Raw genomic sequence first — 57,671 nt, 5'->3', positions numbered from 1 at the left:
CATCGCATTGCGCAGAGCCTCGGTCTTCATGACCTGGGTGTGCAGGTTGGAACCCGACCCGATCGGATTGATCCCGCGCGCCACGCCCTCTTCGTTGATCTCCACGCGCAATTCCAGGCCAAGCGCTTCGGCGAGCGTGTCGCGATAGGTGATCATGTCCTTGAACTTCCACGTCGTATCGACGTGCTGAAGTGGAAAGGGCGGGCGCGAGGGATAGAAGGCCTTCAGCGCCAGATGCAACATCACGGCAGAGTCCTTACCGATCGAATACAGCATGACCGGCCGCTCGAACTCGGCCGCCACTTCGCGCATGATGAAGATCGATTCCGCCTCCAGCTCGCGCAAATGCGCCGAGAGCGGCGCGCGCGCTCGCGGCCGCGTCGTGAAGCGCTCGGCATAGGCGCGCAGAGTCTGTTGAATGTCGCTCATGACTATCCTGGAAAACCGCCAGATGGCGCAGTGCTACTCGTAGCCACGCCTGAAATCAAAAAAGGAATGCTTTTGCCGGCGGCAACGCGGGCTTGCCGTATGCGGACACAGGATGGGCACGGCCCGGCCGCGCATCGGCGTACCGGGCCGCAGCCAACAAGGGACCCGGTCAGCCCAGCGTGTTGCGGATCGCGTCGATCACGCGCTGCTGGCGCTCGCCGTCCAGATAGCCGTCTATCGGCAAGGAGACGACACGATCGGCAGCCGCTTCGGTGACCGGAAGACCGCCAGGCGCCTTGGGATAGCGCGCATAGGGCGGCTGCGTGTGCAACGGGCGCGGATAATAGACTGCCGTGGGCACACCCTGATCGGCCATCGCCTTGCGGAACGCGTCACGATCATCGACTTCGATCGTGTACTGCGCCCAGACCGACCGGCCGCCCGCGATGACGTGGTGAGGCTTGACCGCATTGCCGAAGCCCATCGCATAGCGCTGGGCCGCCTCGTTGCGTTTGGCGATCTCGTCTTCGAACACGTCCATCTTCGACAGAAGGATCGCGGCCTGGATCGTGTCGAGTCGCGAATTCATGCCGATCCGGGCATATTCGTAGCGGTCGGAACCTTCCCCGTGCACGTGCAGCGACTTGATGGTCGCGTAGTCGGCAGCGTCGCGCATCAGGATCGCCCCGCCATCGCCGTAGCAGCCGAGCGGCTTGGCCGGATAGAAGCTGATCGTGGCCACGTCGGCCCAGTGAATCGGATGTTCGTCGTTGAGCGTGCAGCCGAAGCCCTGCGCGGAATCGGCAATCAACTTGAGTCCGTGGCGCCGGGTCAGCGCGCTGATGGCCGGATAGTCGGCCGGCTGACCGAACAGGTCCACCGCGATCACGGCCACTGGATTGAGCTCACCCGCCTCCACGACACTCTCGATCGCTGCCTCCAGCGAAGCCGGGTCCATGCAATACGTGTCCGGATCGATATCGACGAATACCGGCGTCGCGCCCAGCCAGGGCACGACTTCTGCGGTGGACGCGAAGGTGAAGCTTGGCACGAACACCGCATCGCCCGGCTTCAGGCCCCACGCCATTAGCGGGAGGACCAGGGCATCAGTGCCGTTGGCGCACGCCAGCGCATGGGGCGCCCGGCCGAACTCCTTGAGCCGCGTCTCGAGCTCCTGAACCTCCGGGCCGAGGACATAGCGTCCTTCCTCGATCACCTTGGCGATGCGCCGGTCGAGATCATCCTTGATACGCGCACGTTGGGCGGCCAGGTCGATAAACGGGATCATGTCTGTCACGGAGCTAGGTCCTGTCTGCGGGCAAATAATGCGGTGCGGCGCGGGAGTAGCCGGACCCGCGCCAGCGATAAAATCACGAATGGTTTCGCTATTCTACGGTGACCGATTTGGCGAGATTGCGCGGTTGATCGACGTCCGTCCCCTTGTGAACGGCGACGTGGTAGGCGATCAGCTGCACGGCCACGGCTGCAGACATCAAATTGGCCGCGCCGCGTGCCGCGGGGAGCAGGATGCTGGCCTGCACCAGTCCCTCCAGCGCCTCGGCGCCAGCCTCGTCGGTCAGGGCCAGGACGTGCGCACCGCGTGCGCGCACCTGTTCGATAGAGGAGCGCGTCTTGGCAAACAGGCTATCGCTCGGCGCCAGCACGATGACCGACACCCCCTCTTCGACCAGCGCGATCGGACCGTGCTTGAGCTCGCCCGCCGCATAGCCCTCGGCGTGAATGTAGCTGATTTCCTTCAGCTTCAGTGCGCCTTCCAGGGCCATCGGGAAATACTGATCGCGGCCAAGATACAGCACGATCTCGCTGCGGCTGAGATCGCGGGCAAGCTGGTCGATCTGCCCGTCTGCGCGCAACGCCTCCGACATCGTGCCAGGGATGGCCATGAGCTGGGCCACATGATCGGTCACAGAAGCTGTATCCAGATGACCGCGTTCGATTCCGGCACGCACCGCCAGGCAGGCGAGCGCTGCCAGCTGGCAGCTGAACGCCTTGGTCGATGCGACGCCGATTTCCGGCCCGGCCAGCGTCGGGGCCACGATGTCGGCCTCGCGCGCCATGGTCGAATGGGCTGTGTTGACCAGCGCAACCGTGATCAGGCCCGCCGCCTTGCACAGACGCATGGCTTCTAGCGTGTCAGCGGTCTCCCCGGACTGGGAGATGAAAAGGGCAACGTCACCCTCCAGAAATGCCGGGTCTCGATAGCGGAACTCCGACGCGATATCGACCTCGGTGGGCAAGCGCGCAATGCGTTCAAACCAGTACTCGGCGACTTCACCGGCATAGGCTGCCGTCCCGCAGCCCACGATCAGGAGGCGGCTGGCCTTGGAGAAGTCGAGCCCGTCGCGGGCGCGTATGGTATTTTCCACCTGATCCACATAGGCGCCCAGCGTGCGCGCCACGACTTCGGGCTGCTCGTGGATCTCCTTCTCCATGAAATGGCGGTAGCTGCCCTTCTCCGCCAGGACCGGGGAGAGCTGCGCGGGCTGAACCGGCCGGGTGACGGCGCGCCCGGTCAGATCGGTGATGTCGACCCGGCCCGGACGAACCGCGGCAATCTCGCCGTCTTCCAGAAAGATCAGCGACTGGGCCTCGCCGGCGAGCGCGAGTGGATCGGATGCCAAATAGCCCGCCGTGTCGTCGAAACCGGCAAGCAGCGGCGCCCCCCGCCGTGCCCCCAGTAGCAGATCGTCTTCGCCATCGACCATGACCGCGAGAGAATAGGCGCCCTCCAGCTTGCGTACGGTGCGTTGAAAGGCATCGACCACGTCATTGCTCTCTTCGAGCGCAGCCGCGTAGAGCCAGGCAATGACTTCGGTATCGGTCTGACTATGGAAGGTCGCCCCGGCCTTGGTCGTCGCCTCCCGCAAACTGCGATAGTTTTCGATGATGCCGTTATGCACAACGTGGACGCGTCCGGCCGTGTGCGGATGCGCGTTGGCCTCGGTCGCGGGACCGTGGGTAGCCCAGCGTGTATGCGCGATGCCGCATGAGCCGGCCTCGCGCGAATTCCAGGCTGCTTTCAGCTCGTTGACCTTGCCGGCCACGCGGACCCGGACGATCCCGCCCTCGCCGTCTGTCACGCTGAGCCCGGCGGAATCGTAGCCGCGATACTCAAGACGCTCCAGTCCCTGAATGAGGACTCGGGCTGCGTCAGGCCGCCCGGTTACCGCGATAATGCCACACATCGAATACGTCCTAGAGGTTAGCGCCGAGGGCTTCTCCTAGAGCAGGCCGAAGACCGCGTCAGCCTGCCAGCGTGACACAATTCGTTTCAGAGTTTCACACGCTGCGCAGGTTTACCGGCCTTCTTTGGCGACCGAGGCGAGATACTTGCAGTAGGGATTCTTCGGAAATTCTTTGGCGAGGGCGCGCAGCTGGCCCGCGTCGATCCAGCCATTGCGGAAGGCGATTTCCTCCACACAGCCGACACGAAGCCCCTGGCGCTCCTCGATGGTGCGCACATATTCGGCCGCCTGCAGCAGCGCGTCGTGGGTGCCGGTATCGAGCCAGGCAAAGCCGCGTCCCAGTGTCTGGACGTTCAGGGCGCCCTGTTCGAGATACATCTCGTTCAGTGTGGTGATTTCCAGCTCGCCGCGGGCAGACGGCTTGACCTCACGCGCCATTTGCGGGGCGCGTCCATCGTAGAAATACAGGCCGGTGACTGCAAAATTCGATTTCGGCTTGGCCGGCTTTTCCTCGAGGCTCTTGGCTTTCCCCGTCTCGTCGAACTCGACCACGCCATAGCGCTCGGGATCGTTGACGCGGTAGGCGAAGACGCTTGCGCCGTCGTCTTGCGCGCTGGCGTTCTTGAGGATCTTCGAGAAGCCTTCGCCATGGAAGATGTTGTCGCCCAGCACCAGTGCGCTCGGCGCTCCGTCCAGGAATTCCTCGCCAAGGATAAAGGCTTGCGCCAGCCCGTCAGGTTTCGGCTGCACGATGTAGGAGAAGCTCAGACCCAGGCTCGATCCATCGCCGAGCAGATGCCTGAAGAGCGGTTGGTCATGCTCGGTCGTGATGATCAGGATGTCCCGGATACCGGCCAGCATGAGGACCGATAGCGGGTAGTAGATCATCGGCTTGTCATAAACCGGCAGAAGCTGTTTGGACACGGCGCGAGTAATCGGGTGAAGCCGAGTTCCAGCCCCCCCGGCCAGAATGATCCCTTTACGCATGGTGGCTCGCATCCTCGTTACTGACCAGTTCCCGCAGCGTCTCGGCGAGGGCGTCCCGCCAGTCCCGCGGCTCGATGGCAAATTGCTGCTCAATCTTCGATGTCGACAGGACCGAATTCTTCGGACGACGGGCCGGAGTGGGGTAGTCCTTTGTCTCGATCGCTTCAACATGGGGCGCAGCGAAGGCCCACCCGGCGGTCTGCTCGAAGATTTCCCGCGCGAAACCGCACCAGCTGGTCTCGCCCGCACCGCAATAATGATAGATGCCGCCGGCGCCCGGCTTGTCCATCTGGCCGGCTACCGCCACGAGCATGCGCGCAATGTCACCGGCCTGTGTGGGGCTGCCATGCTGGTCGTCCACCACTCGCAGAGCGTCGCGCTCGCGCCCCACGCGCAGCATGGTCTTCACGAAGTTGTTTCCGTGATGGGAATAGACCCAGGCCGTGCGCACGATGGCGAAGCGGTCCAGCACGTCGGCGAGGCGCTGCTCGCCTTCGAGCTTGGTCCGCCCGTAAGCGCCGATCGGTGCGACCGGGTCATCCTCGGTATATGCGCCATCTTTCTCGCCATCGAAGACATAATCGGTCGAGATGTGGATCATCGCCGCGCCGCGACGCTTGCAGGCCCTGGCGGCCGCCTCCACCGACAATGCATTGACTGCCCGGGCGAGCTCTTCTTCCTCTTCTGCGCGATCGACCGCGGTGTAGGCCGCGCAGTTGATCAGAATGTCGAAAGGCTCAGCCGCGTCTATGGCGCGCTCGACACTGGCAGGTTCGGCCATATCCAGCTCGGGCCGCGCCAGCACCTGATGGGCGACGCCCGAAGCAGCGAGCTGCCGACGCAGCTCGCTCGCGACCTGCCCGTTCGCGCCGATCTGGAGAATGGATGTCACTTGGCCCGCTCCGGGACCGAAAGGCCCAGCCGCTTGCGGGCGGTTCCATTGCGCGCCTCGACCGCCTGCCACCACCACGCATTGTCGAGATACCATTGAACGGTCTGACGCAGGCCCTGCTCCACCGTCACACGCGGTTCCCAGCCGAGCTCGCGCTTGATCTTGGTCGCGTCGATCGCATACCGGAAATCATGTCCCGGCCGGTCGGTCACATGGGTGATCTGGTCTTCATACCGGCCGCTCGCGGGCGGTGAAATCTCGTCAAGGATCGCACAGATCGTCCGCACCAGTTCGATATTCTTCACCTCGTTATTGCCGCCGACATTATAGGTCTCGCCCAGCTCGCCGCGCGTGAGAATCGTCAGCAGTGCGTCGGCATGATCCTCGACATACAACCAGTCACGAATATTCATGCCCTTGCCGTAGACGGGAATGGGTTCGCCGGCGAGCGCATTGAGGATGACGACGGGCACCAGCTTTTCAGGAAACTGGTAAGGTCCGTAATTGTTGGAGCAATTGGAAATGACGACCGGCAGATTGAAAGTCTCGCCCCAGGCGCGCACCAGCATGTCCGACGACGCCTTGCTGGCCGAGTATGGCGAATTGGGCCGGTAGGCGGTTTCCTCGGTGAACTGTCCGGTATCGCCCAGCGTACCGTAGACCTCGTCGGTCGATACATGGTGGACGCGGAAGGCCGCGGCCCGCGCGCTGTCCAGGCCGGCCAGATAGGCCCGGCTGGCTTCGAGCAGCGTGTAGGTGCCGACGATATTGGTCTCGATGAAGTCGGACGGCCCGTCGATCGACCGGTCCACATGGGATTCTGCCGCCAGGTGCATCACCGTGTCCGGCTGGTGGCGCCTGAACACCTCGTCGAGCGCGGCCCGGTCGCAGATATCGACCTGCTCGAACGCGTGGCGAGCTGGCGCCAGGTCTTTCACATTGTCCAGGTTGGCAGCGTAGGTGAGCTTGTCGAGATTGACGACGTCGAACCCGCGCTCAACCGCGGTTCGGACCACTGCCGAGCCGATAAAGCCGGCCCCGCCTGTGACAAGAATTTTCATTGTCCCCTCATCTTCCTGTCAGACCACACTGGCGCGCGTGAGTTCGGGCTAAACGCTGAACGGGGAGTCGAACTCGGCCCACGTCACCGCGTCCTTGTCCTTGCCCGAGAGCACCGGCTCGCCATCCAGCTTTCCCCAGTCGATGGCCAGGTCCGCATCGTTCCAGCGGACCGAGCCGTCGCACTCGGCCGAGTAGAAATTTGTGACCTTGTAAACAACTTCAGTATCCGGTTCCAAGGTGAGGAAGCCGTGCAGGAATCCGGCCGGGACGAGAATCTGCTTGCCGTTTTCGGCCGACAAGGTCGCGCTGACCCATCGGCCATAGGTCGCCGACCCTTTCCTGGCATCGACCGCGACATCGAGCACCGAGCCGCGGACAACTCGCACCAGCTTGTCCTGGGCAAAGGGCGGCGCCTGATAGTGCAGGCCTCGTAACGTGCCCGCATCGCGCGAATAGGAATGGTTGTCCTGAACAAATTCCAGATCGACACCCGCAGCTGCGAGCGCTTTTTGATTATACGTCTCGCTGAACCAGCCACGATCGTCACCGAACCGTCTCGGCTCGATGATCTTCACGCCGGGAAGCTCAAGGTCGGTCACATTCATTATAAAATTCGCGCTGCATCGGGCTGAAAAAGACCTGCGGGAGTCGGCATCCCGCGCGAGTGGGTAAAGCACTTCAGGCCGGGAAAGACAATCCACGCATCGCCAGGGCACGCCCTGCGATTGCAGGTCGAGCACCGCAGCTCGGCCTGTCGGCCCGGCAGGTCACGAAGCGCGATGTTGTGAGCCCGCTTCAGAGCGCGTATTGCAGAATACGGAGCGTTATTCGGCGCACATCCGTTCAGATGAGACCGTTCAATTGAAATCCGCATCGTCAGACACCCAGTTCAGGAGACATTGCTACCAGCTCCTGTCCTCCCTCGCCGAGGGCCGCCGGGTCGTAGAGGTCGGCTGCGGCGCGGGCGAGGGGCTTCGCCAGCTAGGCAGAACGGCGCGGTCCCTGATCGGGCTAGAAAGCGACGAGCAAGCGGCACGCACCGCCGGCGAACGCTATGACGGGGTCAAGCATATCCATGTCGGCCCGATGAGCGGACCGGTACTGCCGCTCGACGATAACAGTGTCGACCTGCTGGTCTGTCTCGACGAGGCTACCGCACGCCTTGTGCTGACAGACGCAGCGCGTGTTCTCTCCGGCGAGGGTCTCGCCGTCTTCCTGGAACATCTTGATGCGCAACAGCAAGGCCCTGCGGTCGACGCAGGCCTGCGATCTGCATCGCGGTATGCGCTTTCGCACATGAGCGGCTCCGTCTTCTTCCCGCTCGAGACGCCACCCGCCGCGCAGTCGGAAGCGGAGGCGGTCTTGCCGGCAGGTTGCGGCGAACCGGCCTGGGTTCTCGGACTGTACAACAAGACGGGCGCACCCGTGCCCGAGCTTTCGCCGTCCCTCTTTGCGCTGCCGGCCACGGCGGGTGAGCAGGCGGGCAATGCCGGCGAGCCGCAGACATGGATTCCGCAAAGTCTTGACCTTGAGGATACGCAGGCCGGGCTTCCAGGGGCCGCCGATCTCTTCCTCGCCCACGACATTCCCTTCCAGGTTCGCTCGCGTCAGGCGGTCATGCAGGGCGCGGAGGGCAAGAGCGCACCCTGGCTCTCCGCGTCCGCGGCCTTCATGACGGACGGCGCCATCATGGAAATCCTGGTCGCCGACGTGCAGGCCAAACGCCAGCCCGAGGCCCCGGAGCCAGGCTCGGCCTATATTCTCGCGCCGGGAAAGACGGGATCCGACTGGGCGTTCATGATCGATCATGCACTCGTTGTATGGACAGGAGGAGGCTGGCTTGAAATCCACCCGAAAGCGGGCTGGCTGGCGCGCGATACCGGCGCGGGCCGTTCTGTTATATTCGAAGGCGGCCGCTGGATATCACTCGGCACGGTGCATCTGACGGCCACCGGTGAAAAGGGGCGCCTGAACATGACAACATCGGACGAAACCGGGTCCGTGCGCGAGATATTCCATATCCCCGGCACTGCCACTGTCGACAGCGAGCCAGGCTATGGCTTGCGCCACAACGAGCATGCATGGAATGTGAGCCTGAGCCACGCCCATGGCGGTTTCTACATACACGATGCGAAGGCCGGACAGTTCCCGATGGTCATCTGGCCCGGCGCGCCGAGCGGCGCGCTCGAGGTGGGCAGTGACGGCGCTCTCATACATCGAGGGCACGCCTTCGTGTCAGCGGACGGTCATCTGCGCGTAAGAAGTATCGAGCTCGATGATCTGATTGCCGGCACACCGGCCCCGGCGGGCACAACCGTCATGGTCACGACCGCCGGCAGCGAGCCCAGGCTGGCGTTCAGCGATGGCGAGGCGTGGCGGTGGCCGGACGGTGCGGCCGTATCGGCTGCAGCGCAACGCGACTAGCCCGCCTTCAATACCGGCGCCGCCGGGTGGAGTTGGAACATGCGATCCAAGCAAGCAGTACCGGCGACCCGCGAGGCCGGCTTCACGCTGATCGAAATGCTGATCATGCTGATTATCAGCGGCTTTGTTGCCACCTTGACCATCGAGGCGATCCGCGCGGCAAGCACCAACGCGATCCGGGTCGAGCAGGCCGCACGCTCGGTTGCCGGCGAGCTGATCGATGAGCGGATTTTCCGAACTGCCGTCGAGGCCAGCAGGACCGCCTATCAGGAACGCCCGGGCCGCTTTAGCGGCGACACGACCGGCTTCCAGTCGGTTACTGCCCAGCCGGTCACCGGCTATGCGGGAGAAATGCGTCCCTATGCGGTGCGCTTTGAGCAGGAGGCCGGAGGCGTTTCCCTGATCTACGAAGAAGGCGAAGCAACCTATCAGCTTGGCTGGTGGGAGGGCGTTGATGTCGGATTCGAATATTTCGGCACCCTGCCCCAGTCGGTAGACCTTACCGGCCCAGTGCTCGAGCTGGAACGAGAATGGGTCGATACCTGGCCGCGCCCCGATCACAGCACCCTGTATTATTCACCGCTCCCGGAAGCGGTTCGCATCCAGGTGCGCTCGGAGGGGCACACCAGCCTCGATATGATCATCGCCTTCCCTGCAGACGGTGCGCCGCCGGTCCGGGTCGAGGACATAATGGGGAGGTCCATACCGTGAAGCCGGGTCATGATGACGGATACGTTCTTCCGATCGCGCTAGCCGCAATCATGGCCATATCGCTGATAGCGGCCATCGCGGCGGCTCAGGTTCAGAAGGCCAACGAGGCCGTGTTCCAGCTTTCACACCACACAGCGACCGAGGCCGAGCTCATTTCGGCAGAGCAGACTGTCCTGTTCTACCTGATGACCGAGCCGATCACCCGCGGGGGCATTGAGATTGGCGGAGAGGGCGACCCACTCGGCCTTCTCAACCGGGGCGGCGCGGGTCCACGGCGTGCTGGCAATGTTCAGCTCATTCGGGTGGATGCAAGGCCCTACCTCGTGGAGGACAGCGGCGGCTTCGTTCGCCTCATTGCAGACCAGACGCTTTTGAATCTGTCGGCAGACGCACCGGGAACTCTGGAGACCGCACTGGAAATTCTGGGCGAAGACCCGGCGCTGACCCAGCGTCTGTTCGCCCAAATCGGAGACTATGAAGACAGCGACGACCTGCGCCGGATCGGCGGCGCCGAAGCTGATGACTATCCGGAGGGCTCGGCGGGGCCGGCCAACCGCCCTCTGCGGGACTCGCTTGAAGTCTGCTCCATCCCGGCATGGCGCGAGCTGTCGCTCTGCGGCGATCGGGGGCGCCTCCTGCTTCTGACCAGCGTGAGACCAAACAGCCGGCTCAACCCTCGGCTCATGACCCCCTTCCTGCGCGAGGCCCTGATTGGTGAACGAGGCTCGCCGTTTTCCGCTTCGATGTCGGGTCTGCCCGGCCGGCCTCGGCCGGGTGAGGAAGAGACCTCCATGCCCAGGCCGGACGAAATCGTGAATTTCGCGATGTACGGCCGCCCGGAGCTCGACCACGCAAGCGATCCATTCGATGTCGTCACTTTGCCCGGGCCGCGCTTTACCGTCGTAGCCCAGTCCGAAGACGGATCGCATGCGCGCGCGACGGTCTACGAATTGACGCCCAGCAGCGTGTTTGCCCCCTTCACGGTTCATAGCAAATACGCTATCGGAGGGTCTTATGCGGGCGAGGTTCTTTTCATAGACGATGCGGAACAGGTTGACACCCTTCCCCGCCCGGCCGGCAACTCAAGTTCTGGCATCGGGCGCGGTCAAACGCGGCGGTAGCGCCGGGTCGAGATTTCTCCTTGGCGAGCGCGCGGTGATCAGCCGTGCGCTCTGTCATTTCGAACGCATGCCTGCCCCTCCCGGGGAGCGGGGTCCCCAGCAGGCTCGCGCGGCAATGCTGGCGGCCAAGGCGCGCTCACCGCTCCTAGATCCGCAATTTTTTCTCGACTGGGGCGAAGACGACATCGGCGTCTGGAGTTGGCCCCGGGGGGCGATTACCGGGCTGTCCGATTTCGAGGGCGAGTGCGTACCGGAAAGTATCTTCCACGCACCCGGCGTGGGTCCCCGTCTGGTCGAGGTTTCCGAGGGCTACGAAGGCGAAGTCTGGGAAGGCGGCCGTTTGCTCGCGACCCGGTGGTGGTCAGACCCGCCTACCGACGCGCAATGGCGCGACTTTCTGCGTGCTTCGCGCCAGGACCCCGATGCCGGATCCCCGGTCCCGCGCGCTGCCCCGATGCGCGCCGACCCGCCCGCTTCGCCGTGGATGGCGCGGCTGGTTTCTCTTCAGGCGCCGCGTCAGCGCGACATCACAGCAGCCGTAATTGCGCTCCTGGCTGCGCCGATCGCCTATTTCGCGCTGCAATGGGCCGCGGTCACCTTCGAACAGGCCCGCCTGGCCGCAAAACTCGAAACGCTCAGCGAAGCAGCCGGGGAGATCACGGCAGCCCAGGGCGAAGCGCGTACAGCGCTGGATGAATTGCGCGACTACGAAGGCGCGCTTGACCGCCAGCACCCGATCGAGCTGCTGGCAGTTCTGACCGGCCTGTTGTCGGATGCCGGCGTGGACCTGCGCGAGTTCGCCATGCGCGGCGACGACCTCTCAGTTGCCCTGTTTGCCGAAGGGGAGTTCGCTCCCGCCGATCTGGTGCGCAGCCTGGAAGCCGATGATCTAATGTACGACGTGTTGGCTGAGCCCGGGCGTTTGCCCGGTGAGTGGCGCATACAAGCACAGGTCGTCCAGCCATGACTTCACTCGCCACCCGCTTCTCCGGCCTTAGCGAAACCCTGCGGCGTCAGGCCACGCCGCGCGCGCTGATAGGTCTCGGCGTGCTGGTGGCCATTGTCATGTTCTTTGCGCTCGATGGGCTTGGCTCCCACACGGCCCGGATCGCCAGCCAGGTCGACCAGATGCAGCGCGAAGTGCGGCTCTACGAGGCTGTTCTCGCGGATCCGGACTGGGTTGACCGGTCGGTAGAGGCCCGTGAGGCGCTGGAAGAGGCGCGTAGCGGCTTTTGGCAGGGTGACACATCCGGGATCATCGCCGCACAGTTGCAAGGCAGCGTGGAAACCGCAGCCCGGACTTCAGGAGTGCTTCAGCCGCGTGTCAGCGTGCTCAGCCCGCCCGCACCGCTCGGCGATGAGGCGGTCCTGTTCGAAATATCCGTATCCGCGCGCGATAATCGTGGGCAGTTCCTTGCCTTCTTCCAGGAGATCGCTCGCGGTCAGGGAACACTTATTCCCGTCGGCTTCAGCTGGAACCGGATAACCGGACAGCTCGAAATCCAGCTTGTCGCGCCTGGCGTCGTCCAGTCCTCTGCCCCCGGGGAGCCCCAGCCATGACGTCAGGAGCTCGCCTGCTCGCGGCGCTCGCCGTCCTGATACTCGCCGGACTGGCCGGGCTGGCATCGGGATTTCAAGGGGCAAATCCAACACCAGTGGCTGGTCTGGGCAGTTGGCAACGAGTCGAGCCGCCCAGCGCCACCAATATCGATCGCTTCGCACGCCAGATTACCTCGAGCGGCCTGTTTCCGCTGGCTGGCCTGCGAGAACCCGATGCCCAAACCGATGGTCAGATCAGCACGGCAGAGGATCTGGCGCGTGCCATAGCATCGCCCGACTTGTCGGCCATGGTTTTGCGAGATGAAGCGTGGACGCTTTTTCTGTACGCTTCTTCCGGGACCGAGGCCGAACGCAAGCGCGTAGGGGATGTGCTGGCGGACGGGTGGCAGATTTCCGAGATAGGACCAACGCACGTTACCCTGCAGCGCGATGGGACAACGCGGCGGCTTGATGCCTTTTCGCGAGTGGAGGACGACGGGGATGATTAAGGCAAGCCGATACGCGGCAGCGGCCATTGCGATACTGGCAACCGGCTGCACGACCCAGTCCGGGCAGGGCACAGGCGCAGAATGGCTTCAGCTTGGCGAGGCGTTGACGCGCCCGGGCACTGCCACGCCCCCGACGGATGACCGGCTGATGGAGGACGAGGCGAGTCCGGAACGCGAAGGCCGGGTTGAGCGCCGGGTCGTGCCTTACATCAACCCAGGTTCCCAAACCCCGCTGCCGGGTGGAGAATCGCCGGAGCTGCCGACGGGCACGGTCAACGTGACGCTGCCGCCCCAGCCCCTGCCGAGCTTCATCAATACGGTCTTCGGGGAAATTCTGGAGCAGCCTTTCTCGATGGGGCCATCGGTCGCCGAGAACCAGGCGCTGATCTCGCTGCGCAGCGTGCGCGAGATGGAGGCGGCCACCTTTCTCAGCCTCGTTGAAGAGGCGCTTAAGGATTACGGCGTTGGCGTCATCTACGAGGATGGCCTCTACCGCCTTGTAGAAGTCAGCGAACTGCGAGCGCGCATGCCTCGCTTCGTCAATGCGCGCGCACGCGCTGAGGTGCCGAGCGGCCTGCGCCCGGTCATTCAATTCGTTCAGCTTACCGCGATCAATGCGGGTGATATGCAGACCATTCTGGAGCAGGCATTCCCCGACCGCTCACAGCTGACGATCCGGTCTACGCCTCTCACCAACTCTCTGGTGATCAGCGGGCTTGCCGACGACGTGAATGCCGCCATGGCGATCGTCGACGAGATGGACGAGCTGCGCCAGGCAGGCCGCCAGGTGATCACCTATTCTCCCACCAGTTGGGAAGCCTCTGAGCTCGCGCAGAGCATCCAGGAAATTCTGACGCTGGAGGGCTTCAGCATCGGCGTTGGTGTTACCGCCCCGCGCGCGCTTACGCTTCTCCCGCTGGACTTCACCAACCAGCTGATGATCTTCGCGCCGGAGCGCAGCCAAGCGACCTATGTCCTGTCCCTGGCCCAGCAGCTCGACAGAGAGGCCTACCGGGGCGAGGCGCAGGCGGCGCATGTCTACGATGTGCAGAACGCCGAGGCCGAGACGCTGGCCCAGATTGTCTCGGCGGTGATCTCTGGTCGCGGCAGCGCGAACGCTGCAGGCGCGGCGGCCGAAGGCGGAGGCGAAGACGGTCAAGCGGCGTCAGGCCCTGCCAATACCGGCGATCTGACGGTCGACCAGGAAGGCAATCGCATCATCTTCTACGGGACATACGAAGAGTACGACGCGATCGAGAGTCTCCTGCGGCGACTTGACACGCCCATTCCCGAGGTGCTGATCGAAGTTACAATCGCCGAGGTCACACTGACTGACGGATCTAGCTACGGCTTGGATCTCGTTTTCGACTCCGAGATCGCACCGGGCTTCGCCGCCACTCTCAATTCGAGCGGCGGATTTTCCGCAGTGGTTAATACCGGCCAAGTCACTATTGACGGTCAGGCCTCCGCGGACAACAACCAGATCAACGTGCTGTCCACACCGCGTGTCGTGACCCGTTCGGGCGCTACTGCCTCCGTCCAAGTTGGCAATGAAGTGCCGATCATCACAACCCAGCGCGCCTCGGACTCTCAGAGCGGCGGAACGACCGACTTCCTGCAGCAAGTCCAGTACCGTTCCACCGGTATTCTCTTAAGCGTCGAGCCGCGGGTTTACAGTGGCAACAGGATCGATCTGACGATCAGCCAAGAGCTTAGTGCGGCCCAGCCTAACGAAAGCTCCGAGATTTCGAGCCCGATCATTTCCAACCGCTCGCTGGTCTCGCAGCTTTCACTTCAGGATGGCCAGACTGCGGTGCTGGGCGGCCTGATCGAGAACCGCTTCACGCGCAACAACACCGGAATCCCTTTTCTGAAGGACGTACCTATCTTGGGTGCGCCGTTCCGCAACGAGGCTCTGACCTCGACCCGGACGATGCTGGTCGTCCTCGTGACGCCGTTCATCCTGGACTCGCGGGACGATCGCCAGCAGGTGGTCGATGCCCTGGTCGGGGCCCTGAACTATAATTTCGGCAACATGCAAGGTCGCGGACGGACTTTGACCCCTCCGAGCGAACCGCTGGAGATTCGGCCGGCAGGCGGAGCGAACTATCTTCAGGATCCTGACTCCTGAGCTTGAGCGGTTCTGCAGCCATCCTCCCGGTAGGCGTGTCGATTCTGGCTGTAGCCGGAAGCACTTACCTTCTCAGCTGGTCGATGGCGCGGGATGGCGCGGGGGGGCTTCTGGCAGCGTTTGGGGCGCTGGCGGCGGGGTTGACGCTCTGGGCCGGTCTGGTTCTGCTGGAGTTCGAGATTCTGGCGGCGACCTGCCTGACAATTGCAGGCCTGGCAGGGCTGGGCGCCAGTCGCAGCGACCTTGCACGCGGGACGATTCCGGACATGGCGAGCCTTTTGATCGGCTTCAGCGGGCTGGTTTTTGGGCTGGCGTCGCCGCTCGGCGCGAAATGGGGATTGATTGACGCCGCGCTGGGCGTTGTCCTCGCTGCGGGCGTGCTCTGGCTGGCCGGCCGGTTCGTGAAGATGCGCCGGGGGCAAGCGGGGCTGGGCGGAGGCGACCTGCCCTTTGCGGCCGCCTGTGCAACATGGACCGGGCTCTCCGCGACAGGTCCGGCCCTGCTGCTTGCTGTCGTGCTGACCGCTGCCTATGGTCTGAGCGGACGCGGACGGACAGCGCGCGGGATCGCCTTTGCCCCCGGCCTGTTCGGGGGATTTCTGGTCATGACGGTTGCGGGATTGATCCGATGAACCGGTTGCTATCGCACCATGAAGGCTTCTCTATCCTAGAAGCGCTTGTCGCTATAGCCGTGCTGGCTGCCACTCTTTTACCGCTCTATCACATGCAATCGACACTCGCGGACGCTGCCTACCGGGCCGAGGGTCTGCGCGCGGCGATCGAGGCAGAATCCAACGCGCTCGCCTACCTCCAGCTCCTCGATCCGCTAGAGGAGCCGGACGGCGAAACCGAGATCGGCGGCTGGACGCTGAGCTGGACCTCGCAGCTTCTGGCCAACGAGGAGAATGCCGACGGGTATATGGGCGGCGGCCTCTATTCGGTCTGGCTCTACGAGGTGGAGGCCACGCTGAGCCGGGGCAGTCGCGAGCGCGAGCTTACCGTTCGGCGTCTGGTCTGGCGGAGAACCGGAAACCCGCTTCCCTTCTAGGCGTGCCGCCGCTTTCGATGAAGCATCGCCCGGCCTCCAGGACGAGCGGGCGCACTCGGCCCGCCGGGGAGGTGAGCGACGCCGGCCCGCCGGGGCAGTAGCCGTTTGCGCGGAAGGAGATCGCCTCGTCGAGTTCGATCGCCCATCCGGCCGGAAGCGCGTCGTTGAGCGTCTGCGAAATCGAGGCCTGGGACAGGTCGGTGGCTTCCAGCACGGCCCGGGTCCGCAACTCGATCAGATGGCTTTGCAGATCGGTCGCGACCGAGTGGGCGCGATAGCGGTCCACCATGTTGCCGACCAGCGGGACGCTGATCGTTGCGGCGACGGCCAGGATGGCCAGCACCACCAGGATTTCGAGAAGCGAATAGCCGCGCTGGCCGCGCATCAGCTGCTGGGCGTCCGTCCGATATCGGCGTCGAGCCCGCTGCCGCCTTCTTCATTGTCGGCGCCGTAGGAATAGACGCGCGCCCGGCCGCTGGAGTTGGCCGGCGCCTCGTAGCGGTAGGTATTGCCCCACGGGTCGGCCGGAACCGCCTCGTCGATATAGGGCCCGGCCCAGCGGCCCTCGACCGCGTCGCTCGGCCGCGTCAGCAGGGCGAGGCCCTCCTCCTCGGTCGGATAGCGCCCGATATCCAGGCGCATCGTGTCGAGCGAGGTTTCGATCATGCGGATCTGCGTCTCGGCAGCCGTCACCCGCGAGCGGTCGAGCTGACCGAACAGGCGCGGCGCCACGAGTGTGGCCAGCACGGCAATGATCGCGACCGCCACCAGGATTTCCATCAGCGAATATCCCGGGCGATGAACGCGCAGCCGGGCGGCAAAACGCTGCAGGGCAAGTTTCAACTGGGTCATGATGTCCAACCGCTTTCACAAGGCCTTTCATTTACCAGCTCAGCGCCGGGAAGAAAACACGCAGGTCCACGCCGGACACCGGCGCGCCGGTCAGAGCGCGACGTCGTAGAGGCTGGTCATCGCCAGGACCAGGCTGACGACGACCAGGCCCACCACCGAGGCGATGAAGAGCACAGCCATCGGTTCGGCCAGGGCCGTCAGGCGCTTGGCCCGGTTGCGCGCTTCTTCCTCGTGCAGGTCGGCCAGAAAGGCGAGCATCTCGTCGAGGCTGGCCGAGGCGCGCCCGGTCCGCACCAGGTTGATCGTCATGGCGTCGAAATCGGTGTGGGCACGCAGGGCGACGTCGATGGCTTCCCCGGCGCGGATGGCCCGGCGGGCCTCGGCCAGGCCCTGGCGGCGGCGCGGCGACTGCAAGGAGCCCTCGGCCAGGATCAGCGCCTCCAGCAGGGGCGCCCCGCCCGACAGGGCGGTGGCGCATGTGCGCGCCCAGCGCGCGATCTCGGCCGAGCGCAGGAAGCTGCCGACCACGGGCAGCCCGTAGAGCGCCCGCCCAACCGCCGCCCGGCTTTTGCGGCTGCGCAGGAGGAAGACGATGCCGCCCACGATCGCGAGCAGGATGACGAGGGTGACGGGCAGATTCTCGCGCATGGTCACGCCGAGCCCGATCACGATGCGCGACAGGGCCGGAAGGGCCGTGCGGTCATCGCCGATCAGCGCGGCAAAGCGCGGCACGATGAACAGGAACATGAACACCACGGCCACGCCGCCCGCGACGGCGAGAAAGGCGGGATAGGCCAGCGCGTTGCGGATTTCCGCCGCGCTTTTCAGCTCGTGCTCCATCTGGGTGGCAATGTCGGACAGCGCCTTGGGCACCTGGCCGGTCGCCTCGCCCAGCTCGATCAGGCGCGGCGCATAATCGGGCAGCACGTCCATATGCGTCTTCATCGCGACCGACAGCCGGCTGCCCGCCCTCAGATCGCGTCGGACCCCGTCGGCCTCCAGGGCAAGGTCCCGGCACGGCTCCTCGGAGGACACGGTCTCGAACGCATCGAGCAGGGGCGCGCCCGCGCGCAGGAGCACGGCGAGCTGGCGGATGAAGCGGTGACGGTCGGCCGGGCGCGCCTTCTTGCGCGCGAATTTCCGGCTGGCCGGCGTCTCCAGCGTCAGGCGGAAGGGCGCGATGGACTGGGATTCCAGCTGGCGCAGCGCATCGGTCTCGTCGGCCGCCGTGATGCGGCCCTCGACGGTCGCCCCTTCGGCGTTCAGCCCGCGATAGACGAAGCCGGCCATGAAGCTAGCCCTCGTGCCTGAAGCAGGCCATGCGCTGGTCGCGCGGATGATTCCACTCGCCGATAATGTCCAGCGACCAGCCCGGCGGACAGGCGGCGCGAAGCGCGGAGGGCTTCACATCGTAGGGGTCTTCACCGGGATGGGTGACGATACCGCCCGGCTCGTGCGGCAGCGGCGCGGACGGGTCCGCGTCCTCGGGACGTTCGAAGAAGGTGATGTAGACCGGCGCGCCAGCCTTGATGTTGGGACGGATCGCCAGGAGGCAATCGGTCAGGCGCGAAATCGGCATGTGGGTAAAGACCGACTGGGCGATGGCGTAATCGAACTTTATTCCGAACACGGACAGATCGAATTCGGCGGTGGCGTGAAGATTGTCCCGGGGCAGTTTTTCGGCCAGGCCCTCGGCGGCGATTTCGCGATCATAGCCGGCTTCGAGAAGCTCGGGCCTGAGATCGATGCCGTAATAATTGCCGGCATCGAGATAGCGGGTCAGCGGCACGCCGGCGCGCAGCGATCCGCATCCGATGTCGATCAGCGTATGGCCGGGCTGAAGCCCCTGCTGTTTGAGGAAGTCGAGCTGGAGCGTGCCCAGCGCCTCCCACAGCCCGCCGATAATGTCGCGATGGCGCCCTTCGGCAACGGCCCCGCGCAACCCGTCGATATCGTCGTAATGGCTATACCAGTTGCTCATGATCTCGCCTCCCCCGTCCTGCTTCATGCGCCGACATTGGCGCGCTCGTGGCCGGCCCCGACCACGCGCATGACCTCGGCGATGGTGGTAAAGCCGCGCGCGGCCTTCACGATCCCATCCTCATACATCGTCATGAAGCCGTCCTGGCGTGCGGCGGCCACCAGATCCTCGGAGGCGGCCGCATTGTTGATTGCGCTGCGCAGGGCCGGCGTGACCCGAGCCACTTCATAGAGCGCGATCCGGCCCGAATAGCCCTGCCCGCCGCAGGCCGGACACCCGACCGCGCGCTTCCATTGCGGCGCGCCCTCCAGCGCGATCGAGCCGACCGTGCGGCGAAGCTGGTCCAGCTCGCGCTCGCCCTGCGCGGTTTCGTCCAGCCCGGCCGGCGCGGCGCAGTGCGTGCACAGACGGCGCACCAGGCGCTGGCCCATCAGGCCGCGCAGCGCAGCCGAGACCAGAAAGCGTTCCACGCCCAGATCGACCAGGCGCTCGATCGCGGCCATGGCCGAATTGGTGTGCAGCGTGGAGAAGACGAGGTGGCCGGTCAGGGCTGCCTGCGCCGCGATAGAGGCGGTCTCCCCGTCGCGGATCTCGCCGATCATGATGACATCGGGGTCCTGGCGCAGGATGGCGCGCAGGCCGCGCGCAAAGGTGTAGCCGATGTCGGAGCGCGCCTGGACCTGGGTCACCGCGTCCATGTCGTATTCGACCGGGTCTTCGATCGTGATGATCTTGCGCTCGCCGTCATTAATCATCTCGATGCCGCGATAGAGCGTGGTCGACTTGCCCGAGCCGGTCGGGCCGGTCACGAGAATGACGCCGTTCGGCTCGGTAATGAGGCGCTGGAAGTTGACCATCGAGGACCCGTCGAGCCCGAGGCCTTCAAGGCTGGGTAATTCCTGCTGCTTTCGCAGCAGGCGCAGGACCAGGCTTTCACCCCAGGCGCCGGGCAGGCTGGACACGCGCAAATCGATGTCCTGGCCGGCAAAGCGCACGGACTGGCGTCCGTCCTGCGGCAGGCGCCGTTCCGCGATGTCCATGCCGGACAGGAGCTTGATCCGGCTTGCGACCGCCTCGAACCGCGCACGCGGCAGGGTCTGGATCAGGCTGAGCACGCCATCGACCCGGAAGCGGATCTGGAAATGGGATTCGAAGGGTTCGACATGCATGTCGGAGGCGCGCTGGCGCAGCGCATCCTCGAACATGGAATTCACGAAATCGATGACCGGGGCTTCCTCGGCCATCTCGCGCAGGCGCGAGGCATCGTCGCCATCGCCGGAGCTGTCGCGCTGTCCGGTCGAGCGGAGCGTCGCGAGCGCGGTGTCAAGCACACGATTGGAGCCGAGCACGATCTCGATTTCCACCGGCGCGGCGCGCACGAGCGTGTCGTGCAGCGCGGAATCCAGCGGCGCGCGCGGCAGGACACGCAGGCGCATGTCTTCCAGCGCCTCGCCCCCCTCAGCCACCTCACCTTCGCGCGGCGAGACCGGACGGCCCTCGGAGTCCACGAACCAGAGGACGATATCGTGGTGGAGCAGCCAGGCGCGCGAGATGGAGAGCCGCGTGGCCGCGTGGACATAGGCGCCGGCATCTTCGGGCAGCGCCGTGCGGTCGATCACGACCAGGTCGAGCTGGCGTGAGAGCGCGTCGAGCAAGGCGGTTTCGGACACGGCGCCGAGCCGCAGCAGGGCCTGACCGAGCAGCGCCCCGATCTCGGCCTGGTAGCGCACGGCGGCATCCAGATCGCGTTCGGTAATCACGCCCTCGCCGAGAAGGATTTCACCGATGCGTCTGGGGTCCATGAGCCTGTCTGCCCTCAAAGTTCAAAAGATGGATGCCAGTCTAAGTCTCTACCCCACACGATAAAGCCTGTCACTCACCGGGCCATGGCAGAGCTTCAGACAAAAAGAAAAGGGCGGCCGAAGCCGCCCTTTCCCCATCCAGATAGGAAACCCGGATTAGTTGTAGTCGGCGCTGAAATCAGACAGCGTACCGGCGCCCGAGAGGAGCATACGGTCGCAGCTGTTATTGCCGGCGTTATTGGCACCGGTCGTCGCGACGACGAAGTTACCCGGTGCAGCAACCGAGAATGTCACGTCAGCGCGGGAGAACGCACCCGAAACGGCCGAGATCATGTCGCTGGTCACGATCAGCTCACCGTTCGGAGCCGCAATGGTCCCAAGGTCATAGGTGCCATCGATGTTGTTAGTCGCGTTGGTCAGCGACGCAAACACGCGGACGGACGCATCGTCAACGTAGCAGCGGAAAATGCTGTCCGTGCCGCCACCGTCACCGACCCAACGGAAGGGAGCACCAGTCGGATCGGACTGGCTTACGCCTTCCAGCGTGATCGTCTGCAGTTCGCCAGATTTGGCCAAGCCGCTGAGATTAACATTGGTACCACCGGTGAACGAGGCGGAAACGGTCGGCTTCTGGAACGAGACCGGCGTACCATCGTTGTCGGCGCGATCGACCAGGGTGATGGTGATCGTATCACCGTTATCAAGGTCAGCCTCTGTCAGGTTCGTGGCCGCGAGCGTTGCGGTCACGGTGTTGGAACCCGAAGCGAAGTTGACGGTGCTGTTGGCACCCGACCCGGAACCGGCGAAGTTGATACCGGTGAAGCCGCTCGTGCTCGGCAAAGTCACGGTGAACGAAGCAGCGGTCAGGATGTCGAATGTCGTGGCACCTGCAGCGGTGTCGAGGGCGAACGTCTCGCTGTCAGCAGCCGTACCAAGAACACCAAAGTCAACCAGACGACCGGTTTCAGTGAACGCGATGGTTCCGAGCGCAAGGTCAGCGCTCATATTGTCGAAGGCGACGCCCGAGGTGTTGGCCGCAAGCGCTTGCGTCACCACCCCATCCTGGTTGATCGCAACCGTAACGCCCGGAAGAAGCCGGACCAGGTCAGCGCGGCTGTCCAGGTCTGCGGGCAGGCCATCATAGGTTTCGGTGAAGAGCTGACCGGATGGGCCAGCAACCGTGAGCGTGAAGTTGCCGGCGCCACGAACTTCAATGTCAGGGCTGAAGCCGATGTCGTTGTTGTTTACGTCACAAGTTGCCGTGTTGCCGTTCGAGACGAAAACTACCGACTTCGAACCTGCCGCACCGCCGGACTGGACATTAAAGTCGCAAGTCGACCCGCTCACGTTATGGAAGTCAGTATCAGCAACTTGAGCATCAAAGACGAGATCACCAGTCAACGTGATGGTGATCGTGGCCTTATCCGCAGCGCCGAGCGCATTGAACAGACCGGTACCGCCGGCGCCAGCGGTAGACGCGTCGAACAAAAACTCAAGCTCGCCAGCCGGCTTCGTCACGGAGAGGTCAATCTCCGACGCGAATACGTTAGCCGCCTGAAAGTCTTCAAGTGCGGCGGTGCCGTCTGCGTCGGCTACGGTCACTTTCTGAGCGTGAGCAGCACCGGCGGTGAGTGCGACAAGCGCCGCGCCGGTAAGAAGATGAGACAATTTCATTGGGTAATCCCCCATTAGGTTTAAGCCATGGCTGTTCAGCGCCATGGGGTTCCTCGATCGATCCAAGTGCCCTGCAGAGGCACCGTCACGCCCCCCTCAGTGAAGAAAGGCGCCGAACGGGCGTCATCTAAGGGCAGTGCCGGGTGTGAAGTCAATAACAATTTCCCCGAAGAGACGTCATTTTAGTCACCCACACCCCGGCCCGAATGCCCTTGTGTTGTTAACGCGCAACGGTCTTGTGGTTAGCACCCCGAATCTTGACGCCCGATGAACACGATCACCGGTGACACAGTTCGGGTGCAGTCCGCGTGCAGGGCGGTGTTTGCAAACTGCCCGCGATGTTTAGCAGCTATCGCCGGCTTTGGTAAGTGAAAACGGGGGCGAGCGGGAGCTTCGCCTCGTTGAAGCCTTGCAGGCGGGCTGCGTTCTGGTCCAGCCGCCGGTCGAGCGCCGCCGCGTCGAGGCCCGCTTCGATGGCAAAGGCGATGTCGGCACCGTTCATCATCGACAGGCGGGCGGCGTAATCGGCCTGGCTCTGAATCGAGAGGTCGACGCCGAAGAGCTGCTTGAAATAGCGCATCTCGGTGCGGGCGCGCTCCTCGACCTCACGTGCGGTGTAGTCGTGGGAGTGGCGCACGGCGGCGCGGTCGACATAGACCTTGCGGTAACCAGCCAGGATCGCGTCCCAGGCATAGGCCTGGTCCTCGCCGTAATCGATGTCACGGAAGCGCAGGCGCTGCCACACCTTGCGCGAGTAGCAGGCATTGTTGTCGGAATTGAAGCGCAACAGGCCAAGCCAGGATTCGTCGCGGGTGCGGAACTTCTTCGGCTTGGTGTCCGCGTCGAGGATGGGCGGCAGGGCGGCCAGCGTGTCGAAATGGGCGTCGAGATCGCGCACGGTGAACGGGTCGGCCCCGGTGTGGGCGAAATGGCGCCCGAAGGCGAGCGCGGCGCCGTCGACCGCGTCGAGCGTGCCGGCGAGATGGTAGAGCCAGTACTCGCTGTCGGGGATCGCATCCTGGGTGAGGAAGGCGACATACTCGCCCTTCCCCGCCGCCATCGCCCGGTTGCGCGTCCCGCCATGGGAGAATTCGCGCTGGTCGATGCCGATGACGCGCACCTCCGGGAAATCCTTGTAGATCTCCACGCTGCCATCGGTCGAGGCGCTGTCGATCACCAGAATCTCGAACGGCCAGGGCGCGCGCTGGGTCTGCAGCGTCTTCAAGAGATCGCGAATCGCCTCGCCCGGATTGTAGGTCGGAATGCAGACGGTCGCGAAGGGCGCCTTCGAATCGCGCGCCGGCTTCACCGAGCCCGGCCGCGCGCTCAACGTGTCGTTGCGCTCCAGCTCGGCGCGCATGAAGTCGGCAAAGCTGGCGGCAATGTCCTCATACGTATGGCCGGTCACCCAGTCGAAGGCGAGGTCAGCGCGTTTCTTGCGCTCCTTCGGGTCGTCGATGACGCGCGCCAGCGTCTTGGCGATCTCCTGCGGGCGCGGCTCGGCGAGGAAGATCGTGCCCTCCTTGAAGGTCGCGCGCGTGCTTTCATTGGAGATGTCGACGACCGGCAGGCGGCAGCCCATCATGCCGATGCTGGCGATGTTGTAATTGGTCGCCGACAGGGCAAGACCGATGTCGCAGGCGCGGTAGAGGTCGGCCAGATCGGCTTCGGCCATCACGCCGTGCAGCTTGACCGGGAAGGGCCAGGGCTTTTCAGGATCCCAGTCCTGGCCGAAGACGTGGACCAGGATGTCGGGCTTGGTCTTGTGCAGCTCGTACAGGCCCATCACGGCCAGCTCGACTGCCCGGCGGCTGGTGAAATGGCGCCCGTAGAAGGCGATGTGGACCGTGTCTTCGCCGGCCATCGGGGAGGCGCGCAGGGCGCGGCGCTTGCGCTCGAAGCCAGGCGCGTCGCTCGCCGGATAGTACATCGCGCCGTCGATCGGGAAGCTGAAGCTCTCCACCCGATTGCCGAACGCCTTCATCTTTGACGCAAGCCACGGGCTGCAGCAGAAGCACGGAATGCCCTGCTTGTAGGTCTCTTCGGCCAGGATGTGCTGCGACCCGGCCGGGAAGAACATCGGCTCGTAATCCTGCACGAAATAGAACTTCGCGCCCGCCTGGGCGTGCTTGAGACCGGCCCAGACGGTGGAATTGTCGGTGAGCACCAGCACGTCCGCTTCGATCGAGCTCATGGGCTCAAGCAGGCGCACCTGGGCCTTCAGCGGCTGGAAATAGCGGATGATGTCATTGCGGGCATCTTCCGCGTCGGGGCGCCGGGACGGATAATTGATCCAGATCGTGTTGCGGTGGCCGAGAAATTCGAGCCAGTTGATCGTCTTGAAGATCGACATGTGCCCGCCGGCGCCCGGCGTGAAATCTGGAATGATCCAGTGAATGTCGAGACAGGAGGGGTCGTAACCGTCGCGATAGAAATGGGCGGTCCGCGTCAGCCCCAGGGCATCGTCCGATGTCAGAGCCTCAAGCTGGGCATTGTCGAAGAACTCCGCCGGAGTGGAGAACTGCTTGCCGGTCTGCGCCACGCCCGTCGCCGAGGCCACCGGCATCGCCTTGCGCAACTCCTTGCGGCCACTGGCCAGGAAGTGGGCGAGCGGTTCCAGCTCCCGCTGCGCAGCCACATCGGGATAGGCCCTAAGATAAGCCAATGAATTGAACCGGGGCGAGGGTGACAGCCCCGCCTTCCACCCCTGCGAGGCATAGTGGGCCAGCGCAAACTCGTCTTTGCCCAGACCCGCCAAGGCGCGGTAATAGTCCGCATCGAAATAGGCGTTCGGATGGCGCCCTTCTTTCCAGCCCCTCGCCAGATAGTGCGCAACCGGATCCTCGCCTGCCGCCGCAATCTCCGGATAGGTCTTCTTATACCAGGATTTGTCGATATAGAGCGAAAGCGGGTGGCCCTTGATCGGATGCCCGTCGGCGGCGTGGGCGACCGCCGCGGCCGCGGGTCCCGCCGGAATATCGAACTCGATCTGGCGCGGCGTGCCGAGCACCGGATCGACACCATCGGCGAGCGTCACAACAACTTCGTGCGGCGCACCGTCGAGCAGCGTATCCGGCAACGCACATTCAAAGGCCCGCGCCCCGATTTTCTGGGCGACAAGGTCGGCGCGCGGCAGGTTGGACTGGACCGTCGAGATAAATTCGTCATCCACGAAAATGTCGAGGCGAACGGCGCGCCCGCCACGCTGGGCCCAGCCGTGAAGCTTTCCGTCCACGACGCGGTCGACCGACCCGGCGACACCGGAACTATCCGTCTCCGGCGCGCGTGTCGCGGATTTGGGCTCACCCTCGCTCATCAGATACCCTCGCCTTTCGCGCTTCTGCCACTGGTCCTGCGTCGTAGCCTGCCGCTGGCGGTCAGGCAAAGTATTCCGCGCCTCCTCCAGGCTTGCCGGTGGAGCAGCGCGCCGCTGTACTGGATCTACTGCGCCGCCTCGCCTGTTTGCTCCAGCGTCGCCCGGGTGCGCTGGAGCGCATCCTGCAATTCCGAAACCGGTCCCTGAAGCGCGATCTGGCCGTGGGACAGGATCAGGAATCGCGTGCAGGTCCGCTCTATGAGCTCCGCGCTGTGCGAGGCGAAGACCATGACACGCGATTGCTCCAGCAGCTCGAACAGACGCGTCTCGGCCTTTTGCATGAAGTCCTGGTCGCCGGTCGAGATCCACTCGTCCATCAACAGGATATCCGGCTGGAAACTGGTGGCCACCGCGAATGCAAGCCGGCTCGCCATCCCGGAAGAATAGGTCTTCACGGGCAGTTCCAGATACGGGCCCAACCCGCTGAAGGTGGCGATCTCGTCGATCTTCGAGCGAATGTGCGCCGGGTCCAGCCCGCGCGAATAACCCAGCAGGAAGATATTCTCCCGGCCATTGGCCTCGATATCCATGCCCAGCCCGATGTCGAACATGGTCGCGACATCGCCATCGACCTCGACGCTGCCTTGCGTCGGCGGGTAAACCCCGGCCAGCGCGCGAAGCAGGGTCGTCTTGCCGGCACCGTTATGGCCCATCACGCCCAGGCGCTCCCCCGGACGCAGGTCCAGATCAAGCTGCGTCAGGGCGCGGACGCGCAGCGGTCCGTGGCGCATGGACAGGAGGCGGCCGCCAATCTCGGTAGAGAGCAGGGACTGCTTGAAACTGCGGCTTTCGGCCGAATAGATGGGCAGTTCCACCGTGAGGTTTCGGACCCGCACGACAGCGTCTGACGAGGCGTCCGCGGTCTTGGAGTCAGGCGAAATCATATCCAGAACACCACTTTGCGCTGATGGCGGATGAGGGCGAAGATGGCAACCGCCCACCCGATTACGGCAAGTGCGCTGCACACCACGATGCTGATCCCGGCCGGCGCCTCACCCATAAGCGGGGCGCGCACGATTTCCAGGAAGTGCGCAAAAGGATTGTAGAGAACATAGGCCGAGCGGAAACCCGAGACCGCGCTCGGCACCCAGAAGATGGGCGTGACGAACAGGAAGAAGCCCATCAGCTGGGAGATAAGCTGACCCAGATCGCGATAGCGCGCTGACATCAGCGCGACCAGGATCGAGAGCCAGGCAAGATTGACCAGCAAGAGGGGGAAGGTGAACAGCAAAGGCAAGGGATCGGGCGTCGTGCCGAATATCACCGCGACCACGACGAAGACGAACATGTTGTGTCCGAACACGATCAGATTGCGGACGACGATCCGCAACGGAAAGATGATCGGCGGCACCGAGGATTGACGCAGGATCGAGCCGGCTTGCGGAAACGCGTTCGTGGCATCCACCACGGTGCTGGAGATCAGGAACCAGAACAGGAGACCGGCCGCCAGGAAGGGAAAATAACCGTCCTGCGAGATATTCATCAGGCCCGAATAGAGAAACCCGATGCCGGCAATGGTGAGTGCCAGATGGCCTACCGTCCAGAACGGACCGATCACCGACCCGCGATAGCGCTGCTTGATGTCCTGCCAGGCCAGAAAGGTCCAGAAACGCCACCGGCGCATGCCGTCGGCAATGGTTTGAAGACCGGTCATCGCACCGTCCCGCATAATTCCGCCCCCGCGGCGTCGCGCAGCCCGCGACGACTCTCTACGGGGCTCACTGTCTTGAGGCAAGAAATCGATACACGGTTGAACTTGCTCATGCCCGCTCCTCGCGAAGGCGAAAATCCTCGTGCGTCCGGGACAGGTGGATGGAGTAGAAAGCGTCCGGCTTCGTGTTCGTCTGCCAGCGCTTCATCATGTACTCGGCTTCGGTCTGGAAGCGGGCGCGCTTCTCCGGGGAGTCTTCCTGCCCGCGGCTGACCGATTCATGGTGATAGAGCTCGGCAAAGGGCGTGAAGAGATTGCTGTAGCCGGCTTCACGGACGCGGAGGCAGAAATCGACATCGTTGAACGCGACACGAAGATCGGTCTCGTTCAGTCCCCCGACCTCTTCGAAGACCGCGCGTCGCACCAGCAGGCAGGCGGCCGTCACGGCCGAGACTTCGTGAGTGACGGTCATGCGGCCGAAATAGCCGAACGTGTCGCGCGGAAGATATTTGTGCGAATGCCCGGCAACGTCGCCAATGCCCAGGACTACCCCGCCATGCTGGATGCGCTCGTCGGGGAAGTAGAGCTTCGCACCGACACACCCCACCGTCGGGCGCGCGGCCAGGCTGGCCATTTCCGACAGCCAGTCATCGTGGATGATCTCGATATCGTTGTTGACCAGCCCCAGGATCGAGCCCGTCGCCTCACGCGCCGCGAAGTTGTTGATCGCCGAATAATTGAACGGCCGGTCGTAGCGTAGCAAGCGCACGCGGTCGTCCTGTTCCAGTTCCTTGAACAGACGCAGCGCCTTGGGATCGCTCGACTGGTTATCGACCAGAAGGATCTCGTAGTCGGGATAGTCGGTCTTCTCCAGGATCGATCCTACCGAAAGCTGGACGAGATCGGCCCGGTCCCGCGTCGGGATGATCAGGCTGACCCGCGGAGCCGGCGCCGGCAGATCAAAGCGAACCCGGTAATAGGGCGACTGCCCCGCCTGACCGATCGTGCCCTGATCGCCGCGCCGGTCGAGATGCTCCAGCAGTGCGCGGCGGCCCGCCTCGAACGTATAGGACTTCTCGCCCGCCCCTGCCGCGGCGCTGCCCGGGATGGAGCGCCAGTGGTAGAGGATCTTGGGCAGGTGAACGATGTTCCGGCCCTCGACATGGTCGACGATGCGCAGGTTGAGATCATAGTCCTGGCTGCCGTCGAAGGCGCTGCGCCAGCCACCCACGGCGCGGATATTGTCCGCGCGATGGACAGTCAGGTGGTTGAAGTAATTCTGGCTGAGCAGCAGGTGGTAGGAAAAATCGGGCTTGAAGAACGGGTCGTAGCGCCGCCCCTGGATGTCGATCTTGTCCTCATCGCTGTAGATCAGCTCGGCACCCGGCGAGCGTCCGATGGCAAGAACAATTTCGGCCAGAGCCTGGGGGCGAAGCACGTCGTCGTGATCGAGCAGTGCAATCCACTCGCCATCGGCCAGCTCGAACGCGCTCTGCGTCGCGGCCGATATGCCCCCGTTTTGCTCGCGGAAAACCACCTGGATGCGAGAATCTCGCTGCTGCCAAAGCTCAAGCCGGCGGCGCAGCGCGGCATCCCCCGAGGCATCCTCGGCAATGCAGAGCTGCCAGTTGGTATAGAACTGGGAGCGGACGGACTCGATCGCCTGGTCCAATAGATCGATCGGGGTCTTGTAGGCGGGCATCACGATCGAGATCAGCGGCAGCTCGCCGAGCCGGCCGATCGCCTCGCCATACTCCTTGCGTGTGGGATGAACGTCGAACCGCTCGATCCAACGCTCGTATTCTGCGCCGGTCTTATGAAGCGACAGGACCGGCTCTGTACTCGCCGGCATCGAAACGGGCAGCGCGAAATGTCGCTCCATCGTCTGACCCGCTCGCAGCGCTCTCCAGAGCCGCCTCGCCTGTCGTTGCTCGCGCGTGGCGCGTAAGACGCGGGGCCGCAGGAGATCGAGTCCCGGATTATGGCAGGGTTCGAGCCGGACCATGCCAAGCGCACCGCTCACCCCGGACAGGTCGCACGGATCGAAGCGCACGCTTTCGACCTCATCGACGAGGTGGACATAACCGCAGTAATGCCCCCCACCTGCCGGAAACAGGGTAGCGCTCTCTTCTTCCGTCCAGGCCCCCGCACGCGGCAAATAAACCCTGGGCGAGACCGGCCGGTCAGACTCCATGCTGACGCTGATCCGCCACCAGCCCGGCTGGAGCGGCCGCGGCAGCGCGAAATAGGCATGGGGATCGTGGTTGAGGGTGCGGAAGGCGCCATTGGGGTCGAACGTCATGCCGTGAGCGGCAATGTCGTTCTCGGACGCGGCGACAAGATCGGAGCGCCCTTCCGCGCGGCCGGGGCGTGCGTGAAAGGCGCAGACTGATCGCCCGTCGCAGCCAAGAGCTGCCGGCTGAACGCTGATGGAGAGATCACGCGCGAAAAACGCGCCGATATGGGGCCTGACGAACAGCGTGCGGGTGCCACGCGGCAGGACGAGGCGCAGGCCCTCGCCGAAAACCGCCGGATTGACGCCGAAGCGCAGCGAAGGCGCGTCTTGCCGGCCAAAATCGAATTCGACCACGGGAACCAGCTCGCGGTCGTGGCCGGGCGCGCAGATCGACAGATGTACTTCTACATCGCCGAGCCGGGCCTGCCGCGCCAGCTCGCCCGGCAACTCGACCCGGATCGGCACATGCCCTCGATACCAGATGCCATCGGCACGGCGCACAAGAGCGTCGCGTCGCATCATCACAAATCCCCGATCCGCTTCAGGGCAAGCTGAGCAGGTTCGGTCGCGATATCCGGCGAAGCGGAATGGATGCGGTAATGGCGCAGCGGCGTCGCATACTCGGACGTGTCCACCGCGTAATTCTGAACATACCAGCCGGCATCGAATGCCGGGTTGGGTTTATGGCCGAGCGGCGCGCCGCGCAGGATGTAGTGAGCCAGCGGATCGCGGCGCATCGCGGCAACCTCGGGATAGGCAGCCGAATACCAGAGCGGATCAAAATCGGGATTGGGCCGGCGTCCTTCGGCAGAGCCATAGCGCAGATAATGGTCGATCGCGGTCTCGACCGTGCAATGCCCGGCCAGGTCGCCATTGGCGGCAAGATACCATTCCGCCTCGAACAACCCGCTGGCGGTAATGACAGCGCGGTCCTCGTCGATCAGACCCTGCTCGGCCTTGATGCTTTCCTTGTAGGCCGTGTACCGGCCGCGAAGCAGCGCAATCACCTTGCGCAACTGGTTGTGGACCCGACCGGCCAGAGACGGGAAGCGGCGCCCGAAACGGCGAAACAGCCCGCCGACGCGCCAGACAAGCGTCTTGTCCCTCGCGCGCAGGGCGGTCGCGTACTCGGTCGCGCGCCGCTCGGCTTCGTCGCGTTCGGCCATCAGCAATTCGATCACTGCGGCACTGTCGCGATAGCGCGCCTCAAGCCGGTTATACCGCTCGCGCATCAGCTCCACGGAGCGCTGCTCGGCGTGGCCGGTGCTACCCGACTTCGTGTCGCTCGTCCTTAAGGCCTTGCGTTCGCTCAGCGTTGTCATATGCCGACCCTTCAAACCCCCGGGAAATTGCATGAAGCACGCGCGCCGCGCCTAGACAACCCGTCTTGCACCCATCTTGCGACGCTTTCCATCGCGTCCGATCACCACGCCGCGCTCCGTGATCAGACGCGGGCGCCATGCCATCATGCGCGCAAGCACACCGGTTGGCGTGGTGCGCTGTCTCTGCTCGATGCGCCTGTCCTGCCAGACCGGACCGAGGCCCGTCCACGCCGCCTTGTAGGCCGCGATCAGGTCGCGGCGATAATCCGGCGTCGGCGTGCGTAGAAGCATGCGCAGATTGACCGCGATGTGCGCGGGCAACATCAGCCAGAACAGCCAGCCCGGCGTGTTCTTCACAAAGGTCCAGATTCGGTTGCGGTGCCCGTGGAAGACCGTGAAGGTGGAGTGGCGACCGGTCGTCCCCGATCCGGCGTGGCGCAGGATTGCATCAGGCACCTGCACCAGACTCCAGCCGCGTGACCGCAGGCGGTAGGCGAGGTCCAGATCCTCGCAATAGCAGAAGAAGCGTTCGTCAAAACCGCCAATGGCCTGGAAGGCCTCTGTCGCGTACAGCGCGCCGGCCGCGCAGACTGCGAAGGACTCCCCCTCCCCGGGCGCATCGGTGACCGGCCGGCCTTCCAGCGCCCTCCAGCCCAGCCCCGCGGCGTGCCAGACATCGCCTACGCCGTCGAGGATGTCCGGGTCGTCCAGCTTGACCTGCGTCGAGCCGAAGCCGGCGACGCCATCCCAGCGCACCGTGGCGCCCATCAACGCGGACAGCCAGTCCGGATCGGGCTCGGTGTCCGGGTTGAGGGTCGCAATCCAGGGCGTTCCAGCTGCCATCGCGACCCGGTTATTGCCTGCGGCAAAGCCCAGATTCTCGCCCGCGCGGTCAATCCGGAACCGCGCATCGGGCAGGCGCAGCGTCTCGACCGCCTCGTCGGACGAGCTGTTGTCCACGATGACCGCGTCAAACCGGGTAAAGTCCTGGCGCGCAAGCGCGTCCACACATGGCTGCAGGAAGCGACCGGCATTGTAGGCCACGATGATGACCGTGACGGCCGGGTCGGTGCCCTCGCCGTCAGACTGCAGGATCTGGCTCATCGCCGGGCGAATTCACAGACGGCCAGACGGCCGCCGGCTTCGTCCAGAATGGCGTACGCGACGATCGTCTCGCCCTCCGCACTCCGGGTATGGCCGAGCCAGCCCGAGCGACTGTCGGTGACAACGGGCTCGGCGGCCATCACATCGGGCCGGTCGATGAGCCGCTGACCGTAGCCGCGAACCTCGCCGCTCCCAGAGACAAGCAGGATTTCGTTGACCGGCCTCTGGGGCTGCGTGGCAAACACCCAGCCGGTCGCGCGCACTCCTTCTCCCTCCTGGCCGGCGCCGACCGTGCGGCGCTCGTCGATGACGCCAAGGCATTGCGACGGGTCGACCCGGTCCGCGATCGAATCCAGCGTCTGCCCGATCCAGTCATCGCGACCGCTGGCAAACACCGAATTACCGGCCTCGCGCAGCACCGCAGCCTGCTCCATCACCTTCTGTGGCGAAGGATAGATCCCGGCCAGGATCTCGTCGTCCCGAACACCGGTCAGCACTGCCGACTCGGCCCGCTCCAGCCGATCACCCTGTGCCCGGGCAAGGTCGGTCCAGCCTCCACGATGAGTCAACGCCAGAATGACGACGATGAAAAAGGTCAGCGTCAGCACGCTTTGAGCGGTCGTGCGCCATATCGCGCGGGGCAATTGCCTGGAGAGCGACCAGTACAGGGCGCCGAGCGACGCCCAGAACAGGAAGACGGGCGTAGCGTAGCGCGACGACAGGGCCTGCTCGGCGCCCAGCTCCCAGCGTCCGGCGCCGGTCATCACCGCCACGACGACGACCAGACCGCAAATGGCCAGCAGAACGAACCGCGCTCGCGGTCCGTTGCGCACCAGCACGATCAGGCCGGCAAGCAGCGCCAGCGACAAACCGGCCAGCCCCGTCAGCGCGGCAGCGCGCACCTCCGTCTCGAGTACGGGCAGCAGCGCGGTAACCGGGCCCGAGGACGCGAGATGGCGCAGCGGTCCGCCCAGGAAGACAAAGGCGTAGTAAAGGATGTTGAGCGGTGCCGAGAGCGTGGCCACGGGCTCGGATCCGGCCGAGCTGAGAATCCCGCCCTGGAAGTAGGCAACCCAGATCAGAATCCCGGTGGCGGCATAGATCACGATCCGGCGGACCGGAGCCCGCATCAGCACAAGAAAGACCGCGCAGGCCGGCAGCACCAGAATCCCGGCGGACAGGCAGAGCGCGGCGGCGATCCCGCACGCCACGGCCCCGGCATCGCGCCAGAGCGTCGCTTTGCCCAAGAGGGCAAGAATGAAGGTGATCGTGGCCAGCAGATAGACCAGCACGAACTGAACCTGGAAGCCCCAGTAGAAATTCTCGATCTGCGCACCGGAAAAAAGCAGCGCGACGACCAGCGCCCCGATCAGCGCCAATGCGGGACCGCGGACCCCGGCGCGGCGCGCGACCCAGACCAGGGCAGCCGCATGAAGGGCCTGGATCAGCTGGATGGCCGCCAGAAGAAACAGGTTCCGGCCTCCGAAAACACTGGAATCGATCGCAAAGAACAAGCGTGGAATGGCAATGCGGTGTTCGTTGTGCGCACTGAACAGATGAGCCAGATACTGGCTTGTCACCACCTCTTCCCACTGATCCCAGAATGGCAGCGGAGAGTAGGCTGACAGCACCGCACGCCAGGTCAGGATCAGCGTGAGTGCCGCGAGCGCGGCCAGAAGCACACCTGCAAAACGAAGAAGATAGCGATCATTCATGGCAAACCCTGATCGGATGCAGTGGCGGGATGCGGCTGGTTCACCGGGTCGATCGACCGTCGATTGGCACGGCCGCCGATAGCCCGACCGGCGGACCCGGCTGCTTAGCGCGCCGCGCGCCGTTAGACCAGTGGCAGAATGATCGCGCCGCGAGCAAGCTCATGTCGACTGGCGCCGGGCGGCATCCCACGCCAGCTCGGCTTCATCCACGAGGCCGGCGCCAGCAAATGTCTGGCCGGCCAGGAGCTGAATACGCGCCAGGTGCTCGCCGCCTTCCAGGGCCCGGCGGCACGCGGCAACCGCGCCGGCGACGTCACCGCGCGCCATTGAGCTCCTAGCTTCGCTGGCGTGGTGATCGGGCAATGAGAGATGCAGATCGGATCCAGCAGAACGATCCGTCCCGCGATGCTCCCAGAGATCGAGCCAGTCCTGCCAGAGCGTTTCGATCGCGGCCTCGTCGCCGAGCCCATCCTCGGACAAGACCGCATAGAGCCGCTTGATGTGATCGCCGGCCGTGGGGTGATCGAAAAGCCGGTCCGCGTCGGACCGGTGGTGCTGATCGGCCGACACGATCGCACCCGCGGCGTCGCCCGCCTTGCCGTCAATCGCCAGCCCGAGGGCGCTACCCAGCCGTTCGAGCGCGCCTTGAGGGTCTGCGACCAGAGTTTCGTAATGGACCAGCGCGCGGTCATGCCCGCGACTGAGGCGCACGGCCTCCATCATGTAGGCAAACCACAGATCGAGCGCGTGGGCGAAGCCCATTCCATCACGGCGATAGAGGGAAGCCGCCACGCTCAGCGGGTTGCGGCACAAGATCACAAGCTTGCCAGTATGGCCCAGCGTTGCGAACGCCTCGGTCCAGACCGGAAGCGTGCGCGAAATGCGCGGATCCTTGACCAGCGGCGACCGCTTCAGCGCAAAGAGCGTGCGCAGGACTTTCGCCGCCTGACCGGCCCAGTCCGATACCGTGGCTATGCCGGGAAGGTCGAATGGCTTCGGATCGGCCCAGTGCCGGGCCTGCCTCTCAAGCAGCTCGTCGTTGAGCTCGACGACCGGCCGCGCTTCGAAATAGCCCTGCCGGTTGAATTCGTTGGCCTCCAGCAGATCGTTCGCCTGTTCAAGTCCGAACGCTTCCAGACTCCGGGTCAGCGCCGATGTGCCGGACCGGTGCATTCCGAGAACGATAAACGCTGATTGGGTCAATGCTGCCTTGCCTCGTCTCGACTCGAAATGCCGGTTCGCTTCAGATCAGACGGCTCACCCTGTCAGTCCGGCATTGAAGATGAAATAGACCAGAAGGGCGAGCACGATCTGCGAGGCCGCCACGATCAACGCAAGAATGCGGCTGATCCGGGCCGCGATCACCATCGAGACCGCGAAGACCGCCAGTTGCGGAAACAGGCTGCCCTGGTGGGGTATCGCGTTGCCCGGCTCGAACATCAGACCGGCTCAGATCAGCAACGCCAGGAAGGTAGCTGCCGTCAAGGCGCGCAGGCGCGCAATGGCCAGCCCGGCCAGGCCGAGCGGGACCATCGGCGCCAGCACCCCAAGGCTGTAGGAAACGGTAAAGAAATCGAGCGCGCGAAGATGAGCGGCAAAGCTCACCGGATCGTCGGCAAAGGCCAGGCCGAGCTTGTCCAGGAGATGACCGACCGGCTGCGCGACGATCGCTTTGACATTCAGCCACCGCACGTAGATCCAGTCCAGGACGCTGACCTCGCCAAGCGAGGCTCTCATCGCGTCAGAGATGCTGGTCCCGTCCGGCTCGCCGCGTCCGGCCAGGTGCCATTTCACCAGCCGGGTCCCGGGCGGATCGACAAAGCGCTGGTAGAACGTCCACGGCAGATAGCACACAGCGAACACACCCAGCCCGGCAACGCTGAAACGCCAATGCGGGAGACGGTGGAGCAGAAGCGCAGCTGCGGCAAACGCGACAAGGACAAACGCCGTCGCGCCATGGGCACCCAGGGCCAGTGCAGCGGCAAGACCTGCGATCGCTCCGACGAGACCGCGCCGGCGCTGAACGTCGAATTCGCCAGTGAAGAAGAGTGCGGCGGTCACGCATAACAGTCCGGCTGGCACCAGCTTGGGCCAGACAAACACTGCGTGGACGATCACCAGCGGGCTGGCTGCCGCAACCACGCCTGTCAGGGCGGCCACCTTCCAGCTTCCCGACAGCGCCCGCGTCAGCAGGTAGACCCCGATCAGCGCATACATCTGCAGGAGCGTCGCCAGCCCCTGATAGTAGTAGGCCGCCATGTCTGCGGACATCAGCGGCGGCGTCCACAGCAGGGTGAAGCCCGTCTGCAAGGGAGGACGATCCGAACTGAGCCAGTCACCATTCATCGGAGAAGGGACCGTCCCGCTCAGCAGAAATTGCGCAAACTGGTAGGGGAGAAAGTTGTCGTTCGGCAGCGGGTGGCTGAACCGGTTCGCGGCCACGGCGAACGGATCGGTCAAATCGGCGCCCGCAAATCCAGCGACAAGAAGCAGGAAGCCGAACGCAAAAGATACGAGGACGGGCCAGGTCAGCCCGTCCCAGCCGATGTCGGCAACGGCGCGGTTCAATGGCGGCCGGACGAGCGATAGAGCTCCGGCCGCGATCAGGACCCAGATCGCAAGCCGTACGACATGTCCGATGACCGGCGCGACGGTGAAGGCAAGAACACAGATCCAGGCTGCCACGGCGCTGGCAACCAGCCCGCCTCCCAGCGACACGATCTCGTTCTCGCCCCGGCGTGCCAGCAACCCGGCCGGAACCAGAATGGACAAAGCCAGGCAGGCCCCGGAGAACAGCGCAAACAGCAGAAGGAAGAAAAACGCCATGACCGCTACCGCTTGTAGGGGCGGCGTTCGAACTGGCCGTAAGTCAGGTAATGCTCCCCGGCATCCACACCGGCCTCGGCGACATCGGGATGCAACTCCAGATAGAGCTCGGAATTAAAATCGTCGGGAACATCACGATGAATCGTCACCCCGTGGCGCATCCGGTGGATGAAATCCTTCGGCACGTCGTTGCCCAGATAGCGATTGGGTATCTGCGCGCCGGTCATGATGTTGGTCATGTCGCGCAGGTACATGCGTCCGTATCCGGGATCGGAATTGAGCGGCGTATAGTAGAGGCAGTCGTCAAAATAATAGTGCGAGACCTGAGACCAGCGGGTGCGGTCCAGATCGAGATGTCGTTCCCCGCCATGCAGCAGGTTTGACGCCCAGATCAGCGCCTGGCCTTTCCTCGCGTGAAATTGTTCGCGCTCCAGCCCCTGGGCCTCGACCAGCTCGCGCCACATCGGCTCGTAGGTCTGCTGCCCGGTGGCCAGCCAGTCGTCGGCGAAATGGCCGATATGCTCGTTGGTGAAGATGGGCAGCTTGTGACTGCCGGGATAATAGACCAGCGGACCGTTTTCAGAATCGATGTCTTCCAGCGCGACCCAGACTCCGCACATGAAACGCTCGGGGATCGAGGAGAAGTGAACCGCGTCGGTGTGGAAGTGCTGCTGGGTGCCGACAGGAAAATTCAGCGTCTGGAAAGGCCAGGCCGGTCGACCGTAGAGATATTCCAGCAATTCGAGAATGGCCGGGCTGCCCGCCACCCGGCGCACGGCGGGATTGTCCTTCCAGGCGTCCTGAATGCGCAGGCTCGCGCCCCGGTCGCGTCCCTCGCGTCGCCAGCCGTCGAAATCGTAGCGCGGCTCAAGGTCCGATTTGATCTCGTCGGCGAGCGCGTCGAAATCCTCATCGGGGAAATCGATGATCGCATAGCCTTTGTCGCGGAGACTGACCGCCGCCTCGTACCAGCCGGGTTTGGCCTGCTTCTGGTTGAAGAGACGATCAAAGAACGGCGATTCCACATCGGGCACGCCGGGCAGAGGGTTTTGCCACGACTCGTTGCTGTTCGCGTCTGCCACGTTATGCCCTCCCCGGCCTGGATTGCTTGCGAGTGTAAAAAAACAGCTTTATCAGAAACCGGCACTCAGGCAATTACGCCCTTCACGAGAGGGTGATAGCGAGCGCGATCCGCCGACAAAGCGCGCGCAGGGGACGGACAAGCCTCATGTCGAACCGCCGCGAGCGCCAGCGAAGCCCTCTCAGGACGGTGCATGCGGGCGTGCTTACGCCTGCTTTCATCATCTGCCTCTCCTTCGCGCTCTATGCCGGGCTCCTGGCAGCAACCTTCGATTGGGAGCTGCTCGATCACCACCTCTTCCGGCAGGCGCAGACGGCAACCGCGATCCGCGAGCTGATGCGCGACGGCCCGTGGCTGGCCTATCGCATCCCGGTCCTGGGTCCGCCGTGGACGGTGCCGTTCGAGTTTCCCCTCTATCAGATCATATCTGCCAAGATCGCCGGCCTGCTCGAGCTTGAAGCGCGCCATGGCGGGCGAATGGTCGCGGCGGTGAGCGGAGCGCTCTGCGTCGCGGCGCTGGCCCGGCTGGCCTACCTTCTGAGCGCCACGCGGCTTCAGATCGTCACCATCTCGCTCGTCTTCGGGCTCTCGCCGATGATGATCTACTGGTCGAACGCGGTGATGATCGAGACCTTTGCGCTGGCAGCTTCCCTCGTGATGACGGTCTGCGCCTGCGAATATCTCTACCGCGACCGCGTCTGGGCCCTCGCCGGAGGCACCCTGGCAGCCATCTGCGCGGCGCTCGCCAAATCCACGACGTTCGGGCTTTACCTTCTCTTCGTCTTCGCGTTGTTCTCCATCGAATTCCTGCGCGTGGCCTGGTTCGGTTTTGCGTTTCGGCGCAGTGCCATCAAGGGACTGGCGGAGCACTTCTTCCAGCGCGTCCTGGCCGGCGTATTCCTGCTCGGCCCAGCCCTGCTGATCGGCTACGCCTATGTCGATTTTGCCGACCGCGTGAAAACGCAGTCCGTGCTAACGGGCTGGCTGACGTCGGCCAATCTGTCGCAATGGAATTTCGGCGGGTCGAGGCTGGAGAGCCTGCGTCCGATTGTTCACGATTTCTATGCCGGCCAGCCCCCCGTGCTCGTCGAGGCACTTGGAGTTCTGGGACCGGTTCTTCTCGCCCTGGCCGCCATGGGCCTGCTTGCCGCGGGGCCGCGCTACTGGCTGCGCGCCGGCGGGCTCGGCCTCGGATTCTTAAGCGGGCCACTCATTTTCGCCAATCTTTACATGGTTCATAACTACTACTGGGTTGCCGTGCTGCCTTTCGGAGCCGCCTTCATCGCGCTGGGACTGGAACGGCTCATCGCCCTGGTCGCGCGCCTGGCGCGGCGCGCCGGCCTGCCGGTCGGCCGGCGCCGCCATGGCGTCCTGTTTGCCGTCTTCGCGCTGGCCTTTGCCGGCAGCTCTGCCATCACGATGAAGACATTTTTCCTCGACCCGCCAACCGCCTATCGCGCGGGCCTTATGGGGGCGGCAGAAGCGGTGCGGGCGCACACCGAACCGGACGATATCGTCCACGCGTTCGGCCTGACCTGGAGCCCGGCCCTGCAATACTTCATGGACCGCCGCGCCGTGATGGGCACCCACGCGGGCGACCTCACCGTCACCTACGCGCTGGAGCAGGGTCTTGAACCGGCTGCGCTGGTGCTGTGTGAATCGCAAAAGTCAAAGCTGGACGAGTACACGGCCACACCGTTATTCGCTGGGTCGTGGCAGCTGGTCGCCGAGAACCCGCTTTGCCAGACCTATGTGAGGGGATAATCTGTGGAACGCGTCTTCATCACCGGGGCTGCAGGCCTTGTCGGGCAGAACCTGATCGCGTCGTTGAAGAATGACGAAGCCTACCAGATCGTCGCGGCCGACAAGCACACCGCAAATCTCAAAGTGCTGCAGGAGCTGCATCCTGAGGTCGAGGTCATCGAGGCCGATCTTGCCGAGGAAGGCCCGTGGCAGGACCGCCTCGGCGAATGCGAGCATGCGATCTTCCTGCATGCCCAGATCGGCGGCCTGGACGAGAGCGAATTCGTCCGCAACAACCTGACGGCCACCGAACTCTGCCTGGACGCGATGAAGCGCGGACGCACGCGCTATCTGGTCCATGTCTCGTCATCCGTGGTCAATTCCATGGCCGACGACTTCTACACGCGCTCCAAGACCCGCCAGGAAGAGATCGTGGAACAGTCCGGATTCACGCATGTCACCCTGCGCCCGACCTTGATGTTCGGCTGGTTCGACCGCAAGCATCTCGGCTGGCTGAAACGCTTCATGGAGCGCGCGCCCGTCTTCCCGATCCCCGGCAATGGCCGCTATCTGCGCCAGCCGCTGTATGGCGGTGACTTTTCCGCCATCATCGCGGCCTGCCTGCGCCGGGAAATCGAGGGTAGCTACAACATCTCGGGCCGCGAGCGGATCGACTATATCGACCTGATCGCCCGCATCCGGTCGGTAACCGGCGCCAAGACGCCCATCGTGAAGATCCCCTACTGGGCCTTTGATCTCATGTTGCGGACCTATGCGGTCTTCGACCGCAACCCGCCCTTCACGACCCATCAGCTCAAGGCGCTGGTCACTCCCGATGTGTTCGAGGTCATCGACTGGCCGGACATCTTCGGCGTGCGCGCCACCCCGCTCGACGACGCGCTTGAAGAGACATTCTGTCACCCCGAATACTCGCAAATCTCGCTGGAATTCTAGACCCACCCATGGCCGATACCGCGCAATCTCCCTCGCAGAAGCTGATCGTCCTCGGTGCGGGCCCCATGGGCCTTGCCGCGGCCTACGAGGCCGTGAAGGCCGGCTATGACGTCGACGTCATCGAAGCGGACGACCGGCCGGGCGGCATGGCGGCCCATTTCGATTTCGACGGCCTGTCGATCGAGCGCTTCTACCATTTCTGCTGCCTGTCGGACACTGACACGCTGGCCCTTCTCGAAGAGCTGGGCATGCCGGATGCGATGAAATGGGTCAGCACCAAGATGGGATATTATCTCGACGGCCGTCTGATCCGCTGGGGCGATCCTGTGTCCCTGCTTCAGGCGCCGGGCATCGATATCGTGACCAAGGTGCGCTACGGGCTGCAAATGTTCCTGTCGACCAAGCGCAGCGACTGGGAACGCCTGGACAAGATCAGCGCCAAGGACTGGTTCATCGGCTGGTCCGGCCAGAAAGCGTATGACCGGCTCTGGCGCCGGCTCCTGGAATTGAAGTTCTACGAGTTCGCCGACGATATTTCGGCCGCCTGGATCTGGCAGCGGATCAAGCGGCTCGGCAACTCGCGCAAATCCCTGTTCGAGGAACGCCTCGGCTATATCGAGGGCGGATCGCAAACCCTAATGAATGCACTGGCCGAGGCGATCACCGAACGCGGCGGCCGCATTCATTACAAGGACCGGGCGACACGTTTGCACATCGAGGATATGGCGGTGACGGGCGTGGAGACCGCTTCCGGCGCGCGCTTCGAGGCGCAGCGCGTCATCTCCACCATCCCGACCCCTTATGTGCCGGACCTGTTCAACGACGCGCATGCGCCGCTGCGCGCGCCGTACGAGAGGATCAAGAATATCGGCGTAGTCTGCGTGCTCCACAAGCTGACCCGTCCGATTACGGACAATTTCTGGGTCAATATCAGCGATACGCGGATCGACATTCCCGGCTTCGTCGAATTCTCGAACCTGCGGCCGACCGAAGGCCACGTCGTCTACGTGCCCTATTACATGCCCCAGACCCACGAGAAGTTTGCGCGCGACGACGAGAGCTTCGTGGACGAGAGCTTCGGCTATCTGCAGACGGTCGACCCGTCGCTGAAGCGCGAAGACCTGCTCGCGTCCCACGTGGGCCGGCTGCGCTATGCCCAGCCGGTGTGCGAAACCGGATTCGCTGAAATGATCCCTGATCCGGTCACGCCGGTCAAAGGCCTGCAGATCGCCGACACCTGCTTCTACTATCCCGAAGACCGCGGCGTGTCGGAGAGTATCCGTTATGCCCGGCGACTGGTGAGGCAGATCGGTGAAACACGCCAGGGCAAGCGCGATGTCGCGTGAATTCATCACCTTCGTGGCGGCCGGCGCGATCGCGGCGGCCATCAACTGGCTTTCGAACGTGCTCCTTCTGCTCATCATGCCGCTCGAATGGTCCGTGGTCGTCGCGTACCTGATCGGCATGACCACCGCCTACACGCTGAACCGCATTTTCGTGTTCAAGCTGTCCGGGCGCCAGGTGCATGAGGAATACGTCCGCTTTGCCATCGTCAACGTCATCGCGCTGGCCCAGGTCTGGCTCGTCACGATGGGGCTGGCCCGGCTGCTGCTTCCCGCCATCGGATGGACCTTCTACCCGACCGAGCTGGCGCACGCGGTCGGCGTGGCCTCCCCGATCGTGACAAGCTATCTCGGACACCGATACTTCACCTTCGCCCCGAAGCCGGTCCTCGAACCGCTCGATCCGCCCCAGCAGGACGACCAGCCGTGACGACCCATCTGCCCCTTATTGTCGATCTGGACGGTACGCTGCTTCGCACCGATACGCTGGTGGAGAACTTCGCCGCGGCGATCTTCGCCCGCCCGGCTCGCACCGCGATCGGCTGCCTGCGCCTGTACGAAGGGCGGCCGGCCTTCAAGCGGCGGCTGGCGGCGGATGTGGAGCTGGACATCGAAGCGCTGCCTGTGCGCGAGGACCTTCTTGAGTTTCTCCAGCACCAGCGGCAGGCCGGACGGGAGGTCCATCTCGTCACGGCCACCGACCAGCGGATCGCCGACCGGATCGCGGCTCATTTCGACGTCTTCGACAGCGCGACCGGGACCTCGAGCGAGATCAATCTGAAGGGCGCCAACAAGCAGGCCTATTTGCGCGACCGGTTTCCCGAGGGCTATGTCTATGCCGGGGACAGCCGGGCCGACCTGAAAGTCTGGCGCGATGCCGACGCCATCATCCTCGCCGGGGCTTCGCCGGGAACCACGCGGGCCGCAGGCCGCCTCGGCAAACCGGTCGAGCGAAGCTTCGAGAACGAGGCGCTGACCACCAGGATCTGGCGCAAGGCGCTGCGTCTGCACCAATGGGCCAAGAACCTTCTGGTGTTTGCCCCCTTGCTGCTCAGCGGTCTCTACTACGAGCCCGCGGCAATCCTGGCGTCGATACTGGCCTTTTTCGCGCTCGGCCTTGTCGCGTCGGGCACCTACCTGCTCAACGATCTGGCCGATCTGCCCGCAGACAGGCGGCACCGGTCCAAGCGCTTCCGGCCGATGGCGTCCGGTGCGCTGCCGGTCTGGATCGGCATGATCGCAGCCCCCGCCCTGATCCTCGCCGGCCTTCTGCTCGGGCTCTTCGTCAATCTCGCGCTTGTCGTCGCGCTCGCTGCCTACCTGGCGACGACGCTGAGCTATTCTTTCGGGCTGAAGCGCAAACCGGTCGTCGACGTGATGATCCTGGCGGCCCTGTTCACGCTGCGCCTCCTCATTGGGGTTGCCGCCATCGGCGCAGCGGTCTCGTTCTGGCTGCTCAGCTTCTCGATGTTCTTCTTCCTGTCGCTATCCATGGCCAAACGCCATGTCGAGATTGCCGCGGCCGAACCCGGCACCCGGCTGAATGGCCGCGGCTATACCGCGGAGGACGGTCCGTTCTCGCTCAGCGTGGGTCTGTCGTCGGGCATGGCCGCCATTGTCATCCTGTGCCTTTACGTCACGGAGGACGCGATGCCGGTATTGCGTTACTCCGAGCCCGGATTTCTCTGGGTCGTGCCGGTCGTGATCGGCTCGTGGGTGCTGCGCATCTGGCTGCTCGCCCATCGCGGCGAGCTCGACGACGATCCGGTCGCCTTTGCGGTCGGCGACAGGATCAGCCTTGCGCTCGGTGTCGTGCTGGCCTTCGCCTTCGCGGCCGCGAGCTTCCTGTGACCGATCCATTCCGCACCGAGACCGGGCGCAAGTCCTGGGGCCGGGTGGTGGAGGCCGAACACCAGGTGGCCCGTCCACGCCGGACAGGCGCGGTGCGCAATCTCCTGCGCCAGGCCGGGGACCGCGGGCTCACCGCGCTCGCTCACGGTCTCGGCCGGTCCTACGGCGACAGCAATCTCAATCCCGGCGGCGCCTTGATCGAGACAGGCGCGCTCGACCGCTTCATTGCGCTCGACGTGGAATCGCGCACCCTGCGCGCCGAGGCCGGGGTGAGCTTTGACGACATCCTGCGCGCCATCGTACCCCACGGACTTTTCCTGCCGACACTTCCCGGCACACGCTATGTCACGCTGGGCGGGGCCATCGCCAACGACGTCCACGGCAAGAACCATCATTCCGCGGGCAGTTTCGGGCGCCATGTCCGCTCGATCCGGCTGGAGCGGTCAGATCGCGGCATCCATGACATCACGCGCGACACCGACCCCGAGCTGTTTGCCGCGACGATCGGCGGACTGGGCCTGACGGGGGTCATTCTCGAAGCGGAAATCGGTCTCGTGCCCATTGCTTCCGCCTTCATCGATCAGCGCACAGAGCCGCTGACTGGCGTCGACCAGTTCTTCGACATTGCCGAAGCGCGCGCGCAAGAGCACGAACACACGGTCGCCTGGGTCGACTGCACCGCAAGCGGCGACCGGCTCGGCCAGGGCGTGCTGTCCTGCGGCGACTGGGCAGAGGCGGGCGCGCTGACGCCGCATCGGAGCAAGGCCGGTCCGGCCCTGCCCGTTGACCTGCCCGGCTTCGCGCTCAACCCGCTTACACTCAAGGCCTTCAATCTCGCCTACCGCAAGCGCCAGCTGATGAAGCCCGCCCAAGCGCGTGTGCACTATTCCGGCTTCTTCCATCCGCTGGACTCCATCCGGGACTGGAACCGGCTCTATGGCGCGCGGGGCTTCTACCAGTACCAGTCCGTCATCGGGTTCGAGAGCGCGCGCGAGGCAACGCGCGCCATGCTGACGCGTATCGCCGCGTCCGGGCTCGGGTCCTTCCTGGCTGTGCTCAAGACCTTCGGCGAATACGCGCCCGAAGGTGTGCTGTCTTTCCCGAAGCAGGGCGCGACGCTTGCGCTCGACTTTGCCAACACCGGCGAGCGCACCCTCTCCCTCATGGCCGATCTGGACCGCATCGTGGCCGAGGCCGGCGGGCGTCTCTATCCGGCCAAGGACGGGCGCATGCCCGCCGGCATGTTCAAGGCCGGCTATCCGGACTGGACGCGCGTGGAGGCCATGCGCGACCCTCTCCTTTCCTCTCAATTCTGGCGCCGGGTGACCGATGACTGATCAAAACCGCAAGATTCTCGTGCTGGGCGCCCTCTCCGCGATGGCCCGCGAAAGCGCCCGGGTGCAAGCAGGCAAAGGTGCCTCGCTCTACCTGGTGGGCCGCGACGGGGAAGCCCTGCGGGCCGAAGCCGACGATCTGCGTGTGCGCGGGGCTGGCACGGTCGATACGCTGGCCATGGATCTTACCGACACGAGCCAGACCGACACCATCCTGGCCAATGCAAGCGCGGCACTGGGCGGGCTGGATACGATCCTACTTTTCTACGGCGTTCTGGGCGACCAAGCCGCGGCCGAGACCGACCCCGGCGAAGCCGCCCGCATCATGGACGTGACCTATACCAGTGCCGCCCAATGGGTGCTGGCTGGCGCGCGCCATCTGGAAGCCGGCGCGAAATCGCGCGGCGTCCTGATGACCGCCTCCTCGGTCGCGGGCGATCGCGGACGCCGGTCCAATTTCGTCTACGGCTCCGCCAAGGCCGGCCTGTCGGTCCTGATGCAAGGCCTGGCTCACAAATGGGGCGGACTGGATGACGCGCCGCGCGCCGTCAACCTGAAGCTGGGCTTCGTCGATACGCCCATGACCAGCGACGTCGAAAAGGGCGGCCCGCTCTGGGCGTCGCCCGAGGACATTGCCGCGATCGTCGACCGGGCCATCGAGAAAGGCGGGCCGACCGTCTACGCGCCCTGGTTCTGGCGATTCATCATGCTGGCCGTGCGTGCCACGCCGCATTTCATCTTCAAGCGGGTCAATCTGTAACCCCGCCGGGACAGGCACCGTGTCATCACGCTTCACCTTCCCGCCCTTGCGCGTCGTGCTCTTCATCGGTTTCAGCCTGGTTGCCGGTCTGGCCGCGGCGCTGAACCGCGAGGCACTTCTCGTCCTCCTGGCCGCGCCGGAAACGGAGGGACGCGCGCTTGTCGTGTTTGCCCTCGTGGCCGGGGCCTGGTTCTTCGCCTCCCAGCTGGTGCTGGCGCCATTCGGCACGGTCTCGGTGATCGCCACCAGCGCCGTGATCGGATGGCAGGCGGGCCTTCTCTATTTTGCGGCCATGGTGCTCGCGGGCCTGATCGTGCACGTGATCAGCTGGCAGACGCCTGGCCGGGCCTCGCGAACGCTGGCGCAATTCATCCGCGACCGGCGCCGCCAGGCCTTCCTGCGCCTGCTCAGCCGTCGGGCGCGCCGGCGACCCGTCCTGATGACAGCGGTGCTGCGGCTAGTCCCGGTGCTTCCAAGCGCAGGCTGCGCCATGGTGACCGGACTGTCCGGCTTCTCTCTTCGAGCGCTTCTTCTGGGCACGCTGGCAACCGGCTGGGTACGGCCGGTCCTGTTTGCGGTGTTCGGCGATCAGATCGCGATCGCCGCGCGTGAGGGCTTTGCCTGGACGAGCCTCCTCGCCAATCCGGCGCTCTGGATCTCGCTGGCCGGTCTTGGCGCGACCTCGGCCGCGCTCTGGCTGCTTCTTGCGCCGGCCGGCCCCGGGATTTCAGGGCCGCGTCAGGATCGCAATTAGCGGCGTGCCTTGAGCAAGGCCTCGACGACCTCGCGGCTCTGCGCGCCAAACTCGCCGCTTTCCAGCGCCAGGCCGACAAAGGCTTCCAGATAGCCGAGCTTGGAGCCGGTATCGTAGGTCCGCCCGGTGAAGGGGAAGGCGTGGAACGGGCTTGTCTTCATCAGCTTCAGCATGGAATCGGTGAGCTGGATTTCACCGCCTGCGCCAGGTTCCTGGGAGGCCAGCAACTGGAAGATTTCCGGCTGAAGGATATACCGGCCCGAAATCATGTAGCGCGACGGGGCGGCCTCGCGAGCCGGTTTTTCCACCATGCCGCGCATCTCGATCAGACCGGACCGGGTCTCGCCCGGCTCGATGATGCCGTACTTGGAGACGTCCTCGGCCGGAACCTCCTCGACCGAGACCAGGTTGCCGCCGACCCTGTCATAGGCTTCGACCATCTCGGCCAGGCAAGGCCGGTCATTGACCATGATCATGTCGGGCAAGAGCACGGCGAAAGGCTCGTCGCCCACAATGTCGCGCCCGCACCAGATCGCATGGCCGAGGCCGAGCGGGGCTTGTTGGCGGGTGAAGCTGAACGCGCCGGCCTCGGGCAGCAAGTCCTTGAGTTCGTCCAGCAGCGCGGTTTTCTTCTTCGCCTCCAGCCCGGCTTCCAGTTCGTACGCGCTGTCGAAATAGTCTTCGATCGCGCCCTTGTTGCGCCCGGTGACGAGGACGAAATGCTCGATCCCGGCTTCGCGCGCCTCGTCGATCACGTATTGCAGCGCGGGCCGGTCGAACACCGGCAGGAGTTCCTTGGGGATCACCTTCGTGGCGGGAAGCACGCGCGTGCCCATTCCGGCCACCGGGATGATGGCCTTGCGTACCCGTGTCATTCACGACCTCTTTTACCTGTTGAACGCCGCTGCGCCCGCAGCCGGAAACCTGAAGCAGGATAAGCCGTTTCGCCTCGCCAAGTACAGGCTTGGCAGGCCCGCCTGGATGACGCTCGGTGCATGCGAACGAGCCGGGCGATCGGCGCGGATCAGGAGCGGCCGGCGCGTCCGACACTGGTGTAGACGAAGCCGGACTCCGTCATCTGCCGCGTGTCGTAGATATTGCGCAGGTCCACAACGACATTGCCGCGCATGAGATCGTGAACCCGGTCAAGGTCGAGCGCCCTGAACTCGTTCCATTCGGTAATGAAGACCAGCGCGTCGGCACCTTCCACGCACAGATACGGGCCGGACGCGAACTTCACATTGGTGAAGTGCTTTTCCGCTTCCACAGTCCCGGCAGGATCGTAGGCGGAAATCGTCGCGCCCTGCTTCTGCAGCGCCGGGATGATGTCCAGGCTCGGCGCTTCGCGCATGTCATCGGTGTTCGGCTTGAAGGTCAGGCCGAGCACCGCGATGGATTTGCCATCGACAGAGCCGCCGCACGCCTTGACGATGCGCTCCGCCATCGCGGCCTTGCGCTTGTCGTTGATGTCGATCGTCGTCTCGACCAGTCGCACCGGGCTGCCGGCTTCCTGGGCTGTGCGGCTGAGCGCGACCGTGTCCTTGGGAAAGCACGACCCGCCATAGCCGGGACCCGCGTGAAGAAATTTCTTCCCGATCCGGTTATCCAGCCCGATGCCGCGCGCCACCTGTTGCACGTCGGCGCCCAGCGCCTCGCACAGGTCGGAAATCTCGTTGATGAAGGTAATCTTCATCGCCAGGAACGCGTTTGCCGCGTACTTGATCAGCTCCGAGGTGCGCCGTTCGGTGAACAGGATCGGGGTCTCGTTCAGGAAGAGCGGGCGGTAGAGCTCGCGCATCACCTCGCGGGCGCGATCGTCCTCCACGCCCACGACCACGCGGTCGGGCCGCTTGAAGTCCTCGATCGCCGCGCCTTCGCGCAGGAATTCCGGGTTGGAGACCACGGCAAATTCGGCGTCCGGATTCGCCTTGCGGATCACCGCTTCGACCTCGTCACCGGTTCCCACCGGCACGGTGGATTTGGTGACGACGACGGTGAACCCGTCCATCACCTTGGCGATCTCTTCTGCCGCGGCATAGACATAGCTGAGATCGGCGTGGCCATCGCCCCGGCGCGACGGGGTTCCAACGGCGATGAAAACCACATCGGCCGCGCGCACCGCTTCGGTCAGGTCCGTGGCAAAGTCCAGCCGGCCCTCGCGCATGTTGCGGTCGACGAGCAGATCGAGGCCCGGCTCATAGATCGGCACCCCGCCTGCGCGCAGCATGTCGATCTTTTCTTGGTTCTTGTCGATGCAGGTGACGTGATGGCCAAAATCGGCAAAGCACGCTCCCGAGACAAGCCCGACATACCCGGTTCCGATCATCGCAACGCGCATGGACACACTCCAGTCTGTTCGCTTTCGCCTGGCGGCAACTGATCGACCGCTACGCCATTTGAACGAAGCGGTGCAACTGTTTTCCTCCGTCTGCGCCGGTGAGGCGGACACGATTGCGAAACCGGGTGGAAGTTCAGAGCGTCTGGTCGAATTCGCCGACTTCGTCGTGACGTGCCAGCTCGCTCTGGATGGCCTGGAACACAGCCTTCACGTCCTCGGCCGAGTTCGGGCTTTCCACCACGACGACAAGGTTGGGCGTGTTCGAACTCGCTCGCACCAGGCCCCAGGCCCCGTCGCTGAGCGTGAACCGGACCCCGTTGACCGTGTTCACGTCCTCGATTGCACGCCCCGCGATTGTCTCGCCGGCCTCCTTCTTGGCCTGAAACGCGCTCACGATGCGGTCGACCACATCGTATTTCACCTCGTCGGCGCAGGCCGGGGACATGGTCGGCGAGCCGTAGCTGACCGGCAGGTCGCGGCGCAGATCGGCCATGGTCTTGGTCCCGGCCCGGTCGAGCATCTCCAGGATGACACGCGCCGCCACCAGGCCGTCGTCGTAGCCTCGGCCAATGGGCGGGCGCAGGAAGAAGTGACCCGACTTCTCGAACCCGGCGAGCGCGCCCAGCTCGTGGCTGCGCCGCTTGATATAGGAGTGGCCGGTCTTCCAGTAGTCGGTCCTGGCGCCATTGGCCTTCAGGACCGGGTCGATGGCGTAGAGCCCGGTCGATTTCACGTCGACCACGAAGACCGCGTCGGCATGACTGGCCGAAAGGTCTCGCGCCAGCATCAGTCCGACCTTGTCGGCGAAAATCTCGGTGCCCTCATTATCGACGACACCGCACCGGTCGCCATCGCCGTCGAACGCCAGGCCCACATCGGCCTTGTGCTCGAGCACCGCATCGCGCACGGCGTGCAGCATCTTCATGTCTTCCGGGTTGGGATTATAGCGCGGGAAGGTGTGATCGAGCTCGCAATCGAGCTCGATGACTTCCGCGCCCATCGCGCGCAGCGCCTTCGGCGCGAACGCACCGGCCGTGCCGTTTCCGCATGCGGCCACGACCTTGATCGGGCGTGACAGCCGGGTCTTGCCGGCCACGTCCGCGATGTAGCGTTCGAACACGCCGGTTTCGCGCACGCAGGATCCGCCGCCCCTGGCCTCGAATTCCTCGTTCAGGACGATCTGCTTCAGCCGCCCCATCTCGTCCGGCCCGAAGGTGAGCGGACGCTCGACACCCATCTTCACCCCGGTCCAGCCATTCGAGTTGTGGCTCGCCGTGACCATGGCGACGGCGGGAATGTCCAGGTCGAACTGGGCGAAATAGGCCATCGGTGACAGGGCCAGGCCGATATCGTGAACTTCGATGCCCGCCTGCATCAGTCCGACCTCGAGCGCCTGCTTCACGCCGAGCGAATATCCGCGGAAATCATGGCCGGTCACGATGCGAGGCTCGATGCCCAGCTCATGGATCAGCGTGCCGAGGCCGAGCCCCAGCGCCTGGATGCCATAAAGATTGATTTCAGGGGCTTTGTCCGAGCCGGGATGGCCGAACCACCAGCGCGCATCGTATTCGCGAAATCCGGTGGGCTTCACCAGAGCTTCAGTCTCAAATTCCCAGCTATTGGGGGTCAGGTCTGCGCGCACGATCGTGTGTATCCCTTGATGACAGGATTAGGTGCAAACCACCGAACGCGCACGCGGTCAAGCGTTCGCGCGCGCCCGGTCGCAAACAGTCCGTTTGAACGTTAGTTCTGTGCGGAAACGGGCAGGTGCAGCGCGCCCTGCACATGATCGAGGCAATCGGTAAGCGTTTGCTCCCGCCCCGTGCTGATCTCGAATACCGCCTTCTTTCCGCATCCCGCCCGTTCGGTCTGCAGAAAGACGAAATCGTCGGACTCGCGTTCCAGCCGTTGCACAAATTCATGGAGCGCTTTTTCGAACGCGTCCACCTGCCCCTCAAGGAGGGATAAGCGCAAGGATACCATCGACCTGTCCCCTTCGGTCTGCCTTTGCGAGAAAAGTGTGGACTCAAGATTGTCGGCACGGCAAGGCGCGCATCTGTGTTTGTACTGACAAAACACCACTTGTGGCTGCATGTGAGGCGTTTAGGAGACAGCCGCGCGCATCAGTCTTGCGGCAACATCTCGACCGAGACCTGGCGAATGATGACTTCGCGCGCGCCGCCTTCGGGATCGGGCCAGATGCCGATCCACTCCTGTCCATTGACCTCCCCGCGGGGGACCGACCATTCGAACGAGACCGGCTCGAATTCATCGGTGAGGGCAATTTCGCGCCAACCGGAATCTCCGTTAGCCGCCGTGAAGTACGCCAGGGCGAGCGATTCAAGGGAGGGATCGGTGCGACGAACGATTGCGCTGACACGAATTCTGCGCCCGCGGACCGCGGCCTCGAAGGGCTCGGGAACCAGAAAGCCGATACCCGCCGAATTGGCACTTTCGACCGGAGCGACCGAGGTCGTGCGAACGACCGGACTGCCGGGATGATCCGGCATGAAGCTCGCCCAGGTGCCTGGACCGGAGATGAAATCGGCAAGCGAGGCGCCTCGGTACTCGACCCGCGTGTCGGTCACGATCGGGGCAGTTCCGGCCGGCCGGATCACGAGGGCGAGAGCAATCAGGCCCGCGGTTACAAGGAGGATCAGCGGATAGAAGGCCCAGTCGGGCAAGGAAATCGCCCGCATCACGACACGCCCGCGCGCAGCAGGTCGTGAATGTGGAGGAGTCCGACAGGACGTCCATCCTCGCCGGTCACGAAAAGCTGGGTGATCTTGCGGTCTCCCGCGGTCATGCGGCGCAGCGCCTCGGCGGCGAGCAGGCCGGGCGAGGCGGTCATGGGATCGGCCGTCATGACATCCCCGGCCCGGCGCTGGGTCAGGTCCGGCGCCATGCGGCGGCGCAGATCGCCATCCGTCACGATTCCGGCCAGGCGTCCGTCCTCGCCGGTCACGCCAACGCAGCCAAAGCCCTTCTGGCTCATCTCGATCAGCGCGTCGCCCATCGAGGCCGTGAGCGCGACCAGCGGCAGTTCATCGCCGGCATGCATGAGGTCTTCAACCGAGGCGAGTGCTGCGCCGAGCGCACCGCCGGGGTGGTAACGGGCAAAATCGTTCGCCGTGAAGCCGCGCGCCTCGATCAGCGCCACCGCGAGCGCGTCTCCGGCTGCCATCATCATCGTGGTCGACGTGGTGGGCGCGCGCGTTTCCCCGCACGCCTCGGCGGCGTTCGGCATCAGAAAGACCAGGTCGGCGCCGCGCGCCAGCGCGCTGTCGGCCCCGGCCGTCATCGCGATCAGCGGCACGCCGAAGCGGCGGCAATAGGCGATGAGATCGCCCATTTCCCGCGTTTCTCCCGATTTCGACAGGGCTAGCACCGCGTCGCGGGTCGTGATCATGCCCAGATCGCCGTGGCTCGCTTCGGAGGGGTGCACGAACTGGGCCGGCGTGCCCGTCGAGGCAAAGGTCGCCGCCATCTTGCGCGCAACATGACCTGACTTGCCGACCCCGGCGCAGATCAGCCGGCCTTCCAGTCCGGCGAGCAGGCTCACGATCTCGCTGGCATCCCGGCCGATGGAGCTGCGCAGGGCGGACAACCCGGCCATTTCTGTATCCAGCGTGCGCTGCATGGAAGCCAGAACGGACTCATGGGTCAGGTCGGTCGATGTCACGGTAGAGCTTTCACCGGCTGTTTTCACAAAAGCGGGACGCCGCAGGCATCCGCTCGTCTAGCAGCGGGCGACGCGTGTTGCTAGAGCGTCATGAAGGACGCGGACGGGAGTGGAATTGCCCCGCGTATCGGTTAAACAGGCGGCCAGTTTCGAAAATATCTGAGGAGCCACCTCCCGTGACACGCCTTGTCCTGACCCGCCATGGCCAAAGCCAGTGGAACCTGGAAAACCGGTTTACCGGGTGGCACGATGTCGACCTTACCGAAGAAGGCGAAGCTCAGGCGCGCAAGGGCGGCCAGCTCATGCGCGCTGCCGGGTTCGAACCGCACTTTGCCTATACCAGCCTGCTCAAGCGTGCGATCCGCACGCTCTGGCTGGGCCTTGAGGAACTCGATCGGGTCTGGATCCCCGTCGAAAAGGACTGGCAGCTGAACGAACGCCACTACGGCGCCCTGACCGGCCTGAACAAGGCCGAGACCGCGGCCCGCCACGGCGAGGACCAGGTGCTGATCTGGCGGCGCTCCTACGACGTGCCGCCGCCCGGCGTGCCCGAAGACAGCCCGTTCCACCCCGTCCACGATGCGCGTTACAGTCATCTCGACCCGGCGCGGCTTCCTGCCACTGAAAGTCTCAAGCTCACGCTCGATCGTGTCCGGCCCTACTGGGAGACGACGATCGCGCCGCGTCTTCAGGACGGCACTGACGTGCTCGTCTCCGCTCACGGCAATTCGCTGCGGGCCCTGCTCAAACTGCTTTTCGAGGTCAGTGACGAGGCCATCACCGGCTTTGAATTTCCCACTGGAAACCCGCTCCTGATCGAGCTGGACGGTCTGCGCCCGACCCGCGCGGAGTATCTCGACCACAGCCGGGCCAGGGATCTTCCCCCCTGCCCGTGAGCACACCCGGCCTCACCCCGCGCGATCTGCGCTTCATGGACGCTGCCCTGGCGCTGGGTTTTGCCGCGCTCGGCCACACCGCGCCCAACCCGGCGGTGGGCTGCGTTCTGGTCAAGGATGGCCGGGTGGTCGGCGCCGGAGCCACGCAAGCGGGCGGACGTCCTCACGCCGAGCGCGTCGCCCTCGACCAGGCCGGTCCGTCGGCCCGCGGTGCCACCGCCTATGTCACGCTGGAGCCGTGCGCCCATCACGGCCAGACCCCGCCCTGCGCGGACGCGCTGATCGCGGCCGGGGTCGACACGGTCTTCGTTGCTGTCACCGATGACGATACACGCGTGGCCGGGGAGGGAATCGCGCGGCTCCAGCAAGCCGGAATCACGGTCGTGAGCGGGGTCAGAGAGTCACGGGCGCGCGCCCATCATGCGGGCTTCTTCTCGCGTTTGAAGACCGGACGGCCGCTGGCCCTTCATGATCAGCGCCCGGCCCTGTTCGACGCCGAGGTTTCGTTTCAAGCCGGCGAGAGCCTGGATGAGGCGCTGTTGCGCCTGGGGCAAGCGGGTGCGAACCGCGTACGCCTGACAGGCCCGGAAACACCGCGTTAAAGCCTCGCGCGTAAAGTACACGAAAGACTGGCCTGTTATGTACCGGCCAGAGACAGGCGCGGACCGACATGATGGGCAAAGGCATCACCTACGAACGCTTGAGCCAGGAGGCGGTGACCCTGGCCTGTGATCGCCATGAGCGTCTGCTCGCCGGCGAGATGGGCGGTGCTCGCGCGAACTTTGCCTACAAGGTGCTTCAGGGCCTCGACCTGTCGGGACGCAACCTCACCGATGCCGACTTTTCCGGCGCCATCATGCATGCCGCCAACTTCTCCCAGGCCAACCTGTCCAGCACGAACCTGTTTGCGGCCGACATGCGCCGGGCCAACCTGTCGGGGGCCATCCTGCGCCGGGCCGACATGCGCGGCGCGGTCCTGCGCGGGGCGAACCTGACCGGCGCAGACCTCTATCAGGCCGATATGCGCGAAGGCGCCATTGCCCAGGTCGATCGGGAAAAAGGCCTCGCCGTGATCCGGCACGAACAGCGCCCTGGCGAAGTGGCCGAAGCCAATTTCTCCGGCGCCAATCTGTCCAACTCGAAGATGACCGGCGCAATCGCGCAGCGCGCGGACTTCTCCGATGCCGTGCTGATCGGCGCGCGCATGCAGCGCGCGAACCTGCGCGGCGCACGTTTCCCCGGCGCCAATCTGGAAGGCGCGGACCTGTCTGGCTCCGACCTCAGCGGTGCGGACCTCTCCAATAGCGTGCTCATCGGCGTCAATATGACGATGTGCCAGAAGCAGGGCATGAATACCGAGGGCGCGCTCACCGACGCGCCGACCGGCCCAGCCCCGGGCGCCGACGTGGAGGAGACCGCCCAGCTTCTCAAGGAACATGCCCTGTGGTGCGAGACTGAGGGCAAGCAGGGCAAACCCTCCATCTTCAATGGCTGCGACCTGCGCGGCCTGAAGAGCCTTGCGCGCCGCAATCTCACCGCGCTTCAGGCCAAGGACGCGGTCCTTTACGGCATCGATCTGGAAGGCGCGGCCCTGCAAGGCGCCAAGCTGGCCGGCTCCGACCTGCGCATGGCGTGCCTGCGCGGCGCAGACCTTCGCGGTGCCGACCTGACCAATGCCCGGCTGAACAATGCCGACCTGCGCGAAGCCCAGCTCGGCCCGCTGCTTCTGCCCAATGACCGCATCCATCCTGCCTCTCTGGAGAGGGCAGTCCTGCGCTATGCCGACCTCTCGCGCGCGGATCTGCGCCACATCAATGCTGTTCAAGCCGACTTTTCCCATGCCAACATGCACGGCGCGAACCTGACCCAGTCCAACCTTACCGAGGCGTGCCTGGAAGATGCCCTGATGCCCGCCGATTTCCGGGCCCGGGCGCGCAATGGCGCCGCGGGCACGCGCGGTTCGGTGGCCTGACCCGCACGCCGGACGGGCACGAGCAATAATCCTCACTTTGAGCAAAAGAAGTTTCGCGGTAGGAGTAGGCGCTTAGCTCAAGAGTGGCCCTGCTTCATGTCCGTTTTCGACAATATCTACCGTCACCGCATGGCCCGTATCGCGGCCTTCGCCCCGCCGGTCGCACTCGCGCAGCCCGCTGTGAATGTGGAGCGCATCGCCGATCTCGCCCGGCACGCGCACGAGCGCCATGCGGCGGTCGCGCTGTTTCCCGAGCTTTGCATTACCGGCTATTCGCTCGACGACCTGCATCATCAAAATCCGATCCTGGACGCGGCCGAGGCCGCCACCCGTGACCTGATCGAGCAGAGCAAGGCCTGGCGCCCGCTCCTGCTCGTGGGCACCGCGGTCCGTGTTCACAGCCAGCTTTATAACTGCGCGCTGGTGATTCACCGCGGCCGCCTTCTGGGGATCGTCCCGAAAAGCTATCTGCCCAACTACCGCGAGTATTACGAGCAGCGCTGGTTTGCCGAGGCGCCGGGCGCCCTGGTCGAAAGCGTGCGTTACGCCGGTCAGGAAACCGAATTTGGCGCACGCCTGCTGTTCGAGGCCGAGGACCTGCCCGAGCTTCGCGTCCATGTGGAGATCTGCGAGGACTTGTGGGCGCCAAACCCGCCGAGCCTCGATGGCGCCTTGGCCGGCGCGACCCTCATGACCAATCTGTCGGCCTCCAATGTCACGATCGGCAAGGCGCGAGAGCGCGCGCAGCTTTGCCAGGTGCAGTCTTTCCGGTGCCTGGGCGCCTACGCATTCGCGGCTGCGGGCGTCGGCGAGAGCACGACCGACCTGGCCTGGGACGGGCAGCTGACAGTACATGAGCTCGGCCAGTCCCTGGCGCAAAGCGACCGGTTCAATCCCGACGGAACCGAGCTGTTCACCGATATCGATCTGGAGCGCATAGAGCAGGACCGCATCCGCTTTGCGACCTATCGCGACACCGCCGCGCGCGCCGCCGAACGCCTGCGCGATTTTCGTCGGGTGCGATTTGCACTCGACCTGCCGCTGGACACGCCCATCCCGACCGAGCGCGCCATCGACCGCTTTCCTTTCGTGCCGAACGACGCCGCCCGTCTCGATGAGGATTGCTTCGAGGCCTACAACATCCAGGTCCAGGGTCTCGCCCAGCGCCTGCGTTCGACCGGTATCAAGACCGCCGTCATCGGCGTGTCAGGCGGGCTGGATTCCACACAGGCGCTGATCGTCACGACCCGCGCTTTCGACCGGCTGAGGCTGGACCGCGCCAATATCCTGGCCGTGTCGCTGCCCGGCTTTGCCACCAGCGACAAGACGGCCGGTAACGCCACGGCGCTGATCGAGGGTCTGGGCGTCACGCACAAGAGCATCGATATCCGCCCGGCCGCCGAACGCATGCTGGAGGATCTCGACCACCCCTATTCCGAAGGCAAGGCGCAGTACGACCGGACATTCGAAAACGTCCAGGCCGGGCTGCGCACCGACTATCTTTTCCGCTTGGCCAATCACCATGACGGCCTGGTCGTGGGCACGGGCGACCTGTCGGAGCTGGCGCTGGGCTGGTGCACCTATGGCGTCGGCGACCAGATGGCCCACTACAACGTCAACGCGGCCGTGGCCAAGACGCTGATCCAGCACCTCATCGCATGGGTCGCCCGGCGCGAGGAGTTCGGCGCGCCCGTTTCAAAAACGCTCAACGCCATTCTGGAAACCGAAATCTCTCCGGAGCTCATTCCTTCGGCGGCCGACGAGCCGCTGCAAAGCACCGAAAGCACGATCGGACCGTATTCGCTGCAGGACTTCAACCTGCACCACGCCATGCGTTTCGGTCTCGGGCCGGCGAAGATCGCCTTCCTGGCCGAACGCGCGTGGAGCGACCGCACACGCGGCGACTGGCCCTCCCACATCGCGATCGACAAGCAGGGCGAGTACACGCTGGAGGAAATCGTTCGCTGGCTCGAAGTCTTCTGCTGGCGCTTTTTCCAGACCTCGCAGTTCAAACGTTCCGCCATGCCCAACGGGCCTAAGGTCACCTCGGCCGGGGCATTGTCTCCGCGCGGAGACTGGCGCATGCCGTCCGACAGCTCGGCGAGGGTCTGGATGGACGAGCTGGCCGCGCTGCGCTGCGAGCTGGACCTGCCCGCGTCCTCATCATCGGGCGCCTCATAGAAAAGCGCGTCCGCAAGGGGGGTGCGGACGCGCTTCATACTGCCTGTCTTGAGAAAGCAAGAGCCGGTGTCCGGCACTCTGGCGAGCAGGGGAGACCCGCGGTGCCGGACCGGGCTCTCAGCCGATCAGGCGGCCGACTTCTTGCCGCCCTGGATCAGCTTCGCGCCGGATTTCGACTGCCCGT

Annotated in this window: 52 protein-coding genes (2 of these 52 cut by a window edge); 21 read left to right on the top strand and 31 right to left on the bottom strand. The window is 64.6% G+C overall.

Translation table 11 applies throughout. The features are described 5' to 3' along the window. The 7 genes from cysD to rfbC all read right to left on the bottom strand — a co-directional run. A protein-coding gene (cysD, locus tag PGP17_RS04705; protein WP_270374430.1) for a sulfate adenylyltransferase subunit CysD crosses the window boundary here: on the bottom strand, positions 1-429 show its 5' portion. Its footprint begins 540 nt before the window's first position; only the first 429 of its 969 coding nucleotides appear in the window; it begins with the start codon at positions 427-429; its stop codon lies beyond the left edge, outside the window. Between the two features lie 169 nt (positions 430-598). Further along, a complete protein-coding gene (locus tag PGP17_RS04700) occupies positions 599-1,717 on the bottom strand; it encodes a DegT/DnrJ/EryC1/StrS family aminotransferase (protein WP_270375006.1) in 1,119 nt (372 codons plus the stop codon). A gap of 97 nt (positions 1,718-1,814) precedes the next feature. Then, entirely contained in the window at positions 1,815-3,635 is a 1,821-nt protein-coding gene (gene glmS, locus PGP17_RS04695; protein ID WP_135945216.1) for a glutamine--fructose-6-phosphate transaminase (isomerizing), read from the bottom strand. A 111-nt stretch (positions 3,636-3,746) separates the two neighbouring features. Then, a complete protein-coding gene (gene rfbA, locus PGP17_RS04690) occupies positions 3,747-4,634 on the bottom strand; it encodes a glucose-1-phosphate thymidylyltransferase RfbA (protein WP_174235006.1) in 888 nt (295 codons plus the stop codon). Beyond that, the gene (rfbD, locus tag PGP17_RS04685) at positions 4,615-5,514 is read right to left on the bottom strand and encodes a dTDP-4-dehydrorhamnose reductase (protein ID WP_270374429.1); all 900 of its coding nucleotides are present in this window, start codon (positions 5,512-5,514) and stop codon (positions 4,615-4,617) included. The genes rfbA and rfbD overlap by 20 nt, the downstream gene beginning before the upstream one ends. After that, positions 5,511-6,575 carry a dTDP-glucose 4,6-dehydratase gene (gene rfbB / locus PGP17_RS04680; protein WP_270374428.1) on the bottom strand — a complete coding sequence of 355 codons (1,065 nt, stop codon included), beginning with the start codon at positions 6,573-6,575 and terminating at the stop codon, positions 5,511-5,513. The genes rfbD and rfbB overlap by 4 nt, the downstream gene beginning before the upstream one ends. Positions 6,576-6,623: 48 nt before the next feature. Then, positions 6,624-7,181 carry a dTDP-4-dehydrorhamnose 3,5-epimerase gene (rfbC, locus tag PGP17_RS04675; protein ID WP_270374427.1) on the bottom strand — a complete coding sequence of 186 codons (558 nt, stop codon included), beginning with the start codon at positions 7,179-7,181 and terminating at the stop codon, positions 6,624-6,626. Positions 7,182-7,437: 256 nt separating this feature from the next. Between rfbC and PGP17_RS04670 the strand changes: the two genes are divergently transcribed. From PGP17_RS04670 to PGP17_RS04630, 9 genes are all read left to right on the top strand, one after another. Next, positions 7,438-9,000 carry a DUF2793 domain-containing protein gene (locus PGP17_RS04670; RefSeq protein WP_270374426.1) on the top strand — a complete coding sequence of 521 codons (1,563 nt, stop codon included), beginning with the start codon at positions 7,438-7,440 and terminating at the stop codon, positions 8,998-9,000. Positions 9,001-9,039: 39 nt separating this feature from the next. Further along, on the top strand, positions 9,040-9,711 hold the full coding sequence (locus PGP17_RS04665) for a hypothetical protein (RefSeq protein WP_270374425.1): 672 nt from the start codon (positions 9,040-9,042) through the stop codon (positions 9,709-9,711). Positions 9,712-9,761: 50 nt separating this feature from the next. Beyond that, positions 9,762-10,832 carry a hypothetical protein gene (locus PGP17_RS04660; RefSeq protein ID WP_135945223.1) on the top strand — a complete coding sequence of 357 codons (1,071 nt, stop codon included), beginning with the start codon at positions 9,762-9,764 and terminating at the stop codon, positions 10,830-10,832. A gap of 67 nt (positions 10,833-10,899) precedes the next feature. Then, the gene (locus PGP17_RS04655) at positions 10,900-11,799 is read left to right on the top strand and encodes a hypothetical protein (RefSeq protein ID WP_270374424.1); all 900 of its coding nucleotides are present in this window, start codon (positions 10,900-10,902) and stop codon (positions 11,797-11,799) included. Beyond that, complete coding sequence (locus tag PGP17_RS04650; RefSeq protein ID WP_135945225.1) at positions 11,796-12,392, top strand: hypothetical protein; 597 nt, start codon at positions 11,796-11,798, stop codon at positions 12,390-12,392. Before PGP17_RS04655 ends, PGP17_RS04650 begins: the two co-directional genes overlap by 4 nt. Continuing rightward, positions 12,389-12,880 (top strand): SctD/MshK family protein, encoded by a 492-nt coding sequence (locus PGP17_RS04645; protein WP_135945226.1) that lies wholly within the window; start codon positions 12,389-12,391, stop codon positions 12,878-12,880. Before PGP17_RS04650 ends, PGP17_RS04645 begins: the two co-directional genes overlap by 4 nt. Positions 12,881-13,028: 148 nt before the next feature. Next, positions 13,029-15,011, top strand: a complete 1,983-nt coding sequence (locus tag PGP17_RS04640) for a secretin N-terminal domain-containing protein (protein WP_270374423.1) — start codon at positions 13,029-13,031, stop codon at positions 15,009-15,011. Between the two features lie 2 nt (positions 15,012-15,013). Then, the gene (locus PGP17_RS04635; protein WP_270374422.1) at positions 15,014-15,643 is read left to right on the top strand and encodes a prepilin peptidase; all 630 of its coding nucleotides are present in this window, start codon (positions 15,014-15,016) and stop codon (positions 15,641-15,643) included. A gap of 92 nt (positions 15,644-15,735) precedes the next feature. Further along, positions 15,736-16,059, top strand: coding sequence for a hypothetical protein (locus tag PGP17_RS04630; protein ID WP_270374421.1), 324 nt, complete (start codon positions 15,736-15,738; stop codon positions 16,057-16,059). On the opposite strand, the gene PGP17_RS04625 is transcribed toward PGP17_RS04630, so the two are convergent. From PGP17_RS04625 to PGP17_RS04545, 17 genes are all read right to left on the bottom strand, one after another. Continuing rightward, positions 16,007-16,444 (bottom strand): pilus assembly FimT family protein, encoded by a 438-nt coding sequence (locus PGP17_RS04625; RefSeq protein ID WP_270374420.1) that lies wholly within the window; start codon positions 16,442-16,444, stop codon positions 16,007-16,009. The two genes, PGP17_RS04630 and PGP17_RS04625, sit on opposite strands and share 53 nt — an antisense overlap. After that, positions 16,444-16,911 carry a type II secretion system major pseudopilin GspG gene (gene gspG, locus PGP17_RS04620; protein WP_135945231.1) on the bottom strand — a complete coding sequence of 156 codons (468 nt, stop codon included), beginning with the start codon at positions 16,909-16,911 and terminating at the stop codon, positions 16,444-16,446. The genes PGP17_RS04625 and gspG overlap by 1 nt, the downstream gene beginning before the upstream one ends. Before the next feature lie 90 nt (positions 16,912-17,001). Next, positions 17,002-18,201 (bottom strand): type II secretion system F family protein, encoded by a 1,200-nt coding sequence (locus tag PGP17_RS04615; RefSeq protein ID WP_135945233.1) that lies wholly within the window; start codon positions 18,199-18,201, stop codon positions 17,002-17,004. A 4-nt stretch (positions 18,202-18,205) separates the two neighbouring features. After that, positions 18,206-18,892, bottom strand: a complete 687-nt coding sequence (locus tag PGP17_RS04610; protein WP_270374419.1) for a class I SAM-dependent methyltransferase — start codon at positions 18,890-18,892, stop codon at positions 18,206-18,208. A gap of 23 nt (positions 18,893-18,915) precedes the next feature. After that, on the bottom strand, positions 18,916-20,694 hold the full coding sequence (locus PGP17_RS04605) for a GspE/PulE family protein (RefSeq protein ID WP_270374418.1): 1,779 nt from the start codon (positions 20,692-20,694) through the stop codon (positions 18,916-18,918). Between the two features lie 156 nt (positions 20,695-20,850). Further along, positions 20,851-22,413, bottom strand: coding sequence for a hypothetical protein (locus PGP17_RS04600; RefSeq protein ID WP_270374417.1), 1,563 nt, complete (start codon positions 22,411-22,413; stop codon positions 20,851-20,853). 304 nt (positions 22,414-22,717) lie between these two features. Next, complete coding sequence (locus PGP17_RS04595) at positions 22,718-25,684, bottom strand: rhamnosyltransferase WsaF family glycosyltransferase (protein WP_270374416.1); 2,967 nt, start codon at positions 25,682-25,684, stop codon at positions 22,718-22,720. A 125-nt stretch (positions 25,685-25,809) separates the two neighbouring features. After that, positions 25,810-26,628, bottom strand: coding sequence for an ABC transporter ATP-binding protein (locus PGP17_RS04590; RefSeq protein WP_270374415.1), 819 nt, complete (start codon positions 26,626-26,628; stop codon positions 25,810-25,812). Further along, positions 26,625-27,398, bottom strand: a complete 774-nt coding sequence (locus PGP17_RS04585; protein ID WP_270374414.1) for an ABC transporter permease — start codon at positions 27,396-27,398, stop codon at positions 26,625-26,627. Before PGP17_RS04585 ends, PGP17_RS04590 begins: the two co-directional genes overlap by 4 nt. A 106-nt stretch (positions 27,399-27,504) precedes the next feature. Beyond that, positions 27,505-30,153: a glycosyltransferase family 2 protein gene (locus PGP17_RS04580; RefSeq protein ID WP_270374413.1), complete on the bottom strand. Its 2,649-nt coding sequence runs from the start codon at positions 30,151-30,153 to the stop codon at positions 27,505-27,507. Further along, positions 30,153-30,953 (bottom strand): hypothetical protein, encoded by an 801-nt coding sequence (locus PGP17_RS04575; RefSeq protein ID WP_135945241.1) that lies wholly within the window; start codon positions 30,951-30,953, stop codon positions 30,153-30,155. The genes PGP17_RS04580 and PGP17_RS04575 overlap by 1 nt, the downstream gene beginning before the upstream one ends. A gap of 51 nt (positions 30,954-31,004) precedes the next feature. Next, positions 31,005-32,057, bottom strand: coding sequence for a glycosyltransferase family 2 protein (locus PGP17_RS04570; protein ID WP_270374412.1), 1,053 nt, complete (start codon positions 32,055-32,057; stop codon positions 31,005-31,007). Further along, positions 32,054-33,772, bottom strand: a complete 1,719-nt coding sequence (locus PGP17_RS04565; RefSeq protein ID WP_270374411.1) for a hypothetical protein — start codon at positions 33,770-33,772, stop codon at positions 32,054-32,056. The genes PGP17_RS04570 and PGP17_RS04565 overlap by 4 nt, the downstream gene beginning before the upstream one ends. A gap of 159 nt (positions 33,773-33,931) precedes the next feature. Beyond that, the gene (locus PGP17_RS04560) at positions 33,932-34,975 is read right to left on the bottom strand and encodes a sulfotransferase family protein (protein WP_135945244.1); all 1,044 of its coding nucleotides are present in this window, start codon (positions 34,973-34,975) and stop codon (positions 33,932-33,934) included. Positions 34,976-35,029: 54 nt separating this feature from the next. Continuing rightward, positions 35,030-35,212 (bottom strand): hypothetical protein, encoded by a 183-nt coding sequence (locus tag PGP17_RS04555; RefSeq protein WP_270374410.1) that lies wholly within the window; start codon positions 35,210-35,212, stop codon positions 35,030-35,032. A 9-nt stretch (positions 35,213-35,221) separates the two neighbouring features. Beyond that, entirely contained in the window at positions 35,222-36,598 is a 1,377-nt protein-coding gene (locus tag PGP17_RS04550) for a hypothetical protein (protein ID WP_270374409.1), read from the bottom strand. Positions 36,599-36,603: 5 nt separating this feature from the next. Next, positions 36,604-37,680, bottom strand: coding sequence for a phytanoyl-CoA dioxygenase family protein (locus PGP17_RS04545; protein ID WP_270374408.1), 1,077 nt, complete (start codon positions 37,678-37,680; stop codon positions 36,604-36,606). A 200-nt stretch (positions 37,681-37,880) separates the two neighbouring features. On the opposite strand from PGP17_RS04545, the gene PGP17_RS04540 reads away from it, so the two are divergent. Genes PGP17_RS04540 through PGP17_RS04505 form a run of 8 tightly spaced genes read left to right on the top strand, consistent with a single transcriptional unit; the run spans position 37,881 to position 46,418 of the window. Further along, entirely contained in the window at positions 37,881-39,443 is a 1,563-nt protein-coding gene (locus tag PGP17_RS04540) for a hypothetical protein (RefSeq protein WP_270374407.1), read from the top strand. A gap of 3 nt (positions 39,444-39,446) precedes the next feature. Next, the gene (locus PGP17_RS04535; RefSeq protein WP_270374406.1) at positions 39,447-40,376 is read left to right on the top strand and encodes an NAD-dependent epimerase/dehydratase family protein; all 930 of its coding nucleotides are present in this window, start codon (positions 39,447-39,449) and stop codon (positions 40,374-40,376) included. Positions 40,377-40,384: 8 nt separating this feature from the next. Then, complete coding sequence (locus PGP17_RS04530) at positions 40,385-41,722, top strand: NAD(P)/FAD-dependent oxidoreductase (RefSeq protein ID WP_270374405.1); 1,338 nt, start codon at positions 40,385-40,387, stop codon at positions 41,720-41,722. After that, entirely contained in the window at positions 41,712-42,149 is a 438-nt protein-coding gene (locus PGP17_RS04525) for a GtrA family protein (RefSeq protein ID WP_270374404.1), read from the top strand. The genes PGP17_RS04530 and PGP17_RS04525 overlap by 11 nt, the downstream gene beginning before the upstream one ends. Continuing rightward, the gene (locus PGP17_RS04520) at positions 42,146-43,570 is read left to right on the top strand and encodes a UbiA family prenyltransferase (RefSeq protein ID WP_270374403.1); all 1,425 of its coding nucleotides are present in this window, start codon (positions 42,146-42,148) and stop codon (positions 43,568-43,570) included. The genes PGP17_RS04525 and PGP17_RS04520 overlap by 4 nt, the downstream gene beginning before the upstream one ends. Next, entirely contained in the window at positions 43,567-44,907 is a 1,341-nt protein-coding gene (locus PGP17_RS04515; RefSeq protein WP_270374402.1) for an FAD-binding oxidoreductase, read from the top strand. The genes PGP17_RS04520 and PGP17_RS04515 overlap by 4 nt, the downstream gene beginning before the upstream one ends. After that, complete coding sequence (locus PGP17_RS04510) at positions 44,900-45,664, top strand: SDR family NAD(P)-dependent oxidoreductase (RefSeq protein WP_270374401.1); 765 nt, start codon at positions 44,900-44,902, stop codon at positions 45,662-45,664. Before PGP17_RS04515 ends, PGP17_RS04510 begins: the two co-directional genes overlap by 8 nt. 19 nt (positions 45,665-45,683) lie before the next feature. Further along, on the top strand, positions 45,684-46,418 hold the full coding sequence (locus tag PGP17_RS04505; protein WP_270374400.1) for a VTT domain-containing protein: 735 nt from the start codon (positions 45,684-45,686) through the stop codon (positions 46,416-46,418). Here PGP17_RS04505 and galU read toward each other — a convergent pair. The 6 genes from galU to PGP17_RS04475 form a co-directional block, all read right to left on the bottom strand. Next, positions 46,415-47,293: a UTP--glucose-1-phosphate uridylyltransferase GalU gene (gene galU, locus PGP17_RS04500; RefSeq protein WP_270374399.1), complete on the bottom strand. Its 879-nt coding sequence runs from the start codon at positions 47,291-47,293 to the stop codon at positions 46,415-46,417. The two genes, PGP17_RS04505 and galU, sit on opposite strands and share 4 nt — an antisense overlap. 149 nt (positions 47,294-47,442) lie before the next feature. Further along, the gene (locus tag PGP17_RS04495) at positions 47,443-48,756 is read right to left on the bottom strand and encodes a UDP-glucose dehydrogenase family protein (RefSeq protein WP_270374398.1); all 1,314 of its coding nucleotides are present in this window, start codon (positions 48,754-48,756) and stop codon (positions 47,443-47,445) included. Positions 48,757-48,889: 133 nt separating this feature from the next. Beyond that, positions 48,890-50,398 (bottom strand): phosphomannomutase/phosphoglucomutase, encoded by a 1,509-nt coding sequence (locus PGP17_RS04490; RefSeq protein ID WP_270374397.1) that lies wholly within the window; start codon positions 50,396-50,398, stop codon positions 48,890-48,892. 101 nt (positions 50,399-50,499) lie between these two features. Further along, positions 50,500-50,850 carry a hypothetical protein gene (locus tag PGP17_RS04485; RefSeq protein ID WP_270374396.1) on the bottom strand — a complete coding sequence of 117 codons (351 nt, stop codon included), beginning with the start codon at positions 50,848-50,850 and terminating at the stop codon, positions 50,500-50,502. Positions 50,851-50,879: 29 nt separating this feature from the next. Next, positions 50,880-51,455: a hypothetical protein gene (locus PGP17_RS04480; protein ID WP_270374395.1), complete on the bottom strand. Its 576-nt coding sequence runs from the start codon at positions 51,453-51,455 to the stop codon at positions 50,880-50,882. Further along, entirely contained in the window at positions 51,455-52,423 is a 969-nt protein-coding gene (locus tag PGP17_RS04475) for a KpsF/GutQ family sugar-phosphate isomerase (protein WP_442915134.1), read from the bottom strand. The genes PGP17_RS04480 and PGP17_RS04475 overlap by 1 nt, the downstream gene beginning before the upstream one ends. A 191-nt stretch (positions 52,424-52,614) precedes the next feature. Between PGP17_RS04475 and gpmA the strand changes: the two genes are divergently transcribed. From gpmA to PGP17_RS04455, 4 genes are all read left to right on the top strand, one after another. Next, entirely contained in the window at positions 52,615-53,334 is a 720-nt protein-coding gene (gene gpmA, locus PGP17_RS04470) for a 2,3-diphosphoglycerate-dependent phosphoglycerate mutase (protein ID WP_270374393.1), read from the top strand. Continuing rightward, positions 53,331-53,936 (top strand): bifunctional diaminohydroxyphosphoribosylaminopyrimidine deaminase/5-amino-6-(5-phosphoribosylamino)uracil reductase RibD, encoded by a 606-nt coding sequence (gene ribD, locus PGP17_RS04465; RefSeq protein ID WP_270374392.1) that lies wholly within the window; start codon positions 53,331-53,333, stop codon positions 53,934-53,936. The genes gpmA and ribD overlap by 4 nt, the downstream gene beginning before the upstream one ends. A gap of 68 nt (positions 53,937-54,004) precedes the next feature. After that, the gene (locus PGP17_RS04460) at positions 54,005-55,306 is read left to right on the top strand and encodes a pentapeptide repeat-containing protein (RefSeq protein WP_135945261.1); all 1,302 of its coding nucleotides are present in this window, start codon (positions 54,005-54,007) and stop codon (positions 55,304-55,306) included. 96 nt (positions 55,307-55,402) lie between these two features. Beyond that, positions 55,403-57,487: an NAD(+) synthase gene (locus tag PGP17_RS04455; protein ID WP_270374391.1), complete on the top strand. Its 2,085-nt coding sequence runs from the start codon at positions 55,403-55,405 to the stop codon at positions 57,485-57,487. A gap of 125 nt (positions 57,488-57,612) precedes the next feature. Here PGP17_RS04455 and PGP17_RS04450 read toward each other — a convergent pair whose 3' ends face one another. Then, positions 57,613-57,671, bottom strand: the 3' portion of a protein-coding gene (locus PGP17_RS04450; protein ID WP_135945263.1) for an Hsp20 family protein. Its footprint extends 418 nt past the window's final position; 59 of the gene's 477 nt are visible here — the last part of the coding sequence; its start codon lies off the right edge, out of view; it ends in the stop codon at positions 57,613-57,615.

It is taken from the genome of Marinicauda sp. Alg238-R41, from assembly GCF_947331485.1.
Lineage (GTDB): Bacteria > Pseudomonadota > Alphaproteobacteria > Caulobacterales > Maricaulaceae > Marinicauda > Marinicauda pacifica.
Note: the sequence above shows the minus strand (reverse complement) of the source record. Positions and strands in the feature narration are given on the sequence as shown.

Bases quoted from the DNA above. Each gene is read 5' to 3' on its own strand.
- PGP17_RS04700 (WP_270375006.1), bottom strand. From the start codon at position 1,717: ATGATCCCGTTTATCGACCTGGCCGCCCAACGTGCGCGTATCAAGGAT.
- glmS (WP_135945216.1), bottom strand. From the start codon at position 3,635: ATGTGTGGCATTATCGCGGTAACCGGGCGGCCTGACGCAGCCCGAGTC.
- rfbA (WP_174235006.1), bottom strand. From the start codon at position 4,634: ATGCGAGCCACCATGCGTAAAGGGATCATTCTGGCCGGGGGGGCTGGA.
- rfbB (WP_270374428.1), bottom strand. From the start codon at position 6,575: ATGAAAATTCTTGTCACAGGCGGGGCCGGCTTTATCGGCTCGGCAGTG.
- rfbC (WP_270374427.1), bottom strand. From the start codon at position 7,181: ATGAATGTGACCGACCTTGAGCTTCCCGGCGTGAAGATCATCGAGCCG.
- PGP17_RS04665 (WP_270374425.1), top strand. From the start codon at position 9,040: ATGCGATCCAAGCAAGCAGTACCGGCGACCCGCGAGGCCGGCTTCACG.
- PGP17_RS04660 (WP_135945223.1), top strand. From the start codon at position 9,762: ATGGCCATATCGCTGATAGCGGCCATCGCGGCGGCTCAGGTTCAGAAG.
- PGP17_RS04655 (WP_270374424.1), top strand. From the start codon at position 10,900: ATGCCTGCCCCTCCCGGGGAGCGGGGTCCCCAGCAGGCTCGCGCGGCA.
- PGP17_RS04650 (WP_135945225.1), top strand. From the start codon at position 11,796: ATGACTTCACTCGCCACCCGCTTCTCCGGCCTTAGCGAAACCCTGCGG.
- PGP17_RS04645 (WP_135945226.1), top strand. From the start codon at position 12,389: ATGACGTCAGGAGCTCGCCTGCTCGCGGCGCTCGCCGTCCTGATACTC.
- PGP17_RS04640 (WP_270374423.1), top strand. From the start codon at position 13,029: ATGGAGGACGAGGCGAGTCCGGAACGCGAAGGCCGGGTTGAGCGCCGG.
- PGP17_RS04630 (WP_270374421.1), top strand. From the start codon at position 15,736: ATGCAATCGACACTCGCGGACGCTGCCTACCGGGCCGAGGGTCTGCGC.
- PGP17_RS04625 (WP_270374420.1), bottom strand. From the start codon at position 16,444: ATGCGCGGCCAGCGCGGCTATTCGCTTCTCGAAATCCTGGTGGTGCTG.
- gspG (WP_135945231.1), bottom strand. From the start codon at position 16,911: ATGACCCAGTTGAAACTTGCCCTGCAGCGTTTTGCCGCCCGGCTGCGC.
- PGP17_RS04615 (WP_135945233.1), bottom strand. From the start codon at position 18,201: ATGGCCGGCTTCGTCTATCGCGGGCTGAACGCCGAAGGGGCGACCGTC.
- PGP17_RS04610 (WP_270374419.1), bottom strand. From the start codon at position 18,892: ATGAGCAACTGGTATAGCCATTACGACGATATCGACGGGTTGCGCGGG.
- PGP17_RS04605 (WP_270374418.1), bottom strand. From the start codon at position 20,694: ATGGACCCCAGACGCATCGGTGAAATCCTTCTCGGCGAGGGCGTGATT.
- PGP17_RS04600 (WP_270374417.1), bottom strand. From the start codon at position 22,413: ATGGCGCTGAACAGCCATGGCTTAAACCTAATGGGGGATTACCCAATG.
- PGP17_RS04595 (WP_270374416.1), bottom strand. From the start codon at position 25,684: ATGAGCGAGGGTGAGCCCAAATCCGCGACACGCGCGCCGGAGACGGAT.
- PGP17_RS04590 (WP_270374415.1), bottom strand. From the start codon at position 26,628: ATGATTTCGCCTGACTCCAAGACCGCGGACGCCTCGTCAGACGCTGTC.
- PGP17_RS04585 (WP_270374414.1), bottom strand. From the start codon at position 27,398: ATGACCGGTCTTCAAACCATTGCCGACGGCATGCGCCGGTGGCGTTTC.
- PGP17_RS04580 (WP_270374413.1), bottom strand. From the start codon at position 30,153: ATGATGCGACGCGACGCTCTTGTGCGCCGTGCCGATGGCATCTGGTAT.
- PGP17_RS04575 (WP_135945241.1), bottom strand. From the start codon at position 30,953: ATGACAACGCTGAGCGAACGCAAGGCCTTAAGGACGAGCGACACGAAG.
- PGP17_RS04570 (WP_270374412.1), bottom strand. From the start codon at position 32,057: ATGAGCCAGATCCTGCAGTCTGACGGCGAGGGCACCGACCCGGCCGTC.
- PGP17_RS04565 (WP_270374411.1), bottom strand. From the start codon at position 33,772: ATGAATGATCGCTATCTTCTTCGTTTTGCAGGTGTGCTTCTGGCCGCG.
- PGP17_RS04555 (WP_270374410.1), bottom strand. From the start codon at position 35,212: ATGTTCGAGCCGGGCAACGCGATACCCCACCAGGGCAGCCTGTTTCCG.
- PGP17_RS04550 (WP_270374409.1), bottom strand. From the start codon at position 36,598: ATGGCGTTTTTCTTCCTTCTGCTGTTTGCGCTGTTCTCCGGGGCCTGC.
- PGP17_RS04530 (WP_270374405.1), top strand. From the start codon at position 40,385: ATGGCCGATACCGCGCAATCTCCCTCGCAGAAGCTGATCGTCCTCGGT.
- PGP17_RS04525 (WP_270374404.1), top strand. From the start codon at position 41,712: ATGTCGCGTGAATTCATCACCTTCGTGGCGGCCGGCGCGATCGCGGCG.
- PGP17_RS04510 (WP_270374401.1), top strand. From the start codon at position 44,900: ATGACTGATCAAAACCGCAAGATTCTCGTGCTGGGCGCCCTCTCCGCG.
- galU (WP_270374399.1), bottom strand. From the start codon at position 47,293: ATGACACGGGTACGCAAGGCCATCATCCCGGTGGCCGGAATGGGCACG.
- PGP17_RS04495 (WP_270374398.1), bottom strand. From the start codon at position 48,756: ATGCGCGTTGCGATGATCGGAACCGGGTATGTCGGGCTTGTCTCGGGA.
- PGP17_RS04485 (WP_270374396.1), bottom strand. From the start codon at position 50,850: ATGCAGCCACAAGTGGTGTTTTGTCAGTACAAACACAGATGCGCGCCT.
- PGP17_RS04480 (WP_270374395.1), bottom strand. From the start codon at position 51,455: ATGCGGGCGATTTCCTTGCCCGACTGGGCCTTCTATCCGCTGATCCTC.
- PGP17_RS04460 (WP_135945261.1), top strand. From the start codon at position 54,005: ATGATGGGCAAAGGCATCACCTACGAACGCTTGAGCCAGGAGGCGGTG.
- PGP17_RS04455 (WP_270374391.1), top strand. From the start codon at position 55,403: ATGTCCGTTTTCGACAATATCTACCGTCACCGCATGGCCCGTATCGCG.